At 65.2% G+C, this 55,573-nt stretch carries 56 protein-coding genes (2 of these 56 running past the window's edge); 37 read left to right on the top strand and 19 right to left on the bottom strand.

Features of this window, described 5'->3' with window-relative positions; genetic code table 11:
- A protein-coding gene (locus tag KM135_RS00840; protein WP_221712007.1) for an SH3 domain-containing protein crosses the window boundary here: on the bottom strand, positions 1 to 438 show its 5' portion. 39 nt of this gene lie to the left of the window's left edge; the window shows 438 of its 477 coding nt (coding positions 1-438); the start codon lies at positions 436 to 438; the stop codon falls past the left edge of the window.
- Positions 439 to 578: 140 nt separating this feature from the next.
- On the opposite strand from KM135_RS00840, the gene KM135_RS00835 reads away from it, so the two are divergent.
- The 7 genes from KM135_RS00835 (at position 579) to KM135_RS00805 (ending at position 8,682) form a co-directional block, all read left to right on the top strand.
- Complete coding sequence (locus tag KM135_RS00835) at positions 579 to 1,577, top strand: 2-hydroxyacid dehydrogenase (protein ID WP_221712006.1); 999 nt, start codon at positions 579 to 581, stop codon at positions 1,575 to 1,577.
- Positions 1,578 to 1,630: 53 nt separating this feature from the next.
- Positions 1,631 to 2,935, top strand: a complete 1,305-nt coding sequence (locus tag KM135_RS00830) for an ammonium transporter (RefSeq protein WP_221712005.1) — start codon at positions 1,631 to 1,633, stop codon at positions 2,933 to 2,935.
- Position 2,936: 1 nt separating this feature from the next.
- On the top strand, positions 2,937 to 3,833 hold the full coding sequence (locus KM135_RS00825; RefSeq protein ID WP_221712004.1) for a glycosyltransferase family 2 protein: 897 nt from the start codon (positions 2,937 to 2,939) through the stop codon (positions 3,831 to 3,833).
- A gap of 421 nt (positions 3,834 to 4,254) precedes the next feature.
- Positions 4,255 to 5,535, top strand: coding sequence for a CmpA/NrtA family ABC transporter substrate-binding protein (locus KM135_RS00820; protein ID WP_221712003.1), 1,281 nt, complete (start codon positions 4,255 to 4,257; stop codon positions 5,533 to 5,535).
- Between the two features lie 13 nt (positions 5,536 to 5,548).
- Positions 5,549 to 6,499 (top strand): nitrate ABC transporter permease, encoded by a 951-nt coding sequence (ntrB, locus tag KM135_RS00815; protein WP_221712002.1) that lies wholly within the window; start codon positions 5,549 to 5,551, stop codon positions 6,497 to 6,499.
- 16 nt (positions 6,500 to 6,515) lie between these two features.
- A complete protein-coding gene (locus KM135_RS00810) occupies positions 6,516 to 7,319 on the top strand; it encodes an ABC transporter ATP-binding protein (protein WP_221712001.1) in 804 nt (267 codons plus the stop codon).
- A gap of 94 nt (positions 7,320 to 7,413) precedes the next feature.
- Positions 7,414 to 8,682: an alginate export family protein gene (locus tag KM135_RS00805; protein WP_221712000.1), complete on the top strand. Its 1,269-nt coding sequence runs from the start codon at positions 7,414 to 7,416 to the stop codon at positions 8,680 to 8,682.
- Positions 8,683 to 8,826: 144 nt separating this feature from the next.
- Here KM135_RS00805 and KM135_RS00800 read toward each other — a convergent pair whose 3' ends face one another.
- From KM135_RS00800 to KM135_RS00780, 5 genes are all read right to left on the bottom strand, one after another.
- Positions 8,827 to 9,630, bottom strand: coding sequence for a hypothetical protein (locus KM135_RS00800; protein ID WP_221711999.1), 804 nt, complete (start codon positions 9,628 to 9,630; stop codon positions 8,827 to 8,829).
- 4 nt (positions 9,631 to 9,634) lie between these two features.
- Positions 9,635 to 9,835 carry a DUF2093 domain-containing protein gene (locus KM135_RS00795; protein WP_221712500.1) on the bottom strand — a complete coding sequence of 67 codons (201 nt, stop codon included), beginning with the start codon at positions 9,833 to 9,835 and terminating at the stop codon, positions 9,635 to 9,637.
- 8 nt (positions 9,836 to 9,843) lie between these two features.
- Entirely contained in the window at positions 9,844 to 11,247 is a 1,404-nt protein-coding gene (locus KM135_RS00790; protein ID WP_221711998.1) for an NAD(P)H-dependent flavin oxidoreductase, read from the bottom strand.
- Between the two features lie 105 nt (positions 11,248 to 11,352).
- Positions 11,353 to 12,459, bottom strand: coding sequence for a glycosyltransferase family 4 protein (locus KM135_RS00785; RefSeq protein WP_221712499.1), 1,107 nt, complete (start codon positions 12,457 to 12,459; stop codon positions 11,353 to 11,355).
- Positions 12,460 to 12,509: 50 nt separating this feature from the next.
- Positions 12,510 to 13,379, bottom strand: a complete 870-nt coding sequence (locus tag KM135_RS00780) for an alpha/beta fold hydrolase (RefSeq protein ID WP_221711997.1) — start codon at positions 13,377 to 13,379, stop codon at positions 12,510 to 12,512.
- Between the two features lie 37 nt (positions 13,380 to 13,416).
- On the opposite strand from KM135_RS00780, the gene KM135_RS00775 reads away from it, so the two are divergent.
- Positions 13,417 to 14,805 (top strand): protein adenylyltransferase SelO family protein, encoded by a 1,389-nt coding sequence (locus KM135_RS00775; RefSeq protein ID WP_221711996.1) that lies wholly within the window; start codon positions 13,417 to 13,419, stop codon positions 14,803 to 14,805.
- Positions 14,806 to 15,038: 233 nt separating this feature from the next.
- On the top strand, positions 15,039 to 16,469 hold the full coding sequence (locus tag KM135_RS00770) for a succinylglutamate-semialdehyde dehydrogenase (RefSeq protein WP_221711995.1): 1,431 nt from the start codon (positions 15,039 to 15,041) through the stop codon (positions 16,467 to 16,469).
- A gap of 10 nt (positions 16,470 to 16,479) precedes the next feature.
- Here KM135_RS00770 and KM135_RS00765 read toward each other — a convergent pair whose 3' ends face one another.
- Complete coding sequence (locus KM135_RS00765) at positions 16,480 to 17,550, bottom strand: TylF/MycF family methyltransferase (protein ID WP_221711994.1); 1,071 nt, start codon at positions 17,548 to 17,550, stop codon at positions 16,480 to 16,482.
- 201 nt (positions 17,551 to 17,751) lie between these two features.
- The gene (locus tag KM135_RS00760; protein ID WP_221711993.1) at positions 17,752 to 18,207 is read right to left on the bottom strand and encodes a VOC family protein; all 456 of its coding nucleotides are present in this window, start codon (positions 18,205 to 18,207) and stop codon (positions 17,752 to 17,754) included.
- Positions 18,208 to 18,703: 496 nt separating this feature from the next.
- Between KM135_RS00760 and cobA the strand changes: the two genes are divergently transcribed.
- The 7 genes from cobA to KM135_RS00725 all read left to right on the top strand — a co-directional run bounded on the left by cobA (position 18,704) and on the right by KM135_RS00725 (position 25,906).
- Complete coding sequence (gene cobA / locus KM135_RS00755) at positions 18,704 to 19,504, top strand: uroporphyrinogen-III C-methyltransferase (RefSeq protein ID WP_221711992.1); 801 nt, start codon at positions 18,704 to 18,706, stop codon at positions 19,502 to 19,504.
- Positions 19,505 to 19,801 (top strand): DUF2849 domain-containing protein, encoded by a 297-nt coding sequence (locus KM135_RS00750; protein ID WP_221711991.1) that lies wholly within the window; start codon positions 19,505 to 19,507, stop codon positions 19,799 to 19,801. It begins immediately after the preceding gene.
- 1 nt (position 19,802) lies between these two features.
- Positions 19,803 to 21,434 carry a nitrite/sulfite reductase gene (locus tag KM135_RS00745; RefSeq protein ID WP_221711990.1) on the top strand — a complete coding sequence of 544 codons (1,632 nt, stop codon included), beginning with the start codon at positions 19,803 to 19,805 and terminating at the stop codon, positions 21,432 to 21,434.
- Positions 21,427 to 21,855 carry a DUF934 domain-containing protein gene (locus KM135_RS00740; protein WP_221711989.1) on the top strand — a complete coding sequence of 143 codons (429 nt, stop codon included), beginning with the start codon at positions 21,427 to 21,429 and terminating at the stop codon, positions 21,853 to 21,855. The genes KM135_RS00745 and KM135_RS00740 overlap by 8 nt, the downstream gene beginning before the upstream one ends.
- Entirely contained in the window at positions 21,848 to 22,627 is a 780-nt protein-coding gene (locus KM135_RS00735; protein ID WP_221711988.1) for a phosphoadenylyl-sulfate reductase, read from the top strand. Before KM135_RS00740 ends, KM135_RS00735 begins: the two co-directional genes overlap by 8 nt.
- A 185-nt stretch (positions 22,628 to 22,812) precedes the next feature.
- A complete protein-coding gene (locus KM135_RS00730; protein ID WP_221711987.1) occupies positions 22,813 to 23,997 on the top strand; it encodes a BaiN/RdsA family NAD(P)/FAD-dependent oxidoreductase in 1,185 nt (394 codons plus the stop codon).
- A 91-nt stretch (positions 23,998 to 24,088) separates the two neighbouring features.
- Positions 24,089 to 25,906, top strand: a complete 1,818-nt coding sequence (locus KM135_RS00725; protein WP_221711986.1) for a DUF885 domain-containing protein — start codon at positions 24,089 to 24,091, stop codon at positions 25,904 to 25,906.
- Positions 25,907 to 26,177: 271 nt separating this feature from the next.
- On the opposite strand, the gene KM135_RS00720 is transcribed toward KM135_RS00725, so the two are convergent.
- Positions 26,178 to 27,668 carry a replicative DNA helicase gene (locus tag KM135_RS00720; protein WP_221711985.1) on the bottom strand — a complete coding sequence of 497 codons (1,491 nt, stop codon included), beginning with the start codon at positions 27,666 to 27,668 and terminating at the stop codon, positions 26,178 to 26,180.
- 175 nt (positions 27,669 to 27,843) lie between these two features.
- Between KM135_RS00720 and KM135_RS00715 the strand changes: the two genes are divergently transcribed.
- The 8 genes from KM135_RS00715 to KM135_RS00680 all read left to right on the top strand — a co-directional run bounded on the left by KM135_RS00715 (position 27,844) and on the right by KM135_RS00680 (position 34,373).
- Positions 27,844 to 28,326, top strand: a complete 483-nt coding sequence (locus tag KM135_RS00715; RefSeq protein ID WP_221711984.1) for a UPF0262 family protein — start codon at positions 27,844 to 27,846, stop codon at positions 28,324 to 28,326.
- 8 nt (positions 28,327 to 28,334) lie between these two features.
- A complete protein-coding gene (locus tag KM135_RS00710; RefSeq protein ID WP_221711983.1) occupies positions 28,335 to 29,042 on the top strand; it encodes a GH25 family lysozyme in 708 nt (235 codons plus the stop codon).
- Positions 29,039 to 29,485, top strand: coding sequence for a cytidine deaminase (cdd, locus tag KM135_RS00705; protein WP_221711982.1), 447 nt, complete (start codon positions 29,039 to 29,041; stop codon positions 29,483 to 29,485). The genes KM135_RS00710 and cdd overlap by 4 nt, the downstream gene beginning before the upstream one ends.
- Positions 29,486 to 29,491: 6 nt before the next feature.
- Positions 29,492 to 30,079, top strand: a complete 588-nt coding sequence (locus KM135_RS00700; RefSeq protein WP_221711981.1) for a P-loop NTPase family protein — start codon at positions 29,492 to 29,494, stop codon at positions 30,077 to 30,079.
- A 2-nt stretch (positions 30,080 to 30,081) separates the two neighbouring features.
- Positions 30,082 to 30,636 carry a dCTP deaminase gene (gene dcd, locus KM135_RS00695; RefSeq protein WP_221711980.1) on the top strand — a complete coding sequence of 185 codons (555 nt, stop codon included), beginning with the start codon at positions 30,082 to 30,084 and terminating at the stop codon, positions 30,634 to 30,636.
- A gap of 78 nt (positions 30,637 to 30,714) precedes the next feature.
- On the top strand, positions 30,715 to 31,494 hold the full coding sequence (locus KM135_RS00690) for a metallophosphoesterase family protein (protein WP_221711979.1): 780 nt from the start codon (positions 30,715 to 30,717) through the stop codon (positions 31,492 to 31,494).
- Positions 31,484 to 32,824: a M28 family metallopeptidase gene (locus tag KM135_RS00685; protein WP_246605644.1), complete on the top strand. Its 1,341-nt coding sequence runs from the start codon at positions 31,484 to 31,486 to the stop codon at positions 32,822 to 32,824. Before KM135_RS00690 ends, KM135_RS00685 begins: the two co-directional genes overlap by 11 nt.
- Positions 32,825 to 33,056: 232 nt before the next feature.
- Positions 33,057 to 34,373: a GGDEF domain-containing response regulator gene (locus tag KM135_RS00680; protein ID WP_221711978.1), complete on the top strand. Its 1,317-nt coding sequence runs from the start codon at positions 33,057 to 33,059 to the stop codon at positions 34,371 to 34,373.
- Positions 34,374 to 34,655: 282 nt separating this feature from the next.
- Here KM135_RS00680 and KM135_RS00675 read toward each other — a convergent pair whose 3' ends face one another.
- The 5 genes from KM135_RS00675 to KM135_RS00655 all read right to left on the bottom strand — a co-directional run bounded on the left by KM135_RS00675 (position 34,656) and on the right by KM135_RS00655 (position 38,873).
- Positions 34,656 to 35,438: a helix-turn-helix domain-containing protein gene (locus KM135_RS00675; RefSeq protein ID WP_246605643.1), complete on the bottom strand. Its 783-nt coding sequence runs from the start codon at positions 35,436 to 35,438 to the stop codon at positions 34,656 to 34,658.
- 80 nt (positions 35,439 to 35,518) lie between these two features.
- Positions 35,519 to 36,190 (bottom strand): spermine/spermidine synthase domain-containing protein, encoded by a 672-nt coding sequence (locus KM135_RS00670; protein ID WP_221712496.1) that lies wholly within the window; start codon positions 36,188 to 36,190, stop codon positions 35,519 to 35,521.
- A 94-nt stretch (positions 36,191 to 36,284) separates the two neighbouring features.
- Positions 36,285 to 36,518, bottom strand: a complete 234-nt coding sequence (locus tag KM135_RS00665; RefSeq protein WP_221711977.1) for a hypothetical protein — start codon at positions 36,516 to 36,518, stop codon at positions 36,285 to 36,287.
- A 431-nt stretch (positions 36,519 to 36,949) separates the two neighbouring features.
- Complete coding sequence (gene ctrA / locus KM135_RS00660; protein WP_221711976.1) at positions 36,950 to 37,663, bottom strand: response regulator transcription factor CtrA; 714 nt, start codon at positions 37,661 to 37,663, stop codon at positions 36,950 to 36,952.
- A 202-nt stretch (positions 37,664 to 37,865) separates the two neighbouring features.
- Complete coding sequence (locus KM135_RS00655; protein ID WP_221711975.1) at positions 37,866 to 38,873, bottom strand: acyltransferase family protein; 1,008 nt, start codon at positions 38,871 to 38,873, stop codon at positions 37,866 to 37,868.
- A 23-nt stretch (positions 38,874 to 38,896) separates the two neighbouring features.
- Here KM135_RS00655 and KM135_RS00650 point away from each other — a divergent pair, with 23 nt between their 5' ends.
- Both KM135_RS00650 and arfB read left to right on the top strand, forming a co-directional pair.
- Complete coding sequence (locus tag KM135_RS00650) at positions 38,897 to 39,634, top strand: RluA family pseudouridine synthase (protein WP_221711974.1); 738 nt, start codon at positions 38,897 to 38,899, stop codon at positions 39,632 to 39,634.
- Positions 39,631 to 40,035: an alternative ribosome rescue aminoacyl-tRNA hydrolase ArfB gene (arfB, locus tag KM135_RS00645; RefSeq protein WP_221711973.1), complete on the top strand. Its 405-nt coding sequence runs from the start codon at positions 39,631 to 39,633 to the stop codon at positions 40,033 to 40,035. The genes KM135_RS00650 and arfB overlap by 4 nt, the downstream gene beginning before the upstream one ends.
- 23 nt (positions 40,036 to 40,058) lie before the next feature.
- Here the strand turns inward: arfB and KM135_RS00640 are convergent, their stop codons facing one another.
- The gene (locus KM135_RS00640; RefSeq protein WP_221711972.1) at positions 40,059 to 40,874 is read right to left on the bottom strand and encodes a hypothetical protein; all 816 of its coding nucleotides are present in this window, start codon (positions 40,872 to 40,874) and stop codon (positions 40,059 to 40,061) included.
- 111 nt (positions 40,875 to 40,985) lie between these two features.
- On the opposite strand from KM135_RS00640, the gene KM135_RS00635 reads away from it, so the two are divergent.
- Both KM135_RS00635 and KM135_RS00630 read left to right on the top strand, forming a co-directional pair.
- A complete protein-coding gene (locus KM135_RS00635) occupies positions 40,986 to 41,474 on the top strand; it encodes a GAF domain-containing protein (protein ID WP_221711971.1) in 489 nt (162 codons plus the stop codon).
- 157 nt (positions 41,475 to 41,631) lie between these two features.
- The gene (locus KM135_RS00630) at positions 41,632 to 42,732 is read left to right on the top strand and encodes an RcnB family protein (protein WP_221711970.1); all 1,101 of its coding nucleotides are present in this window, start codon (positions 41,632 to 41,634) and stop codon (positions 42,730 to 42,732) included.
- Positions 42,733 to 42,856: 124 nt separating this feature from the next.
- Here the strand turns inward: KM135_RS00630 and KM135_RS00625 are convergent, their stop codons facing one another.
- Complete coding sequence (locus KM135_RS00625) at positions 42,857 to 43,669, bottom strand: arginyltransferase (RefSeq protein ID WP_221711969.1); 813 nt, start codon at positions 43,667 to 43,669, stop codon at positions 42,857 to 42,859.
- A gap of 198 nt (positions 43,670 to 43,867) precedes the next feature.
- Between KM135_RS00625 and KM135_RS00620 the strand changes: the two genes are divergently transcribed.
- The 3 genes from KM135_RS00620 (at position 43,868) to KM135_RS00610 (ending at position 47,245) form a co-directional block, all read left to right on the top strand.
- Positions 43,868 to 45,157: an aconitase X gene (locus tag KM135_RS00620; RefSeq protein ID WP_221711968.1), complete on the top strand. Its 1,290-nt coding sequence runs from the start codon at positions 43,868 to 43,870 to the stop codon at positions 45,155 to 45,157.
- Positions 45,154 to 45,606, top strand: coding sequence for an aconitase X swivel domain-containing protein (locus KM135_RS00615; RefSeq protein WP_221711967.1), 453 nt, complete (start codon positions 45,154 to 45,156; stop codon positions 45,604 to 45,606). The genes KM135_RS00620 and KM135_RS00615 overlap by 4 nt, the downstream gene beginning before the upstream one ends.
- A 532-nt stretch (positions 45,607 to 46,138) precedes the next feature.
- A complete protein-coding gene (locus tag KM135_RS00610; protein WP_343228115.1) occupies positions 46,139 to 47,245 on the top strand; it encodes an LLM class flavin-dependent oxidoreductase in 1,107 nt (368 codons plus the stop codon).
- Between the two features lie 170 nt (positions 47,246 to 47,415).
- On the opposite strand, the gene KM135_RS00605 is transcribed toward KM135_RS00610, so the two are convergent.
- Entirely contained in the window at positions 47,416 to 49,077 is a 1,662-nt protein-coding gene (locus KM135_RS00605; protein WP_221711965.1) for a CocE/NonD family hydrolase, read from the bottom strand.
- A 286-nt stretch (positions 49,078 to 49,363) separates the two neighbouring features.
- Between KM135_RS00605 and KM135_RS00600 the strand changes: the two genes are divergently transcribed.
- The 4 genes from KM135_RS00600 to KM135_RS00585 all read left to right on the top strand — a co-directional run bounded on the left by KM135_RS00600 (position 49,364) and on the right by KM135_RS00585 (position 52,976).
- Positions 49,364 to 50,092: a TetR/AcrR family transcriptional regulator gene (locus KM135_RS00600; RefSeq protein WP_221711964.1), complete on the top strand. Its 729-nt coding sequence runs from the start codon at positions 49,364 to 49,366 to the stop codon at positions 50,090 to 50,092.
- A 173-nt stretch (positions 50,093 to 50,265) separates the two neighbouring features.
- Positions 50,266 to 51,267, top strand: a complete 1,002-nt coding sequence (locus KM135_RS00595; RefSeq protein WP_221711963.1) for a Rieske (2Fe-2S) protein — start codon at positions 50,266 to 50,268, stop codon at positions 51,265 to 51,267.
- Positions 51,260 to 52,000 carry an SDR family oxidoreductase gene (locus tag KM135_RS00590; protein ID WP_246605641.1) on the top strand — a complete coding sequence of 247 codons (741 nt, stop codon included), beginning with the start codon at positions 51,260 to 51,262 and terminating at the stop codon, positions 51,998 to 52,000. Before KM135_RS00595 ends, KM135_RS00590 begins: the two co-directional genes overlap by 8 nt.
- 466 nt (positions 52,001 to 52,466) lie before the next feature.
- Entirely contained in the window at positions 52,467 to 52,976 is a 510-nt protein-coding gene (locus KM135_RS00585) for a helix-turn-helix domain-containing protein (protein ID WP_221711962.1), read from the top strand.
- A gap of 316 nt (positions 52,977 to 53,292) precedes the next feature.
- Here KM135_RS00585 and KM135_RS00580 read toward each other — a convergent pair whose 3' ends face one another.
- The gene (locus tag KM135_RS00580) at positions 53,293 to 53,640 is read right to left on the bottom strand and encodes an MFS transporter (RefSeq protein ID WP_221711961.1); all 348 of its coding nucleotides are present in this window, start codon (positions 53,638 to 53,640) and stop codon (positions 53,293 to 53,295) included.
- Positions 53,641 to 53,834: 194 nt separating this feature from the next.
- Between KM135_RS00580 and KM135_RS00575 the strand changes: the two genes are divergently transcribed.
- Together KM135_RS00575 and KM135_RS00570 are read left to right on the top strand one after the other, a co-directional pair.
- Positions 53,835 to 54,824 (top strand): ABC transporter substrate-binding protein, encoded by a 990-nt coding sequence (locus tag KM135_RS00575; protein WP_221711960.1) that lies wholly within the window; start codon positions 53,835 to 53,837, stop codon positions 54,822 to 54,824.
- A 111-nt stretch (positions 54,825 to 54,935) separates the two neighbouring features.
- On the top strand, positions 54,936 to 55,193 hold the full coding sequence (locus KM135_RS00570) for a hypothetical protein (protein WP_221711959.1): 258 nt from the start codon (positions 54,936 to 54,938) through the stop codon (positions 55,191 to 55,193).
- Between the two features lie 144 nt (positions 55,194 to 55,337).
- Here the strand turns inward: KM135_RS00570 and KM135_RS00565 are convergent, their stop codons facing one another.
- On the bottom strand, positions 55,338 to 55,573 hold the end of the coding sequence (locus KM135_RS00565) for a sensor histidine kinase (protein ID WP_221711958.1). Its footprint extends 1,078 nt past the window's final position; 236 of the gene's 1,314 nt are visible here — the last part of the coding sequence; its start codon lies beyond the right edge, outside the window; it ends in the stop codon at positions 55,338 to 55,340.

Genomic DNA, 55,573 nt, shown 5'->3' with positions numbered 1-55,573 from the left:
ACCGCGCTGGCCGCTCACGTCGAAGGAGCACCAGCCGTTCGAGCAGCCCGCGAGCCGCCCAACGACGCCCGGCTCCAGCCGAAACAGCAGCCGCGCATCGGCCGCCGGCTTGTCGCGCATCTCGGCAATGCCGCCCTTCACGATCGCGGTCGGCTCATCCTTGAGCAGGCGCACATGCATCCAGCCTTGCGTTCCGTCCGGATCCTCGACCTTGCGCCAGCTCGCATAAACCTCGACCACCTTCACCGGCAGGTCGCGCCGCTGGTAGATCCAGCTGGCCGGATAATCGAGGCTGGGGCCGACGCGCATGCGCGCATCGCCCTTGGAGAGCGACGCCCAATAGGGCACGGGCTTGCCCGACTTCTGCGCGAGTGCGCTGCTTCCGCCGGCTCCGACGAGCAGCAGGGCCAGTCCCACGAGCGCGGAGCGCAGCGCCATATATCGTCCCTCACGGCTCTTCACCGTCCGGCTCATGCCATGGCCACCGCACGCCGTCCACCGCAACGCGGCTGCATCGCGAACTTGTCCACAAGCAATTGCCGCTTGACCTTGCGGCCGCTGCGGGCAATCGCGGGTCCATGCCAAGGCGTCCAAGGCCCGCCCGACCCCGTGTCGCCGTCACGCGGCGCCTGCCGCACGCGGTCGAGGCTCGCATGGCCGAGCTGTTCGAGGCCAGTTTCAACGAACATGACCGCCCGCTGAGCCGCGCCGAGCTGCAGGCCGCGATGCAGGACTGCGACGTCTTCGTGCCCACCGTCACCGACGATATCGATGCCGACCTCATCGCCGGCGCCGGCGAGCGGCTCCAGCTCATCGCCAATTACGGCGCGGGCGTGAACCACATCGCGCTCAAGGCCGCCCGTGTGCGCGACATCATCGTCACCAACACGCCCGGCGTATTGACCGAGGACACGGCCGACATGACAATGGCGCTCATCGTCTCCGTCCCGCGCCGCCTCGCCGAGGGCGAGAAGCTGGTCCGCTCCGGGCAATGGGCCGGCTGGAGCCCTAGCTCGATGCTGGGCCACCGGATCGGCGGCAAGGCGCTCGGCATCGTCGGCATGGGGCGCATCGGTCAGGCCGTCGCGCAGCGCGCCCGCGCCTTCGGCCTCTCGATCCATTATCACAACCGGCACCGCCTGCCCGCCGTGCTGGAAGCGCAGCTGGCGGCGACCTGGCACGAGTCCCTCGACGACATGCTGGAGCGGATCGACATTCTCACGATCCACACGCCGCGCAATGCCGACAGCGAGAAGCTGATCGACCGCCGTCGCATCGGCCTGCTGCGCCCGCATGTCTATCTCATCAATGCCTCGCGCGGCGGCATCGTCGACGAGGACGCACTTGTCGAGGCGCTGGAAGCCGGCAGGCTGGCCGGCGCCGGCCTCGACGTCTGGCAATATGAGCCGGAGATCGATCCCCGGCTGCTGGCGCTGCCTAATGTGGTGATGACGCCGCATATGGGATCGGCGACGTTCGAGGGACGGATCGCGACTGGCGACCGCGTCATCGCGAACATCCGCATGTGGGTCGGCGGCGATCGCCCGCCAGACCAGATTCTCGAAGGCTGGGTCTGACAAACAAGAAGCTGCGCTGGGCAAAAGAGCGGCAAGCAGGGGAGCGTGGGGCAATGATTGGCAAGGGAACGACCGGCGCGAAAGCTCTCGCGGCGATCATTGGCGCGGGGCTGCTCTCGGCACCCGCCTTTGCGCAGGAGGCCGCGACCGACAGCGGCGACACCGCCTGGATCCTCACCGCCTCGGCGCTCGTGCTCATGATGACCCTGCCCGGCCTCGCGCTCTTCTATGCCGGCCTCGTCCGCGCGCGGAATGTGCTTTCCGTCTTCATGCACTGCTTCGCCATCGCGGCGATCGCTTCCCTGCTCTGGGCCGTTGCGGGGTACAGCCTCGCCTTCGGGCCGGGATCGGGCTGGATCGGCGGGCTTGTCAATCTCGGCCTCGCCAATCTCGCAGAGGTGCGGGACGGCACCGCGATTTCCGAACCGACCTTCGCGCTGTTCCAGATGACCTTCGCGATCATCACCCCGGCGCTGATCGTCGGCGCCTTCGTCGAGCGCGTGCGCTTCGGCTGGCTGGTGCCCTTCATGCTGCTCTGGTCCCTGGTCGTGTACGTCCCTGCCGCGCGCTGGGTCTGGGGCGGCGGCTGGCTCGCCGAACTTGGCACGCTCGACTTTGCCGGCGGCATTGTCGTCCACACGACGGCCGGTATCTCCGCCCTCGTCCTCGCCCTGTTGATCGGGAAGCGACAGGGTTTCGGCCACACCTTGATCCTGCCGCACAGCCCCACGCTCACGCTCATCGGCGCGGGCATGCTCTGGGTCGGCTGGTTCGGCTTCAACGGCGGCTCGGCGCTCGGTGCCTCGACCGACGCGGCGCTCGCGATCCTGAACACGCATCTCGCATCCTGCGCAGCCGCGCTCTGCTGGATCGGCCTCGAACAGCTAAAGCTCGGCAAGCCCACGACGGTCGGCCTTGCAACGGGCGCCATTGCCGGCCTCGCCACGGTCACGCCGGCCGCGGGCCAGATCGGCGCGATGGGGGCTATCGGCCTCGGCGTCGTGGCCGGCCTCGTCTGCTTCTATGCCGTCCAGCTGATCCGCAACCGCATCGGCATCGACGATTCGCTCGACGTCTTCGCCGTGCATGGCGTCGGCGGCATGCTCGGCTCCATCCTGCTCGCCCCCCTCGCCTCGACCGCGCTCGGCGGCGTCGGCTATGCCGAGGAGGGCGGCATGATCGCGCAGCTGATCGCGCAGATCGTCGGCGTCGGCGTGGTCGCCTTGTGGTCGGCGGTCTGGACCCTCGTGCTGGCGCTGGTCATTTCAATCTTCCTCCCGATGCGGGTGAACGCGGATGCCGAGCGCGAGGGCCTCGATCTCGCGAGCCATGCCGAGCGCGGCTGGGAGCTCGACTGACATGGCGCCGCCCACCCCGCGGGCGGCAGTCGCCATCTTCGCCCATAATGAGGAACGGCGCATCGCCGCTTGCCTCGCGAGCCTGCCGCTTGAGCGTGAGGACATCGCATTCCACTTGCTCGTCAACGGCTCGACCGACCGGACGGCAGCGCTGGCAAAGCCGGTGGCGGAAAAGCATCCGAGCCTCAGGGTCCACGAACTGCAACCGGGCGGCAAGGCCCGCACCTGGAACCGCTTCGTCCACGAGATCCTTGCCGATCCGCTGCCGGAGATGATCGTCTTCATGGACGGCGACGCGGCGATCGCGCCCGGCTCCTTCGATGCGCTGGCGCTTGCCCTCAATGAGCAGCCAAAGGCGCTCGCCATTGCCGGCATGCCGCTCAATGGCCGCAGTCATCTCCACTATCAGGCACTGCTCCGGCGCGACGGTGGCCTGTTCGGCGACCTCTATGCGCTGCGTGGCGATTTCGTGCGTCTGATCCGCGAGGCCGGCCATCGCCTGCCGGTCGATCTGGTCGGCGACGACGGCCTCGTCGCCGCCTGGGCCGCGACCGACCTGCGGAAAGACGAGAACTGGGACCGCAATCGCCTTGGCCATGCAGACGCCGCTGGCTTCTATTGCGAGCCGGTCAACATCGTCAGCCCGCGCACCCTGCGCGTCCAGTACAAGCGCATGATCTCCTATGCCGTCCGCCATTTCCAGGGCCGCATCGTCAGCAGAATCATGGGTGATACCGGCCCCTCCGGCCTGCCCGAGCGGCTGAGCAGCCTCTACATGGACTGGCTGCCGACCTTCTCGCCCCGCTCCGGCCCGGTCAACGCGCTGTTCGACCGCCTTGCGCTGCGCCGCATGGCAAAGGCCCGGGACGCCGAGCAGGACCGCGTCGCAAAGTCCTGAAATCAGGACGTTGGTTCCCTTTATGCAGGGATCTCCAGCGTGACCGGTCGCTCGAATGTACGGCACGTTGGTGGAAGTTCACCACGTGCAAATTGTGCAATGCGAAAAATTCTTCTTGCCAGCAAAGCGAATCGATGACAGCTTTACCCCATCGAGACGAATGATCGTTTCGGTGCAGTAGTCGATCCCGCCAAGGACGGTTGGGATCGGATCGGTCCTTCAGGACCGAGATGGCAAGGACGCCGCCCAGACAGGTCTTCCGACCTTCGTCTTGGCGGCTTTTTTATTGGCTTTTTGAGACCGGGAGGCCGCGCACAGCGCGTTTCCCGGAAGGAATTTTGCGCGCTGGACATGAGCCGGCGCGGGGGGAGTCCGCGTGTCCTTCGTGGCGCCGGATATGCATCGGGAAAGGGAGCAACAAGTGACTCAAGGGGATCATCCGGACGGCGTCAGCAGGCGCGGCCTCATCAAGCTGAGCGGCGCGGCGGCCGTTGTTGCTGCAACGCAGCAAGCTTTTCCGTCGGGCGTTCACGCCGCCGGTGCGGGACCGGAAGTCAAGGGTGCCAAACTCGGCTTCATCGCGCTGACGGACTCCGCGCCGCTGATCATCGCCAAGGAGCTTGGCATCTTTGCCAAGCACGGCCTGCCCGATGTCGAAGTGCTGAAGCAGGCGAGTTGGGGAGCGACGCGCGACAATATTGTCCTCGGCAGCAGTGCGGGCGGCATTGACGGAGCGCACATCTTGACGCCTATGCCCTATTTCCTGACGCTCGGCACGATCGGCAAGGCGACGCCGATGAGCATCCTGGCACGCCTCAATGTCAATGGCCAGGGCATCTCCGTTTCGAAGGAGTATCTCGGCGCGAAGGTCGATCTCGACGCGGGCAAAATGAAAACCGTGATCGCCCAGCGCAGAGCGGCAGGCAAGAAGATCACCATGGCCATGACCTTCCCCGGAGGCACCCATGACCTCTGGATTCGATATTGGCTGGCAGCCGGCGGCATCGACCCGGACAAGGATATCGAGCTCATCACCATCCCGCCGCCGCAGATGGTCGCGAACATGAAGGCGGACACGATGGACGCCTTCTGCGTCGGCGAGCCCTGGAACGACCAGCTGGTAGCCCAGGGGCTCGGCTACAGCGCTGTCTCGACAGGTCAGATGTGGACGAACCATCCCGAAAAGAGTTTCGCCATCCGCACCGATTGGGTGACAAAAAATCCGCGTGCCGCCGTGGCGATCGCAGCGGCCGTTCTGGAAGCGCAACGCTGGTGCGAAAATCCTGCCAATCTGGCCAAGATGGCAACGATCATCGGTGGACGGGACTGGTTCAAGGTCCCAGTCACCGACATTCAGGACCGTCTGGCCGGTAACTTCAACATGGGCGACGGGCGCAAATATCCCAACGCGCCGTTCAAGATGAAGTTCTTCAACGGCTATGCGTCCTTCCCTTACAAGAGCCACGACCTGTGGTTCCTCACGGAGAACCAGCGCTGGGGCAAGCTGCCCATGTCGCTGAACACCAACCAGCTCATCGCCAGGGTCAACCGATCGGACATCTGGCGCAAGGCGGCCGCTGCCCTGGGCGGCAAGGGTCCGGCGGGCGACAGCCGCGGCGTCGAGAAGTTCTTCGACGGCAAGCTGTTCAACCCGGCCAACCCCAAGGCCTATCTCGCCAGCCTCGGCATCAAGCGCGTCTGACCGGAGCCAGATCATGAGCCAGTCCAATCTCGCAGAAGCAAAGGTGGCGCCCGCGGTCGGTGCCCCCGCCGCCAAGACGGGGATCATCGTGCCCTATCCGCAAGAGGCCATCGCCCGCCGATTCTTTCCGCCGATGAAAGCAACGCACCCCGTAATCGCCAAGGCCCGGAACGTTGCCGCCTCGGTTCTGCCCACGGTTCTGATGCTCGCGGTGCTGCTCATGATGTGGCAGCTCGCATGCAGCTCGCCCGATGCGACCTTCCCGAGTCCGTTGAAGGTCTGGGAAGAAAGCAACGAAGTGATATTGCACCCGTTCAAGGGCGTCGAGTTCAGCGCAACCGGGCTCAGCATCCCGGAATCCGGCGATGTCGGCATTGCCGGGCAGGTACTCACCAGCCTCGGCCGCGTGCTCATCGGCTATAGTATCGCCGCAGTGATCGGCGTGGCGCTGGGCATCCTGATCGGTCAGAGCGTCATTGCGTTCCGCGCGCTCGATCCGTTGTTCCAGCTCCTGCGCACGGTGCCGCCGCTGGCCTGGCTGCCGCTCAGTCTCGCCATCTTCCAGCAGGCGCAGCCGTCGGCCATCTTCCTCATCTTCATCACGGCGATCTGGCCGATCATCCTTAACACGGCCGTCGGCGTCCAGACGATCCCGCAGGCCTATCGCAACGTCGCCAAGGTGCTCGCGCTGCGGCCGCACGAATATTTCCTGCGTGTGATGCTGCCCGCCACCGTGCCGCATATGTTCACCGGCCTGCGCATCGGCGTCGGCATGAGCTGGCTCGCCATTGTCGCCGCCGAGATGGTGCAGGGCGGCACGGGCGTCGGCTTCTTCATCTGGGACAGCTACAACAGCTCGCTCCTGACCGACACGATCGTCTCGCTCGTGTGGATCGGCATGGTTGGCCTCGCGCTGGACCGCCTGGTCGGGCTCATCGGCCGCCTCGTCGCCCGCAACGGCTGAGAAAGGAGACAATTCCATGAAGCAGCGAAGCTATCTCGCGCTCGAAGGCATCACCGTCGAGTTCGCGACCAAGGCCGGCCCGTTCTGCGCGCTCGACAGCATCGATCTGTCGATCGAGAAGGGCCAGTTCGTGGCGCTCATCGGCCATTCCGGTTGCGGCAAGTCCACCTTGCTCAATGCAGTCGCGGGCCTCGTCAAGCCGACACGCGGAGTCATCTTCCTGAACGACGAGGTCATCGATGCGCCGGGGCCGGACCGCGCCGTGGTCTTCCAGGATCACAGCCTGCTCCCCTGGCTCACGGTCGAGGAAAATGTCCGCCTCGCCGTCGACAAGACCGCCAGGGACAAGAGCAAGGCCGAGCGCCGCGACTGGGTGATGCACAATCTGGAGCTGGTGCAGATGGCCCATGCTGCGGCCAAGCGCCCGGGCGAGCTTTCCGGCGGCATGAAGCAGCGCGTCGGCATCGCCCGCGCAATCGCCATGAGCCCGCGCGTCCTCCTGATGGACGAACCGTTCGGCGCGCTCGACGCGCTGACCCGCGCCGCGCTTCAGGACGTGGTGATGGGCCTCCAGGCGCAGCTCAACAACACCGTGCTGATGATTACGCACGATGTGGACGAGGCCGTGCTGCTGGCCGATCGCGTCGTCATGATGACCAATGGCCCGGCCGCGCGCATCGGCGAGGATCTGGCAGTGACGCTGGCGCGCCCGCGCAACCGGCTCGAGGCGATCGACACGGCGGACTATGCCTCCGCGCGCCATGCCGTGATCCACTTCCTGCACGAGCGCTACCGCAATCCGACGGTGCTCGCCGCCTGAACCGGCGCGGCCGCACCGGCCGCTCCATCCATCAATTCGAAACCGAGAGGATGCCCTGGAAGGCGAAAAGCCAAAGGGAGCAATAGGGGGAACCATGCGTGCAATTTCCATGATGCTGGGGGCATCGATCATCGCCGTCGCGACACAGGCGGCAGCCCAGGACATCAAGTTCAAGCCGATCGTCGAGGCGCGGCTGCGCTACGAGACCGTCGAACAGGACGGGCCGGCACCGATCACCAAGACCAATGATGCGAACGCCAGCACTGTGCGCCTGCGGGCCGGCGGCGAGCTGTCCTCCGGGCCGTTCGCGTTCCTCGCGGAGACCGAGGGGACACTGGCGATCGGCAAAAAATATAACAGCGGCGTCAACGGCAAGACGACGCTGCCGATCATCGCCGATCCGGACAATGTCGAGCTGAACCGCATTCAGGTCCAGTATCGCACCAAGCCGCTGGTGGTGACCGTCGGCCGACAGCGCATCAATCTGGACGACCAGCGCTTCGTCGGCTCGGTCGGCTGGCGCCAGAACGAGCAGACCTTCGATGCCGCGCGCATCGAGATCATGGCGGTCAAGAATCTCAAGATCGACGTGACCTACGCCATCGCCGCGAACACCATCTGGGGGATCGACGGCGGCAAGTTCGGCGCGGCCAATCGCCCGACCCGGATCGAGGGCGACAATGTCTTCGCGACCGCCGCCTACACGACCAAGATCGGCACGCTGACTGCCTTCGCCTATCTGGTCGATCAGGACGAGCCGGTGGTGGCGCTCCAGCGCAACTCCAGTCAGACCTATGGCCTGCGCTTCGCCGGCAGCAAGGCGTTCAGCAAGACAGTGAAGCTGAGCTACATGGCGAGCTACGCGAACCAGTCCGATGCCAGCAACAATCCGGTCAACTACACCGCGGACTACGGCGCGGCCGAGCTCGCGCTCGACGTCGGCAAGGTCAAGCTCACCGGCGGCTACGAGCTGCTCGGCTCGGACGCGACGGTGACCGGCATCGCGGGCGGCTATGCCTTCCAGACGCCCTTCGCCACGCTGCACAAGTTCAATGGCTGGGCGGACAAGTTCCTGGCCACGCCCGCGACCGGCATTCAGGACTATTATGCGGGCATCACCTACACCTTGCCCAAGGTCGGCAAGATGGGGCCGCTCGCCGCGAGCGTTTCGTTTCATCGCTACGACAGCGACCGCAACTCGATCCACTATGGCGACGAGTATAACGCCCAGCTGTCGCTCAAGCTCGACAAGCGCATGACGCTGCTCCTCAAATATGCCGACTATCAGCGCCAGGGCATCGCCAGCTTCGCGGGTGACGCCGACACGAAGAAGTTCTGGGCACAGCTCGAATACGCACTCTAGGAAACAGGGGGAATTCGCGCCCCCTCTTCCCCCGGGAGGAGGAGTCCGGTCGCTCCGGTGACCGGACGAAGTTGGAGAGGGGGCCTTGGACTCCCCCTCTCCAATGCTTCCGTGCATGCCCGCCCGCGCCGCGCGCGAGCACGCTCAGCAGCGGATTGTCAGCCTCGTGTCGTCCACCGACCCGGCGCAGTTCTTGATGGGCATGGCCGCGCCGTTCTTCGTCACCTGAATCTCGCGCAGGGCGGTAGCGGGGATCGCGAGCATCCGGTTCGTGACGCCGATCGATTGGTCACCCCAGATGATCGGCAGGCTCGGCCCGTCGGACTGGATGCTGACACTGACCGGAAACCGGCTCGCGCTGATGAACAGGGATCGCGCCAGCCGCCCCGACAGCTCAGGCGTCATGGTCATCCGCCGGCGCGGTGTCGTCAGCGGCGACAGGCGCAGCTCGGTCGCGGAAAGGTTCGCCGAGGTCGAGATGCGCGCCATCTGCGTCAGCTGATCGGCATCTTGCGGCCGGTCAAGCGACACGGTGAAGCGCATGCCGCTCGCCTGCATCGTGCTGCGCACGCACAGGCGCTGAACGCCCTTCCTCGGAAACAGCACGATCGCGCGATAATAGCGCGTCGCGGCCAGTGCATCCGCATCGATCTTGAGCGCGACTTCGGCAGCGGCGACATCCCGGCCATCGAAGCCGTAGCGATCGGTGACCAGCACATTGTCAAGACAGGCGCCGCCCGCCTGATTGTCCAGCACCAGCCCCTCGATCGAGCAGTCGCCGTCCGTGCAGCCCTCGACCTTCACGGTCTTGGCATAGGCGTCGGTCAGCGCGTCCCAGGCATTGACGGTGGGCTGGCCCGATCCATTGATCTGCAACTGGGCCGATGCGCCGATGGCGCAGGTCGCCGCAAGACCGGCAGTCAGCAGGAAGCGCATCATCCGGGGCATGATCTTATTGGGTCAGCAGCGCTTTCGTCGACTCGATGGCGCTGCGATAGGCTTCCTGCCGGTCGGCGCTCCAGTAGGCCAGTTCGCTGAGCGGAATTTCCACGCCGCTGACCGCGCAGATGACGAAGCGGCCGGGACGGATGACCTGATAGTCCGCCGCGCGATAACGCAGGATGGCGAGGCCCGGCATGTCTGGTGCGCGCATCACGTCTCTCAGTCCCCGGTCAGGATACGGTCCACGAGCTGCTTCACGGTCGGCACGAACCCGTTCGAATAGAAGGGGTCCTGCTTGAAGCGATAGGCACCGTGGCCGGCAAAGAGGAGGTTCTTGTCGAGATCGCCGCCATGCACGGCTTCCTGCAATGACTTCTGGATGCAGAAGCTGCGCGGATCGGCGAGGCGGCCGGTCGAGAAATCGTCATGGTCCTTCCACGACGAGAAACCGCAGTGCGAGAGGCAGCCCATGCAGTCGGCCTGATCCTTGCGGATCTCGCCGCGGTCCTCGTCGGTGACGAAAACGAGCGTGTTGTCGGGCGTCTTGAGCGCGCTGGTATAGCCCTGCAGCACCCATTCGCGGGCACGCAGCAAGTCGTTGCGCGTCACCCAATAATTGCGGCCCTTGATGCCGACGTCGAGCTGGTGCGTATGGTCGCCCGCTTCTTCCATAGAGAAGGCAATCTGCCGCTCGGAGCGTGCTTCGAGCTCGCGCAGGAAGGGATTGCGGATCGCCGAGCTGTAGAAGCCGGTCGGCGAGAAGCGATGCAGCAGGATGTCACCCTCGTTGAGCGTGGTCAGCTTGGCTTTCCAGTCGTCGGGGATCGGGCTTTCCTTGGTCAGCAGCGGGCGCGTGCCGAACTGGAAAGCGATGGCGCCGAGCTCGGGATTGTCGATCCAGTGGTCCCAGTCGCGCAGATACCAGACGCCGCCGGCCATGATGATCGGCACGTCGTCGCTGATGCCGCCTTCGCGCATCGTGTCGCGCAGCGCCTTGACGCGGGGATAGGGATCTTCCGGCTTGGTCGGGTCTTCCGCATTGGAGAGGCCGTTATGGCCGCCCGCCAGCCAGGGATCCTCATAGACCACCGCCGCCAGCCATTCCGCCGCCTTGTGATAGGCGCGTTTCCAGAGCGCACGGAAGGCGCGGCCGGAGCTGACGATGGGCAGGTAGTTGACGTTGTGCTCGGCGGCGATCTCGCTGAGCTTGTAGGGCATGCCGGCGCCACAGGTGACGCCCGCGACCATGCCCTTGGTGCGCTCCAGCACGCCCTGGAGGACGCGCTGCGCGCCGCCCATTTCCCAGAGCACGTTGATGTTGATCGCACCCTTGCCCCCGGCGATCTCGAACGCCTTCTTCACCTGCTGGACCGCGCCCTCGATCGCATAGGCGACGAGTTCCTCATGGCGCAGGCCGCGCGTGCGGCCATGGTAGATCTGCGGGATGACGTTGCCATCCGCGTCATAACTGTCGGCATTGACGGCGGAGACGGTGCCGATGCCGCCAGCGGCTGCCCAGGCGCCCGAGCTGGCATGGTTGGAGACTGCAACGCCCTTGCCGCCCTCAATGATCGGCCACACCTCGCGACCGCCATAGACGATCGGCTTCAAGCCCTTGAACAATGGTAACTCCTTAGTCGCGCCCCTCGCGCGGCTTCTCCAGCTCGGCGCGAGTTGCGCCCCATAGCAGGATTTTTGTCAAATTCGTGCGTAAATTTGCCACAATCGTTAAATTAGCGCCAGCGCCTCGCCGATCGCTTCGCCGTAAAGCCGCCCGTAGAGCTGGAACATCACTGTTTCGTCGAAGCACTGGAGCGCCCGCTTGCGATTCGCCTCGCCGATTTTCGCGCGCAGCGCGGCATCATCGGCAAGCTTGCCCAGCGCCGTGCGGAAATCGGAGAGGCCATCGGGCTTGACAATGAACGGCCGGTTGCTCGGCGCGATCATCGCGGAAACGTCACCGACATCGGTCGATACCACGGGCAATCCCGCCGCCATCGCCTCGACCAGCGAGATGGGGAACTGCTCGCTGTCGGACGAGAGCGCGAAGATGTCGAAGGCGCCGACATAATCCTGCGGCCCGGACAGGAAGCCGGGCATCACGACATCGGTCATGCCGAGCGCTGCGGCTTCCGCGAGGATCGAGTCCCGCTCCTCCCCCTCGCCGACGATGACGAGGCGCAGCCTGTCCTTGAGCGGCCCGACCGCGCGTACCATGCGCCGCAGGTTCTTGACCGGACGAAGGCCGGCCAGCGTGCCGACGATCAGGCGACCGTCCGGCTCCAGACCGGGAATGGCAGAGGGGGGCCGGCGACCGGCATAAGCCGGCACGTCGATACCGTTCGGAATCTGATGCACCTTCTCTGCCTTCTGGTGCCATTCCTGCTGCGCGATATGCGCGAGCTGGTTCGAGGGCACGACCAGCGCATGCGCCCCGCCGAGCGCGATCTGGCGATAGCGGTTGCGCAGGGGATCGCGCGCCTGCGCCTCGTCCGCGTTGAAGCCGTCCTCATGATGGACCAATGGCGGCAGACGCTTCAGCCGGCGGAACAGGCGGTGCGCCATGACCCCGTCGATCGCGCCCCAATTGAAACTCAGGATCAGGTCATAGCCGCGCATGAACCGGGCAAGCGCCAGGAATTTGCCCAGCGACGGAGGACCACCCAGAGCCGGCTCGTGAACGAAGCGCACGTCGATTTCGGGATCGATGCCCGGCCTCGCCGAGGTCGCCTCGGGATCGGCGACCAATATGTCGTGACTCGCCCGCGCGCCCCAGTGATTCATCAGGCGGATGACGCGCGCTTCCTTGCCACCCTGATCGAAGGTGCCATGCATCTGCAGAATGCGGATCGGCGCGCTCTTGTCGCGGCGGCGGCGCGCGGCGTTCACAGCGCGGCCCGGACGCGCGCGAGCAGCCGGTCGATCGCCTCGACGGCGACCGGCTCCTCCAGCGTCGGCGCATGGCCGACGCCGGGCACCGTCACCATGTCCATGGTCGGCAATCGCGCCTGCATCGCCTGCGCCGTCTCGACCGTCAGCAGATCGCTGATCTCGCCGCGCACCAGCATCGCGGGCATGTCGCCGATCGCGGAGAAGGCCGGCCACAGATCGACCCCGACCGCAGCGCCGCCCGGCGCGCGGAACGGCTCGGCAATGCGCTGGTCGTAGTCCAGGACGATGCGGCCCTGGCTGTTGAGTCGGTAGAGCCGCTTGGCGTAGCGTAGCCAGTCCTTGAGGCGATATCTGGGATAGATCACGCCCTGCGCCTCCGCGACGGCGCGCGCGGCATGGACCCAGGTCGGGTGCTGGTTGCCCGAGCCGACATTCTTGCGGATGCGCTCCAGTCCCGGCTCGGCGAGGTCGGGACCGATATCGTTGAGCAGCACACCCGCCAGGCAGTCGCGGCGGGTCGCGGCGATCAGCATGAGCATGAGGCCGCCGAGCGAGGTACCGATGCCGACCACCTTCGGCACGCTCAGCTCCTCGATCAGCTTGAGCAGGTCCTGCAGATAGACGAGCGGCACATAGCTCATCGGGTCCTTGGCATAGGCGCTCTCGCCGCGCCCGCGCAGTTCGGCGACGATCACGCGCCATTCGCCCGCGAGCCGATCGGCGACCGGCTCGAAATCGCGGGCATTGCGGGTGAGGCCGGGCAAGCACAGCAAAGGCGGGCGATCGTCCCGTCCGGCATAGTCACGATAGTGGAGACGCAGATTGCCCTGCGACCACCAATATTTGTCCTCGTAACCGGCCAAGCTTGATCCTTTCCCCCGCAGCACCCCATATCGGGCCATGGAGCACGCCTTGCCAACAAGTAATTACCGGCCCGAACAAGCAATCGCGGAAATCGCCGACTTCATCGCCGATCCGGTGAGGTCGGCGGAATTTCCAACGCACATCCTGCGGTTCCGCAACGATCGCGCGGCGGCAACCGTCGGTCTCGACAGGCTCGACGATGCGCAGTGGCTGGCCCATTTCGGCCGCTTCGAGGTCTTGCCCGATGCCCAGCCCGAACCGCTCGCGCTGCGCTATCATGGCCACCAGTTCCGCGTGTACAATCCCGATCTCGGCGACGGGCGCGGCTTCCTGTTCGCGCAACTGCGCGAAAGCGCGGCCACCGGAGGGCGCTTGATCGATCTCGGCACCAAGGGCTCGGGCCTCACGCCCTGGAGCCGCACGGCGGACGGGCGCCTGACCCTCAAGGGCGGCGTGCGCGAGATTCTCGCGACCGAGATGCTCGAAGCGCTCGGCGTCACCACCTCGCGCACCTTCTCGCTGGTCGAGACCGGCGAACAGCTCGTGCGCGGCGACGAGCCTTCGCCCACGCGCTCCGCCGTGCTGGTGCGGATGAGCCACGGCCATATCCGCATCGGAAGCTTCCAGCGCCTCGCTTATCATGACGACACGGACAATCTGCGCCGCCTGATCGACTATTGCCTCAAGCACCTCCTCGCGCGCGATCCGGGCGAAAATGCCGCGCTCACCCTGCTCGAAGAGGTCGTCCACCGCACCGCCGATCTCGCCGCGTCCTACATGGTTGCCGGCTTTGTTCACGGCGTTCTCAACAGCGACAATATCGCCATCACCGGCGAAAGCTTCGACTACGGCCCCTGGCGCTTCACGCCGCGTTGGGAGCCGGGTTTCACCGCCGCTTATTTTGACCAGCAGGGCCTCTATGCCTTCGCGCGGCAAGCGGAGGCGATCCACTGGGATGTTGCTCAACTCGCCCAGTCGCTCGTCGGCCTCGCCGAGACCGATGCTCTGGTCGAAGTGCTGCGCCGCTATCCCGCCATCTACGAGCAACGCCTGATCGCGCGTTTCCTCTGGCGTCTAGGCCTGGACTCGCCCGACGAAGCCACTGCTCGCACCTTCGTGGTCGCAGCCGTCGAAGCCCTGCTGGAAGGCCGCGTCCCCATCGACCGCTTCTTCTTCGACTGGCGCAAGGGCACGCGCGACGTCCCGCTCTATGCCGGCCCCAGTTGGGACAAGGCCCGCGATGCAGTCGCCGCGCTCACAGCGCGCCCGAGCACCCACGCCTATTGGCAAGGCGAGATGCCCTGCTCGATGCATATCGACGAGGTCGAAACCATCTGGAGCGCAATCGCCGAGCGCGACGACTGGGGTCCACTACACGAGAAGGTCGCCGCAATCCGCGACATGGGGAAAGCATTGCGTCCCTAAGCTCCTCTCCCCCGGTGGGAGAGGATACGGAGCCTTGCGAGCTTGCTCGCTAGGCGCAGTTGGAGAGGGGGCTGGAACGTCGAACCCCTCTCCAAGCTTCGCTAATCGACCTTCGGTCGACAAGCTGCGCTATCCTCTCCCGCCAGGGGAGAGGAGTTTGATTTGCGCATTCTCACCCCCCTCCCACCGCAGCGTAAATCCGCTGGCAACCAATTGCACTGCATAATGGCGCCATGTCCGAGCCCATCAGATCCTACGAGCCGGCCACGGGTGCGCTGCTCTGGGAAGCGCCGCCGAGCGACGTGCACGAGCAGATCAGGCTCGTCGAGCGCTGCTGGCCGGCCTGGGCCGCCATGCCGTCTTCGTATCGGATCGAGACGATGCGCCGCTTCGCCAATGGCGTCCGCGCGGCCGAGGATGCGCTCGCCGACCTGATCGCCCGCGAGACCGGGCGGCCGCTGTGGCATGCCCGCGCCGAGGTCGCCGAGCTGGTCGATCGCGTCGATAGGGCCATCGCCGCCTATTCCGAACGCACTGGCCAGCGCAGGCTCGAAGGCGCGCTCGGCGCCCGCATGGCGCTGCGCCATAAGCCGCATGGGGTGATGGCCGTCATTGGCCCGCATGTGATGCCGGCCCGCGTGCCTGCCGATCACATCGTGCCTGCCCTGCTCGCCGGTAACGGCGTGCTCTTTAAGCCCTCCGAAAAAACCCCCGCGACCGGCGAGATGCTGGTCCAGCTACTGCATGAAGCGGGGATCATCGAAGATCTCGTCCAATGCGTCATCGGCGGCCCCGAGGCGGCCAGGGCGCTGGTCGCCGACGACGCCGTGCAGGGCATTCTCTTCACCGGCTCGACCCACGCCGGCGTCGCCATCGCGCGCAGCCTCGCTGCCCGGCCGGGCAAGCTGCTGGCGCTGGAAATGAGCGGCAACAACCCGATCGTCGCTTGGGACACGGCCGACATCGCCAGTGCCGCCGCCTTGGTCGTCCAGTCCGCGTTCACCGCCAGCGGCCAGCACTGCCTCGCCGGACGGCGTCTCATCGTGCGCGACACGCTGCGCGATCCGCTGGTCGAGGAAATCAAGAGCCTCGCCGATCGCCTCGTGATCGATCATCCCCACGCCGATCCCAGCCCGTTCATGGGTCCGGTCATCGACATGGACGTGGCAGACGGGCTGACCGAGAGCTTCCTCTATCTGATGAGCAATGGGGGCCGACCGATCAAGCACATGCAGCGGCCGTTCGACGGCCTGCCGTTCGTGACGCCGGCGATCATCGAGGTGACGTCGATGCGCGAACGCCCCGATGTCGAGCTGTTCGGTCCGCTACTCCAGATCGTCTCGGTGCTGAACTTCGAGACTGCCCTCGCCGAGGTCAACAATACGCGATACGGACTTTGCGCGACCCTCATCGGTGGCGGCCCGGAGGAATATGACCGGCTCTGGTCGAACAGCCACGCCGGCATCGTCAACTGGAACCGGCCCAGCTTCACGGTTGCCCCCAATGCCCCGCTCGGCGGGGTCGGCCTGTCAGGCAATCATCATCCGGGCGGGCATTATGCCGCGGATTATTGCGCCTATCCGGTCGTGTCGGCCGAAGTGGATCAGCCGCGCGCGACGATCGGCATCGGCCTCAAGGCGCTGGAAATCGTCGCGGATCGCTGACCCAGGACTGTCAGCCTTTCATCTTCAGCAGGAAGACCTGGCCGCGCTTGAAGATTTTGACGTAGTCCTTGCCTGCGTCTCCCGCGAGAAAATCCTCCATCGCCTGCAACGCCCCGTAAAGGCCCGGCGTGGCCGCTGCGTCCTCGCAGATGATGATGCCGCCCGGCGCGACAAGCGGCGAAACCTTGTTCAGCGCATCGAGCGTCGGCTCGAACATGTCCACATCGACATTGGCCACGGCGATGCGGCTCACCCCCGACGGCAGCGGGTCGGCGCAGATATTCGACGCGATGAGTTCAAACGGCACCGGCGTGCCGGACAAGGTCTCGCGAATATAGTCCATCGTCCGCGTAACCCCGTCCAGGGCATGCGTGCCGGCCCAGATGACGTCGGGGCTGTCGAAGGCCTCATCATAGTTGAACCCGTCGAATGTATCGAGCAGCCAGGCCTTGCGCGGCGGCAGGCTCGGGTCGGCTTTGCGCACTTCGTCGATATAATTGATCGCCGTCAGCGCCGATCCGCCGCGGAACACGCCGATCTCGACATAGTCGCCCTCGATCCGCCGCGTGATCGACAAGGCTTCGCAGATATTCTCATGCACGACGGGCGTCAGATGCGAAACGCGATCCCGCTTGGCCCAGGTCCGCGACATCGCATTATGCACCAGCCGCTCGGTGAAGCGATATTCGGTCTTTTCGAAGCTGAGATGGGGCACATATTTGCCGCCCGCCGCAGTGATGCGGCGCAGCGCCGGCAAGGCATCGCTGTCGCACAGGAAATAGATGTAGAAGATGCTGCCGGCGATCTGATCGTCGGTCAGCCCGTCCAGCGAGGAAATCACCGGGCCGAGGTCCTTGCGCACGGCATCGCTCACCGGCTGGTCGGTCAGCACATAGGGCGTGAGGCCGGCGAAGCGCTCCCGCGAAACCCTGGCGGCGCCCTCGAACAGCCGGCTCGTTTCGAAACGCCGGAAAATATCGCCCTCATAACCGGCCACCACCACCCGGTTGAGTTTGACGACCGTCTCGGCAACGGCAGGGGAATGGAGAAACTTCTTCGCAAGCGACTTCATGCTGGCCATGATTCTTCCTCGATGCTGACGAACGAAGCCCGGCCAGCAACCTCAGAATTTTCTTCCTTGGACCAGGCTTTCAGCGAGGATGACCGGCCTCCCGCGAAAATGCAAGGTGAGGCGGGAGCGCCGGCGGGACGGTCAACATATACCGCCGCTGCCGCCCGGGAACGGGACCGTGCAACGCCTCATCACTCTTCGCGGCGCGATTCAGGAAGCTCCTCTCGCCCGCTCCTCCGCCATCCGCGCGCGCCGCTTTTCCTTCTCGACGAAATGCAGCGCTTCGAGCTTCAGTCCATCCGGATCGCGGAAGAACACTGCATAATAGCCCTCGCCATAGCTCGGATACTCGGCCGGCGGATCGACGATCACGACCTCTTCCTTGAGCAGGAAACGGTAGAGCGCGTCCACTTCCGCCCGCCCGCCAAGCTCGAACGCATAATGATGATAGCCGATGCCGCCCTCATGATGCGGATGCCTGGCGCCCTCGGCGTCGGCCTGCGTAATCCAGAACATCGTCGCCCAGTTGTTCCAGCCGACCGTGCCGTTGAATTCCCATTCCTTCACGAAGCCCATGAAGGTCAGCAGCTTGTCGTAGAAACGTTTGGACCGGGTCAGGTCGCTGACCCGGATGGCGAGATGATCGATGCCGACGACGTGGACCATGAAGCCTGTCTCCCCTCCCGGCGCGCCCGAAGCAAGGCGGCCCAGACTGCACAACGCGCAACTCAGGAAAACGCCGCCACCAGTCGCACACTGTCCTACAGCCTCGTTTCATGGCATCGCCGCTGAAGGTAGCGATCTGTCCGCCCGCTCTTTGACCCCGTAAAAATCGAGAGAAATCCGTGCCTTATCCTGGCCCGGGAGCGACTTTTGCGCGGTCACCATGCGTCACACGAGGGAAGTTAGTGAAGATAAGGACCGGAAACCGCAGAAATACAGGACTTTCGCTTCCCCACCAAGAGGGCAATTTCGTGCAGGAACGGCGAGGAAAACGAAGTTAGCGCCGCCGGCGAAGATGAAAACGACCGCCGACTCGGCATGATGCGGGCAGCTCTGTTCCTGGCCGTTTCGCCCGGCCATCCACCCGCAAAGTTTCCCTACGCTACGCTAAAGCAAGCGTCGGTTGCGGGTTGATCCGGGGATACGCATCTAGCGCTCCATGGCGAACCACGAGTCCCCTATATCGGCCGCGACGCCGGGAACGGTCTATCTGGTCGGTGCGGGCCCGGGCGATCCGGACCTGCTGACGGTGCGCGCCGCTCGCCTCGTCGGGCAGGCGAGCCTGATCGTGCATGACGGCTTGGTCGATCCCGCCATTCTCGCGCTGGCCTCGCCGGACGCGGAACTCATCTCCGTCGCCAAGCAGCGCTCGCGCCACTCGATGAAGCAGGAAGCGATCAATTCGCTGCTCGTCGGCGAGGCATTGTCCGGCCGCGACGTCGTGCGCCTCAAGGGCGGCGACCCCTTCATCTTCGGCCGCGGCGGCGAGGAAATGGAAGCTTGCCGCGAGGCCGGCGTTCCGTGCGAGATCGTGCCAGGCATCAGCGCAGCGACCGGGGCCGGCGCGAGCGCGCAATTGCCGCTGACACACCGCGATCATGCCAGCATCGTCAGCTTCGTCGCGGGCCAGTGCAAGGGCCTCTCCGAGCAGAACTGGGCCGGCCTCGCCGGCGCCGGGCGCACGCTCGTCATCTATATGGGCCTCGCCACCGCGCACGACATTGCCGAGAAGCTGATGGCCGACGGTCTGTCGCCTGCCACGCCGGTCGCCGTGATCGAGAATGCCACCCGCACCGACCAGCGCGTGCTGCGCTCCCTGCTCGCCGATCTCGGCGACATGGTCGAGCGGAACGCCGTGCAGAGCCCCGGCCTCATCGTCGTGGGCGAGGTCGCCTCCCTCGCGCAGGCGATCGATTGCCTGCCCCAGCCCTCTCTCGCAGCCATCGGAGCGCAAAAGTAGATGAACATCCTGACGGGCAACGACCTCGCGACGGGCGACGTCATCTGGTGGACCGGCGAAGGCTGGTCGATCCATGTGGACGACGCCGTGGATGTGGGCGACAAGGGCGCCGAGATCGCGCAGGCGGAGACCGCCGCGCGCCGCGTCAACGAAGCCTATGTCGTCGATGCCGAGAAGGACGAGAATGGCGTGCGTCCAGCCCATATCAAGGAACGCATCCGCGCGCTCGGGCCGACCGTGCGCCTCGACCTCAGCCTGAAACCAGCCGACCCCACTGCGGGCAATTGGGTGATCTGACATGTATCAGTATGACAAATATGACCAGGCCATGGTCGATGCCCGCGTCGCCGAGTTTCGCGACCAGACCGAGCGCCGCCTTTCGGGTCAACTCAGCGAGGCGCAGTTCCGCCCGCTGCGGCTGATGAACGGCCTCTATCTCCAGCTGCATGCCTATATGCTGCGCGTGGCCGTGCCCTATGGCACGCTCTCGTCCAAGCAGATGAAGATGCTGGCCCACATCGCGCGCAAGTACGACCGCGACTACGGCCATTTCACGACGCGGCAGAACATCCAGTATAACTGGATCAAGCTCGCCGACGCGCCGGACATCCTCGCCGACCTCGCCTCGGTCGAGATGCACGCCATCCAGACCTCGGGCAATTGCATCCGCAATATCTCGTCCGACCAGTACGCTGGCGCCTCGGCCGAAGAGATCGCCGACCCGCGCCCGCTCTCCGAGCTGCTGCGCCAGTGGTCGAGCTTCCACCCGGAATTCACCTACCTGCCGCGCAAGTTCAAGATCGCCGTCATTGCCAGCGCGACCGACCGTGCGGCCATGCGCCTGCACGATATCGGCATCGAGCTGGTCAAGAAGGACGGTGAGATCGGCGCCCGCGTCTTCGTCGGCGGCGGCATGGGGCGTACCCCGATGATCGCGCCGGAAATCCGCGATTTCGTGCCGTTCAGCGAAGTCGTCTCCTATCTCGAGGCGTGCCTGCGCGTCTACAATCGCTACGGCCGCCGCGACAACAAGTACAAGGCCCGCATCAAGATCCTCGTCCACGAAATGGGTGCCGACGAATATCGTCGTCAGGTCGAGGAAGAGTTCGCGCACATGAAGACGCTCGGGCTCGATCCGCCGGTGGCGGAGCTGGAGCGGATCGCCGAACATTTCGCGCCGCCGCCCTACGAGACCGGCCTTTCCGACGAGATCGACCTCTCCGATCGCGACTTCGCGGCGTGGGTCGGCAGCCAGGTCGCCGCGCACAAGGCGCCCGGCTATGCGATCGTCAACATCAGCCTGAAGCCGATCGGCGGCATTCCGGGCGATGCTTCCTCCGCGCAAATCGACCTCATTGCCGATCTCGCCGCGAAGTACAGCTTCGACGAGCTGCGCGTGACCCATGCGCAGAACATCGTGCTAGCCCATGTGAAGAAGGCGGATCTCTACGCCCTCTGGAAGGCGCTGGAGGAAGCCGATCTCGGAACCGCCAATCTGGACCTGATCAGCGACATCATCGCCTGCCCCGGCCTCGATTATTGCAGCCTCGCCAATGCGCGCTCGATCCCGGTCGCGCAGAAGATCGCGCAGCGCTTCGCCGACATCGACCGTCAGAAGGAGCTGGGCGAACTCAAGCTCAAGATCAGCGGCTGCATCAATGCCTGCGGCCATCATCATGCCGGCAATATCGGCATTCTGGGCGTCGACCGGAAAGGCGTGGAGAATTACCAGCTCCTGCTCGGCGGATCGGGCGCGGAGGATGTGAGCCTCGGCCAGATCACCGGCCCGGGCTTCGATGAGAACGGCATCGTCGATGCCGTCGAGAAAGCGACCAATGTCTATCTCGCCAACCGCACGGAGGGCGAGCGCTTCGTCGATACCTTCCGGCGGATCGGCATGGCGCCTTTCAAGGAGGCCCTCTATGCTTGAGTTCTACTCTCTGCGTGACGGCGGCGACGCGGCCGAGCTTCCGGCGGTGACGCTCGAATCCTTCGCCGGCCAGAGCAACGCGACCGCCGTGCGCATCGAGCCGGGCGAGGATGCGCGCGAGCTGCTGCCGTTCCTCGACCGCGTCGCGCTCGTCGAAGTCAATTTCCCCGTGTTCGGCGACGGGCGCGGCTATTCGGCGGCGCGCATCCTGCGCGAGGCGGGCTATGCGGGCGAGCTGCGCGCCGTCGGCGATGTCGCGGTCGATCAGCTCAGCCATATGATGCGCTGCGGCTTCGACAGCTTCGCGCCGGACAAGCCGCTCGACCCGAAGCTGATCGAGGAAGCGTTCAGCCGCTTCCCCGGCCGCTATCAGAAGACGATCGATCCGCGTCCCGCGGTCTGGGCGCAGCGTCATGGCTGAAGCCGCCCGCATCGTCGACCGGATCGATGCCCGCCCGCGCTGGACGCAGGCGGAAGCGGACGCGCTTAATGCGCGTTTCGCGGGCGTCGATGCGGGCACGATGCTGAAGGCTCTGCTGGCCGAGGGCACGCTCGGCACCGTCGCGGTGGTCTCGTCCTTCGGGACCGAGAGCGCCGTGCTGCTGCATCTCGTGGCGCAGGCGGACCGCAATACGCCGATCATCTTCGTCGATACGCAGAAGATGTTCCCCGAGACGCTCGAATATCGCGACACGCTGATCGGCCATCTCGGCTTCACCGACAGCCGGACGATCACACCGCTACCCGAGGTTATCGCCAAGAAGGACGACAAGGGCCTGCGCTGGTCCTACGATCCGGACGGCTGCTGCGAAATCCGCAAGGTCGAGCCGCTGGCCCGCGCTAAGGACGGCCTCGACACCTGGATCAGCGGCCGCAAGGCCTTCCAGTCGGTCACGCGCCAGAACCTGCCGCGCTTCGAGATCGAGGACGGCCGCCTCAAAATCAATCCGCTCGGCGACTGGGACAAGGCCGCGCTCGATGCCTGGTTCGAGGCATATGACCTGCCTCGCCACCCGCTCGAAGCGCAGGGCTATCTCTCGATCGGCTGCGAGCCGTGCACCAGCAAGGTCCTCCCCGGCGAAGATCCGCGCGCGGGCCGCTGGCGCGGCTGGGACAAGGTCGAGTGCGGCATCCACACCGCCTCGACACCGCTGGCCGACCCGGACGATCCGGCCAATCAGCCGGTGTTCTGAGGGCGGCCGCTCAGCTTTAGTGCGGCGTTGCCGAATTTCACCGTTCGCCCTGAGCTTGTCGAAGGGTCGTCCTTCTTCTGTCTCACCCTCGGCCAAAAGAAGAGCAGCCCTTCGACAAGCTCAGGGCGAACGGTGTGGGGGTCGCGGACCTTTGCAGCGGGGAGGATAGCCTCTAAGGCAACGCCATGCCCGCCGCACCCGCCCCTTATGACGCAATCATCCTCGGCGCGGGCGCGGCGGGGATGATGTGCGCTGCGGTCGCGGGCCAGCGCGGGCGGCGCGTGCTGCTGCTCGATCATGCGGCCGAGCCGGGCAAGAAGATCCTCATTTCCGGCGGCGGCCGCTGCAACTTCACCAATGTCGATGCGGCCGCCGACCGCTTCCTCTCGCAGAACCCGCATTTCGCCAAGTCCGCGCTGAGCCGCTACACGCCGCACGACTTCCTCGCGATGGTCAAGCGCTACGGCATTGCCTGGCACGAGAAGACATTGGGCCAGCTCTTCTGCGACAGCTCCTCGCGCCAGATCGTGGCGATGCTGATCGAGGAATGCGCGAAGGGCGGCGTCGACATCGTCTGCGATGCCGCCATCAGCGAGGTCGCCCATGCCGACGGGCACTATCGCGTTACCACCGGCAATCTCACCGCGACCGCTCCTGCCCTTGTCATCGCGACCGGCGGGCCGTCGATCCCGAAAATGGGTGCGACCGGCTTCGCCTACGATCTCGCGCGCCAGTTCGGCCTCAAGATCGTGCAGCCCCGCCCTGCCCTCGTGCCGCTGACCCTCAGCACCGAAGAAGCTCTCTTCAAGGAACTGTCCGGCGTCTCGGCCAATGTCATCGCGCGCTGCGGCAAGACGGCGTTTCGCGAGGCGGCCCTGTTCACGCATCGCGGCCTGTCCGGCCCGGCCATCCTGCAAATCTCGTCCTACTGGCAGCGCGGCGACCAGATCGGCATCGATTATCTGCCCGACCATGCGGAGGGCTGGCTGATCGATGCCAAGCGCGCGCAACCCCGCACGACCCTGCGCCGCCTGCTGCGCCATGCCCTGCCCGAGCGCCTCGCCGATACGCTCTGCGACAAGATCGGCGCGGACGGCGATCTCGGCAATCTCCCCGACCGCACGCTCGCCGCCGCGCAGGCGCGCCTCGCCGACTGGCGCTTCACACCCAATGGCAGCGAGGGCTTCGCCAAGGCGGAAGTTACCGCCGGCGGCATCAGCACCGCCGAGCTCTCTTCGAGGACGATGGAAGCCCGGCGCACACCCGGCCTCTATGCAATCGGCGAAGCAGTCGATGTGACCGGCTGGCTCGGCGGCTATAATTTCCAATGGGCCTGGGCAAGCGGCTGGGTCGCGGCGCAGCAGCTTTGACACGCCGGGCGCGGCGCGCCTCAAATCGCTGGACAGTAGCAAAAGGCAATCTAGGTTTTGCGCCAACACGCCTTTGATGGAGTTCCCCGACATGGATCGTCGCGACTTTCTGCTGAGCACGGCCGCCACCACGCTCGCTGCCCTCTCCACCCGCGCGCTCGGGCAGGCCGCGCCGGCCAGTGACACGACGCCGGAACTCAACGCTGCTTTCGACCAGCTCTTCAACATGATGATCGACAATTCGCCGGAGAGCGCGACCGCGCTCGGCCTCGACAAGGGGCCGCGCGCCGCGATGAAGGGCAAGCTGGACGACAACAGCCTCGCTGCGGTGAAGGACGATTTCGATCTGGCCAAAAAGTCGATGGCCATACTCGACGGCTTCAAGGGCAGGACGCTGACCGACAAGGATCAGCTCAATCTGGCCTGCATCCGCTACACGGTCGAGCGCAGCTTCGTCGCGCCGGGCAAATACGACCTCTCCTCGATCGCGCGGCCCTATCGCATCTTCCAGCAGGGCGGCGCCTATTTCGAGCAGCCCGATTTCCTGAGCAGCGCGCACACGATTGCGACCAAGGAAGATTGCGACGCCTATCTCTCCCGCCTCGACGCCTTCGCGACCCAGCTCGACAATGACAGCGACGTGCAGCGGGCTTATGCCGCGCGCGGCTATCTCGCGCCCGCCTGGTCGCTCGACCTGACGCTCGGCCAGATGAAGACCCTGCGCGATCAGCCCGCGGCCACCTCTTCCATGGCCAAGTCGCTCGCCGATCGCGCCAAGGCTGCGAACATCGATGGGGACTGGGCGGCGCAGGCGGGTAAGATCATCGACGAGAAGATCTATCCCGCGCTCGACAAGCAGATGGCGCTCATCACCGAGCTGAAGCGGACCACCCGCGTCGGCGACGGCGTGTGGCGCGTGCCGAAGGGCGACGAGCTTTATGCCGATGCGCTGGCTCTCTCGACCACGACCAGCATGACGCAGGACGAGGTCCACAAAATGGGCCTCGATCAGGTCAAGGAGATCAGCGCCGAGCTGGACGGCATCCTCAAGGCCAATGGCCTGACGCAAGGCTCGGTCGGCGCCCGCCTGACCGCGCTCAACACCCGGCCGGACCAGCTCTATCCCAACACCGCCGAGGGCCGCGCCGCACTGCTCAAGAGCCTCAACGCGGATTATCTCAAGTGCAAGGCGCTGCTGCCCAAGATGTTCAACAATCCGAGCAACGCGCCGCTCGAGATCCGCGCCGTGCCGGTCGAGATCCAGGACGGCGCCTCCAACGGCTATTATCGCCGCGCCGCGCTCGATGGCTCGCGCCCGGCCATCTACTTCATCAATCTCAAGGAAGTGGCCGACTGGCCCAAATATGGCCTCCCCGCGCTCACCTATCATGAGGGCGTGCCGGGCCATCATCTCCAGATCTCGACCATGCAGGAAGCGGGCACCTTGCCGATCCTGCGCCGGGTCGGCGGCTACAGCGCCTATAGCGAAGGCTGGGCGCTCTATGCCGAGGAAGTCGCCAGCGAACTCGGCGCCTATGCGACGCCGCTGGAGCGCGCGGGCTATCTCCAGTCCTTCCTGTTCCGCGCCGCCCGCCTTGCCGTCGACACCGGCCTTCATGCCCGCAAATGGACCCGCGAGCAGGCAACCAACTATATGGTCGAGGTGACCGGCTTCGCCCAGCCGCGCTGCCTGCGCGAGGTCGAGCGCTATTGCACCCAGCCCGGTCAGGCGACGAGCTACAAGGTCGGCCACGCCGCCTGGACCCGCGCCCGCGCCAAGGCGCAGAAGACGCTCGGCAGCAAGTTCGATCTCAAGACCTTCCATGAAGTGCTGAAGGACGGCGCCATGCCGCTCACCATTCTGGAGCAGCGTATCGAGGCCCGGACGGCGGCGGCGATGAAGGGCTGAGCGCGCTGCCAGCGCGTCAGGGAAACGGCCGCCTTCGGGTGGGGCGAAGGCGGCCGTCCCCCGATCGCCGCGCGGGCGAACGACCATGCACATGCGCGGCGCATCGTCGCCGGCATGAAACCATCAAACCGGCAAGCGATCAGCGCCGCTCACCTGGAATTGGGAATTCCCTCCGCTTGCGAGTGTGCGGAATATCGCTGTATTGTGAAATACTTAGCGCGCCGGATCGGTATCTGCACGAGACAGGCCGTGCGGCCGTTCGGTGGCCCCGTCAGTCGTCGTCATTCCCGAACCGGTCGTCGGCCAGATCGGTGAACTTGGTGATCTTGGAGTCGAAGAACAGCCGCACCTTGCCGGTCGCGCCGTGGCGCTGCTTGGCGACGATCAGCTCGGAATGGCCCTTGATGCGGTCCATCTTCTCGGCCCACTGCGCATAGGCGGCCGGGTCCTGCTCGATGTTCGGCTCCTTGCTCATCTCGTAATAGTCCTCGCGATAGAGGAACCAGACCATGTCGGCGTCCTGCTCGATCGAGCCGGATTCGCGAAGGTCCGAGAGCTGCGGCCTTTTGTCCTCGCGGCTTTCGACCGCGCGGCTGAGCTGGGAAAGCGCAATCACCGGCACCTGCAACTCCTTGGCCAGCGTCTTGAGGCCGCGACTGATCTCCGAGATTTCATTGACGCGGTTGTCACCCGTCTTGCCGGAGCCCTGGAGCAGCTGGAGATAGTCGACCACGATCATGCCGATGTCATGCCGCCGCTTCAGCCGCCGCGCGCGCGTACGCATCGCCGCGATGGTGAGGCCCGCCGTATCGTCGATATAGAGCGGCAGGTCCTGCAACTCGCGCGAGGCGCGGACGAGATTCTGGAAGTCGGCATGGCTGATCTTGCCCATGCGCAGCGCCTCGCCGCTGATGCCCGACTGCTCGGCAAGGATACGGGTGGCGAGCTGGTCGGCCGACATTTCGAGGTTGAAGATCGCGACCGGCGCGCCGATCGACTTGGCCGGATCGATCCCGTCCGCCCTGTCGCGCACCCAACGGCGCGCGGCATTATAGGCGATGTTGGTCGCCAGCGAGCTCTTGCCCATGCCAGGACGCCCGGCGACGATGATGAGGTCGGAAGGGTGCAGGCCGCCGGTGCGGCTGTTGAGCCCGTCGAGGCCCGTGGTGATGCCCGAGACATGGCCGCCCGAGTTCAGCGCCTTCTCCGCCATCTCGACCGCGAGCCGCGTCGCATGAGCGAAGGTCTTCATGCTGCCCGTGTCGCCGCCGGATTCGGCGACGGCATAGAGCGCCATTTCGGCCTGCTCGATCTGGCCCTTGGGATCGATCGATTCGGACGTGTCGAGCGCCTTGTCGACGAGGTCGCGGCCGACACCGATCAACTCGCGCAGCAGCGCCAGATCGTAGATCTGGCGGGCGAAGTCGCGCGCGCCAATCACGGCCGCGCCGCTGCCGGTCATCTGCGCCAGATAGCCCGGCCCGCCCAGCTCCTTGAGCGCCGGATCGGCTTCCATCAACGGCTTGAGCGTCACCGGATTGGCGACCATGTTGCGATCGACCAGCTTGAGGATCGCGTCGTAGATGCGGCCGTGCAGCGGTTCGAAGAAATGCAGGGGCTTGAGCTCCATCTGCACATCCTCGACGATGCGATTATCGACCATAAGCGCGCCCAGCAGCGCTGCTTCCGCCTCGACATTGCGCGGCAGGCGGACTTCGGGGCCGGTGTCGGGCACCAGCGTGAGAGGGGTCGGATCGGCCATGGGTGGAACACAATCGGCTTTCCGGACTCGCCGCGCAAGAGTCGTTCGGTGAAATGTCTGTTGGCTAAGCTGGGGATAAGATCGGGGACATCTATTAAGCCCCTCCTCTTCAGAGAAGGGGAGAAATATCGTCGTGCCTTGCCCCCCTCCCCGCGCCAGCCTAGGGAAGCAGCGGATGGCCGACCCCCGCATCATCGATATCGTCCTCGACGAAAAGACGATCCTGTGGCGCAACGCGGACGTCGAGCAGGAGCGGCGCATCGCCATTTTCGATCTGCTCGAGGAAAACAGCTTCAGCCCCGTGCGCAGTGCTGCGGACGGGCATGACGGCCCCTATAAGGTGTTCCTGCGCGTGGCCGACGGGCGGCTGGTGATCGAGATCCGCCACGCCGACGATGCGCCGCTGGAAGCCGTCATTCTCGGCCTCGCCAGCTTCAAGCGCGCCATTCGCGACTATTTCGCGATCTTCGAGAGCTATCAGCGCGCCATTCGCGACGCGACGCCGCAGCAGATCGAGACGGTCGACATGGCCCGGCGCGCCATCCACAACGAAGCGGCGGAGCTTCTGATGGGCCGCCTGGCGGGCAAGATCGAGGTCGATTTCGACACGGCCCGGCGCCTCTTCACGCTCATTTGCGTGCTGCACATTCGCGGCTGAGGACCACGATGGCTTCCCGCCCCGCCCGCCGCCGCATCAAGCTCACACCGTTGCGTATCCTGATCGCGACCGTGCTGATCGGCGCGCTGATCCTCGGCGCGCTTGCCTGGTTCGCGCGGAGCTGGACGCCGTCGCGCAGCCGCTTCGCCGTGCAGGGCATGACGCTCGATGCCGGCGCCGGCGAGATCAACTGGCGCATGGCCCGCGCATCGGGCGCGGACTTCGTCTATCTGCTCGCGACTAGCGGCGCGGAAGCGCGCGACCCGGCCTTTGACGACTATCTTGCCGGCGCAAAGGGCATCGGCCTTCGCTATGGCGCAGTCCATCGCTTCACCCTCTGCAGCCCGGCGTCCGAGCAGGCGACCCGCTTCATCGCCACGGTGCCGCGCGATGCCGCCATGCTGCCGCCGGTGGTGCAGCTCGATTTCCGGCCCGAATGCGGCAAGCGGCCGAATCGCGACACGTTGCTCGCCGAGCTCAACACCTTCCTCAACCAGATCGAGACTCACGCGGCCAAGCCCGCCCTCATCCGCGTCAGCCATGCGTTCGAGGCGCAATATGACGTCGCCAGCGGCATCAACCGCACGCTCTGGCTGGAAGGCGAATTCTTCCCGCCCGATTATGCCACGCGCCCCTGGGTGATGTGGACGGCCTCGACATGGAAGCGCGTGGACGGCATTGATGGGCCGATCGAGTGGGATGTGGTGCGACCATGAGCGACTTGACCGATGACGAGCAGCAACTGATCGCGGCAGCGCGCGGCGCGATCGCCAATGCCCATGCGCCATACAGCAACTTCGCGGTCGGCGCGGCGCTGCGCATGACCGACGGGTCGATCCTGACGGGCAGCAATTTCGAGAATGCGAGCTACGGCCTCTCGCTCTGCGCCGAGACGGTCGCGATCGCCGCCGCCAACGCGCAGGGCCGCCTGCGCGACATCGCCGCCATCGCCGTCACCGGCGGGCCGATGGGCGCGGCCAGCAGCGACGTCATCACGCCCTGCGGCCGCTGCCGCCAGATCATCAAGGAAGCGCAGGACATGGCCGGGCGCGACCTGACCATCCTCTGCGCCGCGCCCGTGGGCGAGGCAGTCAGGCGCTTCGATCTCGACTTTCTGTTGCCCGAGGCATTCGGGCCGGCCAATCTCGGCATCGGATGAGCGGCGATGCGCTCGCCGATGCGAATTTCGGTGGTCGGCACCTCCGGCTCGGGCAAGTCGACCCTGGCGCGGCGGCTCGGCACAGCGCTCGACCTGCCGGTGATCGAACTCGACGCGATCAATTGGCAGCCCGGCTGGCGCGATCTCAACGAGCAGGAGCCCGAGACCTTCTCCGCCCGCGTGGCCGATGCAATCGCCGGCGAGCAGTGGGTCACCGACGGCAATTATGCGCGCGTGCGGCCGATGATCATGGACCGCATCACGCATTTCGTCTGGCTGGACTATGCGCGAACGCTGGTCATGTGGCGCGTCGTCCTCCGCTCGTTCGATCGCGCGATCTCGGGCCGCGAGCTATGGCCCGGCACCGGCAATACCGAGGGCTTCTCGCGCTGGCTGGACCCCGGCCACCCCGTTCGCTGGGCATGGTCCACCCACAAAAGGCGCCGCACGCAATATGGCGAGATGATGCGCGCCCTCCCGCCCGGCATCACCCGCCACCATCTGCGTCACCCCGCCGAGGCGGAAGCGCTGATCGCGCGCCTCGCCTTGGGTGAACCATCTGGCCTTCCCCGCGCCGAGCCACTAGCAAGCTGACCATGGCAATACTCTCCGACAAATGGATTCGCACCCAGGCACAGCAGACGGGCATGATCGAGCCCTTCGTGGAGAGCCAGCGGCGCGAGGGTTGCATCAGCTACGGCCTCTCCTCCTATGGCTATGACGCGCGCGTCGCCGACGAGTTCAAGATCTTCACCAATGTCGATAGCGCCGTGGTCGATCCCAAGGATTTCGCCGCGAACAGCTTTGTCGATCGCAAGACCGACGTGTGCATCATCCCGCCCAACAGCTTCGCCTTGGCCCGCACGGTCGAGTATTTCCGCATTCCCCGTGACGTCCTCGTGATCTGCCTCGGCAAGTCGACCTATGCGCGCTGCGGCATCATCGTGAACGTGACGCCGCTCGAGCCGGGCTGGGAAGGCCATGTCACGCTGGAATTTTCGAACACGACGCCGCTTCCGGCCAAGATTTACGCCAATGAAGGCGCCTGCCAGTTCCTGTTCCTCGAAGGCAACGAGCCCTGCGAGACGAGTTATGCGGACCGGGCCGGCAAATATATGGGCCAGCTGGGCGTCACGCTCCCGAAGCTCTGACCAGAGGCAACACTTTCTTCGCACTTGCAACGATAAGGCTGGCTCTTATGCGCCGCCTCGTCTTATACTGATCTGACCATGTTCGGCCTCTTCAAATCGAAGTCCGCTCCGGACCTTCTGGTCGATCCGCCCGACCTCGGCGAGGGACGCCGTGTCTATGCCATCGGCGACATTCACGGCCGTCTCGACCTTCTGACCGAGCTCATCGACAAGATCGCCGACGACGATCTCGCGCGCGGCCCCGTCGGCGCGACGCAGCTGGTGATGCTCGGCGATTTCGTCGATCGCGGGCCGGACAGTGCGGGCGTGCTCGATTTCGTGATGCAGCTGCGCGAATGGTGGCCGGACGTCACCTGCCTGCAGGGCAATCATGAGGAAGTCTTTCTCATGGCGGCGCGCGGCGACGAGAGCGCGTTGCGCTTCATGACGCGGATCGGCGGGCGCGAGACGCTGCTGAGCTACGGCGCCACCGAGAACGATCTCGACCAGATGACACTCGGCCAGTTGCGCGACTGGCTGATGACCGCCGTGCCCGAGCGGCATCTGCAATTCATGGAAAGCATGGAAGAGAAGGTGCTGATCGGCAATTATGCCTTCGTCCATGCCGGCATCCGCCCGCAGGTGCCGATGGACGAACAGGAAAGCCGCGATCTGCGCTGGATCCGCGATGAGTTTCTGAACTTCGACGCGCCGCATCAATATTTCGTCGTCCATGGCCATTCGATCACCAGCGGCGTCGAACAACGCGGCAATCGCATGGGCATCGATACCGGCGCCTATGTTTCCGGGGTGCTTACCGCCGTGGGCCTCGAAGGCACCGAGCAATGGTTCCTGAGCACCTCGGCTTATGCGGGTTAAGCGGCCGATGCGACACAGCTGGCTCCTCGCGACGGCGCTGATCGCCGCGCCACTCTTCGCGCAGACCGCCACGCCCGATCCCGCGCGACTGAAGGCAGACGTGGAAACGCTTGTCTCTTTCGGCACGCGCCACAGCCTGTCCTCCGCGACCGATCCCAGGCGCGGCATCGGCGCCGCACGGCGCTGGGCGGCCGGTGAGTTCGCCCGCATCGGCAAGGCCTGCGGCGATTGCCTGACCGTCGAGACGATCGGCGACCAGTTCACCGGCCCGCGCGCACCCGCGGGCGTCCGCATCGAGGATGTGCTGGCGATCCAGCCCGGCAGCGACGGCTGGGACAATGTGATCATCGTCGCGGCACATATCGACAGCCGCGTCACCGACGTCATGAATGCCACCGCCGACGCACCCGGCGCCAATGACGACGCATCGGGCTGCGCGCTCGTGATCGAGGCGGCGCGGCTGCTCAGCAAGGACAAGCACCGCGCGACTATCGTCTATGCCTTGCTCTCCGGCGAGGAACAGGGCCTGTGGGGCGGCGAACTGCTCGCCCGCACCGCCAAAGCGCGCGGCTGGCATGTGACTGCGATGCTCAACAACGATATCGTCGGCAACACGGTCGGTACGGACGGCCGCATCGTCGCCGATCGCGTCCGCGTCTTTTCCGAGGGCATCCGCACCAGCGAGGACCTCGCCACCGCGCAGATCCGCCGTGGTTCGGGCGGCGAGGATGACGGCCCCAGCCGCGCGCTCATGCGCTATGTGCAGGGCGTGAGCCAGAGCGGCGTTGGCCAGGGCGGCCTCGCAGTCATGGCGGTGCGGCGCCCCGATCGCTTCCAGCGCGGCGGCGATCACCAGCCATCGCTCGCGCTCGGCTATCCCGCCGTGCGCTTCTCGGTCGGCGTCGAGAATTACCGCCATCAGCATCAGGACCTGCGCACCGAGGCGGGCGTCGTCTATGGCGATACGGTCGACCGGATGGACTTCCCCTATCTCGCCCGCGTGACCGCGCTCAACGTCGCGACGATGCGCGCCCTCGCCGCCGCGCCGACCGCGCCGGCCAGCGCCAGCCTCGCCGGCGCGCTCTCGTCCGACACGACGGTCACCTGGACTCCGGTCAAGGGCGCCGCCGGCTACCGCATCTACACCCGCCCCGCCGACAGCCGCGACTGGATCGCCGGTCCGCGCGTCAGCGCGGACGCGACCAGCCACGTCCTCAAGGGCCTTATCGTCGACGATAATTTCGTCGGCGTCGCCGCCATCGGCGGCGATGGCAGGGAAGGCGCCGCCGAGAGCATCATCACCTTCGCGGGATTGCCACCCAGGCAGTGAAGGCGTTCATGCCTCCGCCACGGTGAAAGGCGTCACACCGTGGCCCGGCTGGCAGGCCGGATGATCGCCGATCTCGGCCGCCGCGCTCGTTCATGGCGACGCATGGCCACCCATTGTCAAAGACCGTGACAATTGGTCGGTAACGGTTCGACAGCGAATTTCTGCGACACTCATCTGCTCAGCCGTCGCGCATTGCGGCGCGCATCGGTTGTTCAGGGATGGAAATTGCAGGATGAGCCTCTTGAGGAAGATCGATCGGGTACCGCAAAACAGGCCCGTCTCAGTCTCGTCCCGTAGCGTCTTTCTCATCGAGGATTCCATTGCGGTCGGCATGCTGCTCAAGAACAGCATGGAAGCGGAAGGGGCGATCGACGTGGTCTGGTACAAGACCTATGCCGATGCCGCCCTCGCGCTCGCCGAGCAGCGTCCGGTTGTTGCCGTGACCGGCCTCAATCTGCCGGACGCGCCCCATGGCGAAATCCTCGATCTGCTTTCGGATCTGGATGTGCCGACAATCCTGTTTACCGCGACACTCAACCGAAAGGTTCGTGCGCGGTTCGCCACGCCCAACATTGTCGACTATTTCGTCAAGGATGCGAAGGACGCCTTCGACAATGTCGCGAAAGCCGTCTTCCGGCTCACGGACGAGACCGCGCCCCCAATTCTGGTGGTCGATGATTCGCGGACCGCTCGCGCCACGCTGGTCACGCTGCTCCGGCAGCAGAGCTACCGCGTCCTGGAGGCCGAGTCCGGCACGGGCGCGCTCGAAATATTGGCCGGACATCCGGAGATCGAACTCGTCGTCACCGATTTTCACATGCCGGACATGGACGGGCATGAGCTCACGCGCCGCATCCGCGCCCAATATGCCGGTGACCGGCTGCGGGTGATCGGCATTTCCACTTCGTCCGACCCGTTTCTCTCGGCCTCGTTCCTGAAGGCCGGCGCGTCCGATTTCATCTATCGGCCCTTCATCGCGGAAGAAGTCAAATACCGCATCGAAAGCAACATCGAGACGCTCAAGCAGATCAAGACGCTGCGCTTCCTGGCGGAACGGGATCCGCTGACCGGGCTCTACAACCGCCGCGCCTTTTTCGAGGGCGCCCGAAGCGCGATCGAGACGATGAAGGAGCAAAGACAGGAGGGATCGATCGCGATCCTCGACATCGACCATTTCAAGAAGGTCAACGACACTTACGGTCATGATACCGGCGACACGGTCATCAGGCTGGTCGCGGAGGTCATCGACGAGCTGAACGGCGCCGGCGATGCAATCACGGCGCGCTTCGGCGGCGAGGAATTCGTGATGTTCTGGCCGAACATGAAAGCCGAAGCGGTCAAGGCGCGATGCGAGCAGATTCGCGAAGCCATCGCCGATCTGATGATCCCGACGACCGGGGCAGTGCTCAGCGTCACGGTCTCGATTGGCGCCGCCATCTTCCAGCACACGGAAGGCATGGACAATAATCTGAACGCGGCGGATCAGATGCTGTATATGGCGAAGAACCAGGGACGAAACCGCGTCATCTACGACGCGATGTTTTACTGAGCCCTGGAAACGGGCGCCGGCAGCGATCTCGCCGACCCGCAGCCAACGCCAGCCTCGCCGGCGCACTCTCTTCGGGCACCTCGTAACCTGGACCCCGTCGAGGGCGCAGACGCTACCAGTCATGTGCTCAAGGGCCTCATCGTCGATGACAATTTCGTCGGCGGCGACGGCAAGGAAGGCGCGGCCGAGAGCATCATCACCTTCGTGGGGCTGCCCCGCGCCAGTAAGGGAGGACGAAAGGCGCGCGCCGCACGCCTTCCGATCGACGAGAGTTCCGGCGGGTTAGCCGATCGTCACGCCTACCACGCGCCAACTGCCATCCTCACGATCGAGCGTGACCGTCTCCACCGCCTCGGTTTTGTTCGCAAAGCGCGTGCGGAACTTCACCACTTCATAGCCCGCCGGCGGCGCAGGCAGATTTTCCTGACTGACGAATGTGCGCGAGATCATGGCACCCAGGGGCACCCGCGCTTCTTCCGAGGCCGCGGCCCAGACCTGCTTGCTGTTCTGTTGGCGAAACGAGGTTCCGGTTGCCTGATAGGTTTCGTCCCATCGTCCCTGATCGAGCAAGGCGAGCCACTGGCGTGCCGTCGCCACGACTTCCGAGGAAGACCTCGCCTCGGCGGCAACCGGTGCTTGCGACGTCGTCGAAGCGAGTTGGGGCAAGGTGGCAATGGCTAGCAGGCTGAAAACAAACGTCATGAGAAGACCTCCGATGATGAACCGGGAAGGACGATAGACCCGCCCCACGCCGCCGATCGGCGCGGCCTCCTCATTCATCCGGGCGCCGCGTGCGTCTTCCCCGATTTCCGCGTCCCCCAGCAAATTGGGGTTCGGCGCGCCCATGTCGTTGCCTTCAGCGCTGAGCAGCAGCCGCGCGGCCTCGCGACTGCTCGACACCGCCATCTTGCGCCGTGCTTCGCGCAGGCGCTCGTTGATCGTATGCACCGACAGGTCGAGGCTGCGCGCGATCGATTTCGCGTCGTGACCACGCACCATCAGGCGAAGCGTCTGCTTCTCCTTCTCGGTCAGCGCCTCGGTGCCGTACTTTGTCAGCATGTTCATGGCATAGAAATCTAGGTCAGGCGCAGGGTCGCGGCCACCCCCAAAAATTCGTGTCCCCGCAGCATCTCGAGAGCTGTCAATCAGCCCTTCCGCGCAAACCAGAGCACATGCGTGTCGCCATCGGCCTCGTGTCCGTCGCTGACCTTCACTTCGGCGACCTCGAACCCGGTCGCCTTCAGGCGCGCCGAAAAGCGGGGATCATCGAAGGCGGACCAGACCGCGAGGATTCCGCCGATCTTCAGCGCGCGCAGCGCCGCCGCCAGCCCCCTGTCGGAATAGAGATAATCGTTCGCCCGGCAGGACAGGCCCTCGGGGCCGTTATCGACATCGAGCAGGATGGCATCGTAACCGGCCGCCGCCGCGCCGATCAGCGTCGCGACATCCTGGTTCACCAGCTGAACCCGGCGATCATCGAGGCAATCGGCCGTCAGCGCGTGCATCGGCCCGCGCGCCCATTCGATGATCTCCGGCACCAGCTCGGCCACCGTCACGCTGGCGTCATCGCCGAGCGCCTCCAGTGCGGCGCGCAGAGTGAAGCCCATGCCATAGCCGCCGATCAGCCAGTCTGCCTCGGCGCGCGACCCCAGCCGCGCATGCGTCATTGTCGCAAGCGCGACCTCCGACCCGCTGACCCGCGTGCTCATGAGATCATTGTCGTCGATCGCGATCGTGAAATCCGCGCCATGGCGGATCAATTGCAGCTCTACCCCATCGGGGATGGTCGCCGTGGCAATGCATTCATGCGGCTCGATCCAGCCCTCGGGATTTGCGCGCACCACGCCCTCGTCAGTTCGTCTTGATGTTGCGACCGGGCGTTCCACGCTCGGCCGGATGATGCTGCCTCGTCTAGCTCTGCGGCGCTCGGATCCGGGCGACGTACAGCGACGAGCGCACGCTCGGCCCGGCGATCAGCTTCGCTTTCATCTCCCGCCGCACCTTTTCGGCATCGACCCCGTTATTGAGGATGACGCGCGTCCCTCCCGAAGGAAGAGGCTCGATCACGGATATGCCTATCCCGAACTTGGCGCAGAGCGCTGTGACGGCTTCGGGCGTGTCGTCGATGGTGACGACCCGGGTCATGCGAAGAGGCTTTCGGTGCAGCTGGCTGCCATTGATATCGTCCCGTTCGGCAAGCGGGAGCGCGGATCGTCTCTCAGTCACGGCGAAAGCTTGCGGGCTGAAATCGCGGCAATGCCGGGTCCTCTAGCAGGGGCCGGCCCGATTGTCGCAGCAATTCGGCGGTGCGCGTCGGCAGCCTCTGAAAAACGCTGTCCTACGGCCGCCGCGCCGTGTCAGAGTCGCGGCATTCCGCTCTTTGACATGTCAGAAAACCCGACCGCATGCTGCGCGCCGGCCCTCTCGCCCTGCGCGCGACTTTTGCGCGGATCACCATGCGCGACATGCGTGACCTTTGTGAAGTTACGGCCCTCGCGACCTTCGCCGCAAACAGGAAGGCCGGCGGAAATCCGCCGGCCCCAAGTCGTCGATAAACTGGCAGGAAACGGGCTGCGTCAGGCGACCTGAACGGCATCCAGGCCCTCAATGGCCTCGTCCGGATCGCGCAGCACATAGCCACGACCCCAGACCGTCTCGATATAATTGTCGCCGCTGCAAGCCAGCGAGAGCTTCTTGCGCAGCTTGCAGATGAACACGTCGATGATCTTGAGTTCCGGCTCGTCCATGCCACCATAGAGGTGGTTGAGGAACATTTCCTTGGTGAGCGTCGTGCCCTTGCGGAGCGAGAGCAGCTCCAGCATAGCATATTCCTTGCCGGTGAGATGAACGCGGTTGCTGTCCACTTCGACGGTCTTGGCGTCGAGATTGACGGCTAGCTTGCCGGTGCGGATGACCGACTGCGAATGGCCCTTGGAGCGGCGCACCACGGCGTGAATGCGCGCAACCAGCTCATCCTTGTGGAACGGCTTGGTTACATAGTCGTCGGCGCCGAAACCGAAGGAGCGGACCTTGCTGTCCATCTCCGAAATGCCCGACAGGATCAGAACCGGGGTCTGGACACGCGAGCTGCGAAGCTTCTTGAGCACGTCATAGCCGTGCATGTCCGGGAGGTTAAGGTCGAGGCAGATGATGTCGTAATCGTAGAGCTTGCCGAGATCCAAGCCCTCTTCGCCGAGGTCGGTCGTATATACGTTAAAGCCTTCGGTCGTGAGCATGAGCTCAATCGCCTTGGCGGTCGTCGGTTCGTCTTCAATCAGCAGCACGCGCATATGGTTGCCCTCTGTTTCGATCGTTCCGGCGCACCTTCCCGGCTCGGCAGGCCTGGCCGTAACTATTAACCATATGACAGATGAACGCAAAAGGTTAATTTAGGGTAAAGCGGCTTGAATCCACGAGTCGTTACGATTCACACGTAAAGCTGTTGCGCAACGGACTCAGGTGCCGTTGTGAGTCAATAGACTTAAGCAGCGGTTACCGCCCGACTTTGCTCTCGCCAAGCAGTATCCGTCGCGACGATGCAAAACGGCGCAGCCGCCGATCCAGTTCCCAGGAAAGCGCCAAAGCGGCGATAAAAATGACGGCGGCCGGAGCATAGGGCCGCAGATAGTGAATGAGCGCGACATGCGCATACATGATGACCAGAGTGGCCCTGCCGAGCATCGCAAGGCCGCCGATCAGCGCGATCGGCAGGCGCTGGAGCAGCGCCGCCAGCGTGACCGTAACCGCCATGGCACCGGCGAGCGAGAGGCCCGGCCAGCCGATGTCGCCCTGCTTCATGTTCACCGGCGGGAACCAGATCAGCACCGCGACCGCGATCATTGCCATGGCGACCGCGCCGATTCGCGGCGGCGGTCCCCAGTGTCGCCAAAGCGCCCCGGCCCAGATCATCAGCAGCGCACCCGGCAGGGCCAGCAGCGCGAGCGGCGACCATTGGCCGAAATGATGCGCGAACAGCGCGAGCGCGAAAACCAGCGCCATAGCCACCACCAGCAACGGCGCATTCGGCCGGCGGCCGTTTGCCGTGAGCGCATTCCAGGCCAGCCGCGCGAGGAACAGGCAAGGGATGAACCAGAGGATCGTGAACGGCCCGCGCGTCTGCTCGGCGTGGAAGAGGATGGTCGTCGCGCCATGCCACCAGCCGGAGAAGATCGGCCGGAAGCCCTTGGCGCCTTCGATCAGGAAATCTGCGGCAAGCAGGATCGCCGAGAAGCAGAAAAACGGCACCCACAGGCTGCGCAATGCCGCCGGCAGGAAGATGCGCCACGGGACATGCCGTGTCGTATAGCCCGAGAGGATGAAGAAGAGCGGCATATGGACGGCGTAGATTGCGTCGCGCACCCAGCCCCGCGTCCAGACATGCCCCGCGACCACCGCGACGATGCCCACGCCCTTCAGCGCATCGACCCAGTCGAGCCGTGCGCGCGCGGTTGGGCCGCGCTCGGCATCATGGTCTGGACCGACAGCGCTTTCCCCGCCCATGGCCACGCCCTATAGGCTGGGACATGGCCGTCAACTCCCGATCATCGCACCCCTCTCCCGGCGGCCTCTCGCCGCTGACCGACCGCGTGCTCTTCATGGATGGCGAAGCGATCATCCTCGACAAGCCGGCGGGCCTGCCCGTCGATCCGCCGCGCGACGGCAGCCTCAGCCTCGAAAATCATCTCACCAGCCTCGCCTTCGGCTTCCAGCGCTGGCCGGTCGCCGTGCATCGGCTTGATCGTGACACTAGCGGCTGCCTGCTCCTCGCGCGCAATCCCAAGGCCGCCAAGCGCTTCACCGAAGCGTTCGAGGCGCGGCAGGTCGAGAAGAGCTATCTCGCCATATTGGACGGCATTCCGATCGAGACATCGGGCGTCATCGACATGCCGCTGGTCAAGACCAGCACCGCCGAGACCGGCTGGCGCATGGGACCGGGCAAGGGCGGCAAAAGTGCGATCACGCACTGGGAGGTTCTGGCCTCGCGCGATGGCCGGGCGCTCATCCGCTTCCGCCCGGAGACCGGTCGCACGCATCAGCTGCGCGCCCATGCGCTGCATGGCCTTGGTCTCGGCATCCTGGGCGATCCGGTCTATCGCACCGCCAAGCCAGACAAGAGCTGGCGCGACGGCATGCTGCTCCACGCCCGCAGCTTGTCTTTGCCTCGTGCAGGCAAGCCACCGGTCGCGGCCACGGCGCCGGTCCCGCCGAGCTTCGCCGATGCCGGCTTCGCCGATAGCGAGGGACTGGACGCGACGGCATGAGCGAGCGGATCCTTCCCGACGATGCGCTGGAAGAGCGCTTCGTCACCGCGAGCGGGCCCGGCGGGCAGAATGTCAACAAGGTGGCGAGCGCCGTGCAGTTGCGCGTCGATGTCTTCCGGCTCGGCCTCTCACCCGAAAGCTATCGCCGCCTGCGCACCATCGCCGGCTCGCGCATGACCGCGAGTGGTACCCTGGTCATTCAGGCGCAGCGCTTCCGCACACAGGAAGCCAATCGCGAGGATGCCCGCGCGCGCCTGATCGCGATACTCGACAAGGCTGACGAGCGCGAGGCGCGGCGGATCAAGACCAAGCCGAGCAAGGCCGCCAAGGCCCGGCGCGTCGATACCAAGAAGGCCCGCAGCACCGTGAAGGCCGCGCGCGGAAGGGTGACGATGGACTGACGGGAAAGCTGCCGCCCGCTCTCTCAGGGCGTGGCGCTCGGCGCCGGCTGCGGCGCGGGCGCTGCCGGGGCAGGCGTCGGCGAGGGTGAAGCGGCGGGCGTGCGGGTCGGCGGCGGCAAGGCAGCGGGCCGGACAGGTGTGGCGCTCGCACGCGGACGGGGCGCCGCGCGCGTCTCCCTAGGCGCTGCTGCCGGCCGCGAGGGTGAGACGGCCGGCGCTGGCGTGCTGGTCGCGATTGGTGTCGATGCGGTCACATTGGCGGCCGCATTGGAAGGAACGCCGGGAACCTCGGCAGCATTGAGCGCTCGCGGTGCCGGCTCAGCGATGGGTGCCGGCTCCAGCGCGCGGGTGAACACCGCAAAGTCGTTGCTTGCGACCTGCACGCCGGTGACGAACAGCACCAGCGCGCCAAAGCCGACCAGCGACGTGACGCCGAGCCAGACCGTGCCCGTGAGCTTGACGCGCTTCGCATCGGCCATGGCTTCGTCGGACAGATCGCCAGTGACGGAGACTTGCGTCCAGTTCGTGATGGCGCGTCGCATCGCACGGGCAAGCGGAATCGTGAACAGCAGGCTGATCAATAGCGCAAGCAGCGCTACTGTCGCCCCCATGCCGAACAGCACAGCAACTTCATCGTGACGCTCGGGCGCGATCGTGTCGGCGAAGGAAAAGCGGAACCAGAAACCCGCAACATTGAGCAGGAACACAGCACAGAGCAGCAGCCGGAATAGCGCCATTGCCTCGCCCAGCAGCCGCCTCAGCCCGTCGCCAAGCCGCTCGACGCTGTTGCGGCCCACTTCGCGCGCGAGCGCCCGTGTCGTCTGATCGTCGCCGTTCATGCCGTCCCCTGGCGTTGTGGCGCGTGTCGCGCGATCCGGACGCTGAAGACCACGGACCGGCTTGCACTGCAAGTCTGGTAACGGCCTCGTCGTCGCCCTACATGGGCAGTCATGTACGATTTCGCGCCCGCCGATGCCGCCGACAAGGCGACGCTCCACGACGATCTGCGCGACGCCGCTAAAGCCATCGTTGCAGGCGAACCGGACGCCATCGCCAACATGGCCAATGTCGCCGCGCTCATCTGGCAGTTCCTGCCCGATTTGAACTGGACCGGATTCTATCGGTTGGTCGGCGACGAGCTCGTGCTCGGCCCTTTCCAGGGCAAGGCCGCCTGCATCCGCATCCCGCTCGGCAAGGGCGTGTGCGGCACGGCGGCAGCAACGCGCGAGACGCAGCTTGTCGAAGACGTCCACGCCTTCCCCGGCCATATCGCCTGCGACGCCGCCTCGGCCTCCGAAGTGGTCGTGCCCATCGTCCATGAAGGCCGTCTCATCGGCGTACTCGATCTCGACAGCCCCGCGCCTGCCCGCTTCGACGAGGCGGACGCACGCGGTCTCGAAGCGCTCTGCGCGGCGATTGCCCCCGCCCTCGCGGGCTGACGAGAAAAGCCGCGCATTTCAGCCAGTTCTGCTCCAGTTTGGGACAGAGAATATGGTGAATCGCGTGGTAACCATCGCACGGCGCTGATACATCCCGAAGCTGAACAAGAACGGCCGCTCACGCGCGTGCCGGGACGGAATGCAGGGACGAATCGCGATGCGGATGCTTCTTCTCGTCGGCCTCGGTGCCGCCAGCCTCGCGGCTATGCCGGCTGTGGCGCAGACCACCGCACCGCACGTCGCAAGAGGCCCCATGGTCTTGCATGGCGGCCCGGTCATGAACAACAACCGCTGGAACTGGGGCCACCGCGTCAATGGCCGCTGGTGGGGTGGCTGGCAGGCGCCGGGCGGCTGGGGCGCTTATCGTCGCCCGGTCGTGGGCTATGTGCTGCCGGGCTACTGGCTGCAGCCGAGCTATTACATCTCCGACTATCGCGTCTACGGCCTGCCCGCGCCGCAGGCCGGATATGGCTGGTCGCGCTATTATGACGATGCGGTGCTGACCGATCGCTACGGTCAGGTCCATGACAGCCGCGTCGGTTACGACTGGGAGCGCTACGGCGGCCATGACGACGGCCCGCGCTATCGCGAGGACGCTCCTCACGACAATGGCGGCCGCGCCGTCGCTGGCGCCGTCATCGGTGGCGTGACCGGCGGCCTGCTGGGCAGCGCCATCGCAGGTCCGGGCGATCGCACGACCGGCGCGATCCTCGGCGCCGGCGTCGGCGCGATTGCCGGCGCGGCGATCGGCGATGCGACCAGCAGCCGCGACACGCGCTACGCCTATGACGCACCCGGCTATCGCTACGATGGCACCTATGTCGATCCGAGCCGTGCCCGCAACGAACGCAAGCTGGCTCGGGAAGAGGCCAAGCAGCGCCGCAAGCTCGACAAAATGGCGCGCAAGGCCGGCTACTCCAATTACGACGCCTATATGCGGGCTCGCGACGGCCGCTATGGAGCTTATGCACCGCACGGCGGCCCACACTGGGCGATGCGTGGCGGCCCCGAAGGCGGCCCGGTCCATAGCGGCGTGCATGCCGCGCCCGGGGTGTCACACGTCCAATCCTACACCGCGCCCGGCTATATCGCCAATGGCTGGTACTATCCGGGCGAGACTGTCACGACGATCACGATCGAGCCGAGCGTTACCACGACCACCAAGACTTATGTCACGACCAGCCGCAAAGTCACGAAGCGGCCCGCGAGCAAGATCATCAAGCGCAAGATCGTGCGACGAGACTGCAACTGTAACTGACTTCTTCTGGACACCGGGGGGCGTCCAGCAAGGGCCCGGCGGCTGAAGAGCTGTCCGGGCCCTCAGCTTTTCGGCGGGAAGCGGAATCGCGGGAAAGAGGAGCGCACGAACGCGCCCAGCAGATTTATTTGAGGAGACGACCGCCCGAATCGCGCGGTAGCTCGGTTTCGTGGTCGGTTGCGTTGCCGGGCTTTTGCAGCACCGGCGGATCGAAGCGCTCCCAGCCGGCGCGACCAAGCTTCTCGATCGGCTGATAGCGGACTTTGTAGCTCATCCGGTCCGAACCCTCGACCCAGTAGCCGAGATAGACATAGGGCAGCCCTGCCCTCTGCGCACGCAGGACATGATCGACGATGATGAAGCTGCCGAGGCCCGGGCGGTCCGTCTTCTCCGGATCGAAGAAGCTGTAGATCATCGAGAGGCCGTCGCTCTGCTTGTCGGTGAGGCACGCCCCGACCAGCGCGCCGGGGCGCCCATCGACGCCGGGCTCGCGATATTCGATGACATAGGTCTCGACCGGCGTCTGCTCGACCATGTCGGCAAAGTCGATCTCGTCCATCTCGGTCATGCCGCCATTGGGATGGCGCGCGGAGAGATAGCGCTGCAACAGCGTAAACTGCTCGTCGGTCGACCAGGGCTTGCACGCACGCACGACGAGGTCGCTGTTCTTGCGGACGAGGCGGCGCTGCGTGCCGTTGGGCTTGAACTCGTCGGCGACGATCCGCACCGAGACGCAGGCGCTGCAATCCGAGCAGCTCGGGCGATAGGCAACGTTCTGGCTGCGGCGGAAACCGATCCGTCCGAGCGCGTCGTTCAGCTCCGATGCGTGCTCGCCGGCAAGCTCGGTAAAGACCTTGCGCTCCGTCCTCCCCGGCAGATAGGGGCAAGGACCAGCGTTCGTCATGAAGAAGCGCGGAAAGCGGAAAGCAGCGCTCACGTCGTCTCCCTGCGGCCGCCTGCCGGCCGATGACTCAACTCAATCATGGACTATGCCGATATAAGCCGAGTGTGAAAAGACCATTTACCAGCGGCCTCTGTCACAACGGGACAGACGATCGTTCACCTCGAAACGGTTTCTCACTTGCATCGTGCGGCGCATGCGCGGAAATAGCTACCACAGAAGGAGACGGACCTCATGGTGAAGCTGACCGATGCCGAACAAGCGATGCTGGAGGGCGACTCCGGCGCGGCGACGCAAAAGGCCATGGAACTGCTCATCCGCTATGCGGACGCGCTCGGCGCCGAACGATTCGTCGAGACGAACAATGTCGCTGGCGTGCCCGGATCCGCCCCGCAATGGATCAAGGATTACTACAAGGAGGATGGCGGCGACTATCGCGCCGTCTTCTCGCGCTTCGATCTCGATTCGGACGAAGTGGTCGATGTGCCGCGCATGAACGCCTTCTCCTGCCACCTGCAGGGCGGCATGGACCCGATGCTCTGGCAGGAGCAGGGCATGACCGAGGCGGCGCACGACAATTTTGTCGCGGACGAGGCGAGCGTCGCGGATCACGGCATCCAGATCCTCAAGACCTGCACGCCCTATCTTGCCGGCAACGTGCCGGTAATGGGCGAGCATTGCGCCTGGATGGAATCGAGCGCGGTGGTCTTCGCCAACAGCGTGATCGGCGCGCGCACCAATTGCGAGGGCCGTGAGTCGACCAGCGCCGCCATGCTCGCCAAGCGCATCCCGGACTTCGGTTTCCATCGCGACGACTATCGCAAGGGCCACCACGGCGTCGATGTCCGCGTGCCGGTCGACAGCATCTTCGAATGGGGCATGCTCGGCTATTTCGTGGGCGATGCGGTGCAGGACACCATCCCCGTCATCACCGGCAATGTCAGCGATGCGAGCCTCATCCGCCACAAGCATTTCGGCGCGGCGGCAGCCTCGTCCGGCGGCGTCGAAATGTACCACATGGTCGGCATCACGCCCGAGGCGCCGAGTGTCGAGCATGCCTTTGGCGGCCCGGCACGCGGCGACATCTTCATCTACGACGAGGCGGCCCGCAAGCGCATCTACGAGACGCTGAACAGCGTCGGCAACAGCGAGGATGTCGATTATGTCATGCTCGGCTGCCCACATTATTCGATCGAGCAGATCGCGCAGGCCGCCGCCCTCATCGAAGGCCGCAAGGTCCATGAGAACAGCGCGCTCTGGGTGTTCACCAGCCGCGCGGTGAAGGCGACGGCCGACGCCAATGGCTACACCAGGATCCTGCGCGACGCGGGCGCGTACCTCATGACCGACACCTGCTCGGCGATCAGCCAGGCGGTGCCGAAGGGCACGAAGGTCGCCGCGCTCGATAGCGCCAAACAGGTTCACTATCTGCCCGCGATGATGGGCATCGAAGGCTGGTACGGCACGACGGCCGAGTGCATCGACGCCGCCTGCACCGGCAAATGGAAAGGAAAGCTGGCATGAGCGCAGAATCGACAACGCTTCTCGACAAGCCGCGCGCCGTCATCACCGGCCGCCCGGTCGTGCCCGGCGTCGCCGAGGGCGAGGCGCTGGTTACGCGCGACACGATCTCCGGCTGGGGCGGCGTCAATCCGATGACCGGTACGGTCATCGAGAGCCGCCATGAGCTGAAGGGCCAGAGCTTCGCGGGCAAGGTGCTGGTCTTCCCCGGCGCCAAGGGCAGCTCGGGCTGGTCCGGCATTTTCCACATGGCCAAGCTGCGGGGCATGTCGCCGGTCGCGATGGTTTTCAACATCATGACCACCAAGGCCGCGCTTGGCGCCGTCGTGATGCGCACGCCGACCGTCACCGACTGCGATCAGGACCCGCTGGACATCATTCGCACCGGCGACTGGGTGCGCGTGGACGGCGATGCCGGCACAATCACGGTCTGGGACAAGAAGCCGGACTGATCGGGCGGTTTCCTACCCCTATTTCGTGCATTTCGCGCGCGTCGGCAAACATGTCGGCGCGCGCTTTTTCAATAACTTGACACTCCTAACTTCTCCATCTTCCCGCGTGTGAGGCATGGTGAATTCGCGCAAAGTCCTTCCGGGGTCGCAAGACGCCGGGAAAGTCTTGCGGATGCTGGACGATGAGAAGGAGCGGATGTCTGGCGGCTGATCGGCCGGCATGACGCTCTGCCATCGATGAGGGGCTGTAGGACAGCCGATTTTCATTCGGGCGTGCCGGCCCCACTGGCCGACCTCATTCCGGTGAAAGCCGGGATCTCCCGGAGGTGAGGGCTGTCGCCCAACAAGACCGCAATTTCGGCCGGCATGACAAAATGACGGAAATCGCAGGCGCAGCGCGAATATTTTCTAGTCGACTATAAATTTCTTGCTCCACTCCCGGCGCCGCCTTATGACTCGCCTCACCCCGCCGCAGGGCGAGAACAGTCTCGGGAGACGTTGCTTGGTTGAATCGCGACACGTGCGGACAGGCGTGTTCCTGCCCCCTCACCATACCAATGACGAGGATGTCGCGCTCTGCATGCAGCGCGATTTCGAGCTGGTGCAGTGGGTCGAGCATCTCGGCTTCACCGAGGCCTGGATCGGCGAGCATCATAGCGGCGGCCTGCAGATCTACGGATCGCCGGACCTGTTCATCGCCACCGCGGCCGAGCGCACCTCGCGCATCCGCATCGGCGCCGGCGTCATCTCGGTGCCCTATCATCACCCCTATATGGTCGCCGACCGGATCGTGCAGCTCGATCATCAGACGCGCGGCCGCGCCATGTTCGGTTTCGGCCCGGGCATGCTGATCTCGGACGCGCAAATGCTCGGCATCGCGCCGGAGCAGCAGCGCGAGCGGCTGGTCGAGGGCGTGGACGTCATCATGCGCCTGATCGACGGCGAGATCGTCAATCATGACAGCGAGTGGTTCACGCTGCGCGACGCGCGCCTGCAGCTCTCGCCCTACAGCCACCCGCGCCCGACGCTCGCGGTCGCGACCTCGCGCACGCCGATCGGCTCGCGCCTCGCCGGCCGCTATGGCATGGGCATCCTGACCCAAGGCGGCGGGGACGTCCAGGCTGCGTGGGGGCATGCCGAGGAAGCCGCCAGGGAATATGGCAACAGCATGAGCCGCGACGATCTGCGCGTCGTCGTCTCCTTCCACCTGGCCGAGACCCGGGCCGAGGCCGAGAAGGCCGTGAATTTCGGCTATGAGCCCTGGCTGCACTATCTCGATGCGCTCAATCCCAAGGCCTATGCCGACATCCGGGAAAAGGGCGGCGACACCGCTGCCAGCATGATCGCCTCGCGCGGCGGTCTCGTCGGCACGCCGGACGAAGCGGTCGAGTTCCTCGAGAAGCTCTGGGACCGCATCGGCCCGTTCGGCACGGTGCTCATGTCCGGCACCAACTGGATGAATTTCGAGGCCAGCAAGCGCAATTACGAGCTGATGATGCGCTACGTCATGCCCCGCTTCAACGGCGCCAACCGCCAGCGCGAAAAGTCGTTCGACTGGGTCTACGAGAACCGCCACGAATTCAGCGGCGCCAATGCCGCGGCGGTGAACAAGGTGCTGGAATCCGCGAAGAAGGGGTGAGTTTTAACCCCTCTCCCCTCGGGGAGAGGGAGGGGCCCGCCGCAAAGCGGTGGGAGGGAGAGGGGGTGCCCAGCCGCGCTGCCGCTTCCCCCCTCTCCAAGCTGCGCTAGCCGACTTCGTCGCCGAGCTTCGCTATCCTCTCCCCAAGGGGCGAGGGGCTATGGGCAGCCCTATAGCCGCTCCGCAATCTCCACCACCGGCACCAACAGATAAGCCCCCCGCGCCCCGCCCGTATGGATACGATGCGCCCCACGGTTCACGCTGTCCTCATGCCGCATGTAGAGCATCGGCTTGGGATGATTGTAGATATCCCGCCCCTTCACAATCAGCCGCAACGTCTCGCCGGGCAGGAACCGCGTGCCCGAAGGCAGAATCTCTATATCCACCTCCGCCACTTCGCCCGGCGCGAGCTTGTCGTCGCGGTCATTGGCCAGCACCGGCTGCCACTCGCTCGACTTCACCGGATCGAGCGCCCGCCGCGAGACGCGCAGCCAGCCAAGCGCCACCGGCCCGTCCTCGAACACCGCCCAATGCGCGAAGCCTTCCTTCGCCCCGTCGGCGCGGATCTTCTCCACCGCGACATGCAGATCGAGATCGTCCCCCTCGTCGGTCGAGACGACGAGCTTGAGCTTCATATGCCCGACCAGCTCGGTCTCGGTATCGAACGCGAAATCGAACGTCGCCGCACCCTTCTGGTCGAGCGGATCATAGACCGCCTCGCCAGCCTGCGCCGGCGCCTCCCGGCTCAGCGCCCCCGCGCCCGCATCCAGATACAGAAGCTCATAGCGCGTCCCCTCGACCGGCCAGTGCTGCGCCGGCTTCTGCGTCGCCACCCCGAACCGATCGCGCACATGCAGCCGCACCGGCGGCCAGTCGCTTAGCTCGGTCTCCTCGCCCTTCAGGAAATGATCGAAAAACGCCGCCTGCCGCGCAACCGAGGGCGGCTCGTAAAAATAGCCCCATTTCTTGCTGCCGTGGATTTCCAGCCATTTCTGCGCGGACGACAGGCCCTTATAGCCTTCCAGCGTCCCCCGCGTATGCACCCCATGATCGGACCAGCTCGCGACGATATAGGCCGGCACGTCGATCGCCGAGAAATCCGCGACCTTGGTGCGCCAGTAATCGTCGAAATGCGGATGCTCCTGCGTCATCGCCCAGAGGTCCTCCACCTCCCGGTCCGAGACGCCCCAGCGCACCTGGATATAGGGCCAGAAATGCGTCTCCGGAATGCCGCCATGGCGCACGATCTCGTTATACGTGTCGGACCAGCCTTCCCAGACGTTCATCGCGGCCAGATGCGGGGGCTTGAGCGCCGCGACCTTCCACTGGCAGGACGAGAGATAGGAGACGCCCGCCGTCCCGACCTTGCCATTGGACCAGTCCCGCGTGCCGGCCCATTCGATCAGGTCGTAATGGCATTCCGCCTCGCGCGGCGAGAAATAGCCCGCTTCCGTCTCGGCATACCAGGTGCCCGGCACGTCCGCCGTGATCACCGTATAGCCGCGCCGGGTCCAGAACAACGGATCGGGCGCCTCGAAAATCGTGTGGTCGGACATCCAGCCCGGCTCCACGCCCGAGGCCGGGAAGATGGTCGCGAGCGGCGCCGGGTCATGCTTGCCATAAGGCGTCCAGGCGACGATGACCGGCGTCTTCAGCGATGCATCGGCCGGGCGGAACAGGTCGATCCAGATATCGAAGCCGAAGCGGGTCGGCACGCGCACGTCGCGCTCGATCACCATGCCGTCGACTTCGGCGCGCTCATAGTGCCTCGCCCGTGCCCTGCGGAATTCCGGCGAATTGAGCGGCGCACGCAGTCGTTCCTTGTAGCCCATCGCCATCCTCCGCCTCTGCAGCTGAACAGTGCTCCTGCGCAGGCAGGAGCCCACGGCCCAACCGGGTGCCCTTACCCTCCGGACTCCCGCGTTGGGCTTCGCCCGCCTATGGCTCGCAGGAGCACAAGTTTATCCATTATCGACTAGCCACCTATTGTAGCCAAACCAATATTTCAACTGTCTTATAATATATCCACCCGCTCCGCCCCATGGTTGCCGAAAAGCGGGAGAAGAGCTAGGGCTTTGCGTTGCCGTGCCCAGCGCACAGGAAGGACAGAGCAGAGCATTGGCCAAGGACAATAGCACCCTCGACGATCGGAAGGGCGCAGGCACGCGCCGCGGCGCCTCCCGCGCGATCGGCCGCCCCACCGGCAAGGGCCGCATCGGCAAGGAGTTGCTGATCGAGAAGACGGCCGAGCTGCTGCGCACCGTCCCGCCGGAAAAGCTCTCGCTCTCCGTCGCCGCGCGCCACGCCAAGGTCCATCTGACCCTCTTCAAATATTATTTCCAGGACCGCACGCGGCTGCTCGTCGATGTCGCCCGCATGCTCTCCAAGGAGATCGGCGACCGCGTCATCGAGATCGAGGGCGCCAACGACGCCAAGTCCGCGCCCGAGCGCCTTGCTATCCGCGTCGATGCGATGGTCGACTTCTTCCTGGTCAATCCCTTCTATCACCGGCTGATGGTCGAGATCATCGACAACGAGACCGATCCGCTGGCGACCGAGCTCATCAACCTCTGGATGGGCAAGACGCTGGAGATCTATGAAGGCCTGATCGACGCGGGCGTGGCCGAGGGCACGCTGCGCCCGATCGACCCGGCTTTCACCTTCCTCGCGATCATGGGCCTGTGCGAGAAGATCCTCCACGCCGCCAAGCTGGCAGCCCGCACCGGCGAAAGCCAGGCGAGCGCGGCCGAGCGCTACAAGGCGCATGTGATCGACCTGATCCTCAAGGGTGTGGGTGCGGATGGCGTGGCGAGCGCCGGGGTCACACGGAAGAGCGCTGCAAGCTGAGCCGCGCCTTCCGCACGCGCCGCAGCCCAACATATCGTTTCCTGAACCACCATCGTCCCCCTCCCTTGAAAGGGAGGGGAGCTGAATACCCACTCTCAAAATTATACCACACTATAAAATATCTTCCCCCTCGCTCCCGAAGCTGATAATCAGACCCCGTCAAGGAGAGTCCGATGTCCGACGCGAATGTCCTGGCGGCGCCGCTCGCCCCGCCCCCGCCGCATAACGGCCAGGTCCATGGCAAGGACCATGACGGCACCTATCTGCGGAACTGGAACCCGCTGATGCTCGCGGAGGATCTTCCGGAGGGAAAGATCGTCGGCGTCAATTTTCTCGGCACGCGCGTCATCGTCTATCGCGGGGCGGACGGGAAACCCGTCGTGCAGAGCGCATACTGCCCGCATGTCGGCGCGGACCTCTCCGAGGGCTGCCTGGTCGATGGCGCGGTGCGCTGCGCCTATCATCACTGGCGCTTCGGGCCGAGCGGCGACTGCGTCGAGATTCCTGGCGAGGAGCTCATCCCCTCGGCCGTGCGCATCCACCCCTATCCCGCCGCCGAGCGCTGGGGCCTCATCTGGGCGTTCAACGGCAAGGAAGCGACTTTCGGCCTGCCCGAATTCCCGAACCTCTCGGAAGACGAGGTCTATTACAAGGCGCACCATCGCGGCCTGCGCCCGCTCGAAGGCTGGATCAGCTCGTCCAATCTGGTCGATTTCCAGCACTTGAAGACCGTCCACAATATCCCGGACCCCAATCCGGTCAGCGTCGATTTCGGCGACGATGTGGTGGTCGTCCGCCAGGAATCGAACGTGCGCATCGCCGACACGCAGCTTTTCGGCTGCACCTGGCTCGCCGCGCATCTCCAGCTTGCGGGCGGCATCGAGCGCCTGTTCATGGCCGGCAGCTCGCAAGTCGCGCCCGGCTGGTCGGATGCCTATTTCGTCGTCGCCATGCGCAAGTCGCAGGCCGACGAGATGGGCAAGGAAGCCGCCGACGCCGAGCTCGAGAAGCGCGTGGACTATATCCTCAAGCTCTATGCCGAGGACGAGCCGATCCTGATGTCTTTGCGCTTCCGCGGCTTCCAGAAGAGCACGCTGATCCGCGGCGACAAATATTTCGGCCAGTTCCTCCAATATGTGGAGAAATATCCGCGCTCGGCGCCGTTCGATGTCTGAAGCATCGGCAGCGGCGGGCAAGATCGCCCTCGTCACCGGCGCGAACAAGGGCATCGGCTTCGAGATCGCCCGCGGCCTCGGGCAAAAAGGCGCCACGGTTCTGCTCGGCGCGCGCAATGCGCCGGCCGGCGAGGACGCCACCGCGCGCCTTCGCGACGAGGGGCTGGACGCGCATTTCCTCGCCATCGACGTGACCGACGAGGCCAGCGTCGCCGTCGCCGCGAGCCACATCGCGACCGACTGGGGCCGGCTCGACATCCTCGTCAACAACGCCGCCGTCTCGCTGGAGAAGAACGTGCCCCCCAGCGGCACCGATCTCGCCCTGATGCGCCAGACCTACGAAGCGAACGTCTTCGGCCTCGTCGCCGTCACCCAGGCCATGCTCCCGCTGCTGCGCAAGGCGCCCGCCGGCCGCATCGTCAACATGTCGACCGGCCTCGCGTCCCTGACGCTCAGCAGCGGCCGCGACGCGCCCTTCTCGTTCAGCCGCCTGCTCGCCTACAACACGTCCAAGACCGCCGTGAACGGCATCACCGTCCAGTTCGCCAACGAACTGCTCGACACCCCGATCAAGGTCAACGCCGCCAATCCGGGCCTCTGCGCCACCGATCTCTCCAGCGGCAAAGGCCGCCCACCCAGCGAAGGCGCGGCGGTGGCTATGGGGCTGGCGCTGCTGGGCGAGGATGGGCCGACGGGTGGGTTGTACGGGGATCAGGGGCAGGTGCCTTGGTAGGGGGCGTTGGCCTTAAATGAGTTCGTGATGGTGGCCGTTCCTCTGTTGCCTGCGAATAGCACTTGGCTTGATCCGTTTGCGATCTGACTACCGGCGATATTGACAACTTTTGCCCGTAATCGCGCATCGCTATGATGTTTACGAGGCAAGAGGGGCCGATTACGTATCCGATAAGCATTGGTTACGCGGGGGCCGTCCACCTCCATAAGGACCCCAAGGTCAACTGGACGAGGATTGTCAAAAATTTCGCTCGACCCCTGCAGACATCGGCGTCCGGTCCTGACACTGTTCTAGTTCGTGATGCGGTTAACCGTAATGCCGCTTAACCCAACTATCCTATTTTATAAGACGACAGCGACCATAGCTATAAGACGTCATTGTCTCGTAGCATAGGACATGCACGTCCTATCGATTCAGTTGCATCTGTCAGAAAAACAGGCAAATGGGGGCCATCGGAGGATACACCATGAGCACAGAGCAGACAGATACAGAGAGTAAGGTCTTGAACCTCGCTGACCTGCTGGCCGCGTCCGGCAAGCAGGACACTCGGAAGGCTTCCGAGAAGAAGTTCGGGAAGCCCGTGATGGATGTGGGCTTCTGCATCACTCCCTCGTTGCTAATGAAAGCGCAGGCTCGAATTGGGCTCAACCCCGTGCAGTTCAATATCGTCATGCACCTCTTTGACCAGTGGTGGTCTGCAGATCGGAGGCCGTGGCCGTCGAAGGCGACACTGGCCGAGCGCATGGGAATGAGTGACCGACAGATTCAACGGCACATCGCAGAGATGGAGGGAGCGGGCCTCATTCAGCGAATTGGTCGGACCAGCCCAGGCAAGGGCAAAACGAGCAACGAGTACGACCTTTCAGGGCTCGTCAAAAAGATGAAGGAGCTAGAGCCCGAATTTACGAAGGCAAAGCAGGAGGCGAAGGCTAAGAGCAAAGCCCTTTCCCTGCCTAAGCACAAGCGACCAGCTTAGGTCCCGACGCGGCGTTCTTCGTCAGTCGAAGCCTTGCACTTAGAGACAGCCCTGCTTCGGCTGGGAGAGGTATCCGAGGCTAAGGACCACTAGAGGAAGCGGCTCGCACAGGCATCTGCGAGCCGCTTCTTTCGCACCAATTTAGCCGAGGGCTCAACGCACGATTGTGAAGGGCCAGCAAAAGCTACCTTAAGCTGGCAGCAAAGACTTGAACTAACTTTCAACTTTGGCGTTTCCGGTGTGCGCGCGGGATATAGCAGTGGGACACCTTGAACGGTCGAAAATGGGGCCCTAGCGGTCAACGACGCCCCTCACCTCAAGCCGCCACGACCTTCCCTGCCTCCCGCTCACCCGCCGTCTCCCCCAGCAACAGCGGCGCCGCGATCGCCGGATAAATCTCCCATGGCCCCCAGCCTGCCGCGAGGATCAGCGCGCCGATTGCCGGGCCGACCATCGAGGTCAGCCGGCCGATGCCGCCGGCCCAGCCGATGCCGGTCGAGCGGATCGAGGTCGGGTGGCGGGAGGCGACCAGCGCGCTCAGCCCCGCCTGCGATCCGATGAGCAGCAGGCCGCAGTCAAAGCGCAGCACCCCGCCGAGCCAGAGCGGCTCGCCGACCAGCGCGAGGCAGCGCATCGCGGCGAACGCAAGAAGCGGCGTCGTCATCAGCGAGAGCAGGATCGGCCCGGCAATCGCGCCGGAAGCGGGGATGATATTATTACAACAATCTTGAATTATGCCGGGAAATTGAAGGTACGGCGCGGCGTCCAGGGTATCCTTCACGCATCTAGGGCTGGCGAGCCACAACACATACCCGTTGAAGGCGGTCGCGGTTAAACAGGGGAGGAACACTGGACGCCATGCCAAACCGGACGCCATCCATCGCGGCGCTCATCCTCGGCGCCCTGCTCCTCGCGACCACCGGCTGCGCCAGCCGCACCGCGCAGACCCCGCCGCCGCAGGGCGACCTGCGCTTCTCCGCCCATGCCGTGATCGAGGCCGCGCCCGTCCATCATGCGTTGCATCATCTGCGCGCCGGCGACCCAAACATCCCGAACGGCGGCATCGCCGCGCTCTATCGCAACATGCCGAGGGGCGACGCCGATCTCGCCGGCCATGCCGACACGCAGGCGCTGCGCCACTCGCTGGCCCATCCCGATCTGCGCATCATCCTCACCGTGACCGAGGGCCACTATCGGATCGTGACCAGGCGCGCGACCGGCATCCGCTCCGTGGCCGATCTGCGCGGCCGCAAGGTCGCCACCGTCAAGGACAGCTCCGCCGCCTTCTACCTCAAGCGCGCGCTCGACACGGCCGGGCTGCGCGAGGCCGATGTCCAGATCGTCCCCATCCCCCTCCCGCCGAAGGACGCCGGCAAGCTGCTGATCGACGGCGCCGCCGACGCGCTCGTGCTCTGGGACCCGGAGCCGGAAATCGCCATCCATCATCTCAGCAAGGATGCGGTGATCCTCGATCCAGACACCGGCTATCAGGAGCTCTACAATCTCCACACGACCGCCGCGAAGCTCGCCGATCCGGCCACGCGCGCGAAGATCGTCCGCTTCGTCGCGACCTTGATGCAGGCCTCCCGCGAAATCCGCCGCCCCTCCGCCAAGACCATCGCCTTGACGGCTCAAATCACCGGCTACGCGCCCCAGCTGATCCGCGCTTCCTGGCCGCAGCACCGCTTCCCCGCGCGCCTCTCCCCGGCCCTGCTCGACACGCTCACCACCGAGGAAGCCTGGATGGCCGCCAACGACCGCCGCACACCCCGCACCCGCGAGACACTGGCGACGCTGATCGACCCGAGCGTGCAGGCGGAGGCGGAGGCGCTGTTGCGGGGGAAGTAGACGCACCGAGATCGGCATGACAGCATAGGCCGTATGAATCGCGTCCTTCTCCTGGCGAACCTCCTCGCCCTCACATGCTGCGCGGCACCGCAAAGCGAGGAAGCCGCACTCATGGACCGCATCGAACAACAGGTCCGGATGCCGGAAGGCGCTCGCCGCATCACCAACTATGACCGCTATTATGCCGATGCGGGCGACGGGAAGGTGATCGGCCTCTATCTGGGCGCTTCCTCCGATGGCGAACGGCAATGGCTAGCCGACGAGAACCGGTTGCTGGGCGTGGAGGATGGAGGATGCGGCGTCGTGCATGTCATCTTCGACCGGCGCGCGGGCAGGATCGAGAGCATCTGGTGTAATGGCGTGGCGTGACGGCTGCGCCCCTTAAGCCCCTCCCCTTCAGGGGAGGGGTAGGGGGTGGGGGCGATGCGCCAGCATCGCTTGCACAGCGCTTGATCCGCGATGTCCAGCCCCACCCTAACCCCTCCCCTGAAGGGGAGGGGCTAAGTGGCACCGCTAAACCTCGCCCACGACCCGCTCCACCACCGGCAATGTCAGCATAAACCGCGCGCCCGCACCCGTCGCGCTCGCCGCCGTCAGCGTCCCGCCATGCGCCTCCGCGATCGCGCGTGCCGTCGCAAGCCCCAGCCCCGCGCCTGCTGTCTCGCGGCTGCGCGAGGCCTCGATGCGGAAGAAGGGCTCGAACAGGCGTTCGGCCATCGCCGGATCGAAGCCCGGCCCGTCGTCCTCGA

Source organism: Sphingobium xanthum, from assembly GCF_019737615.1.
Taxonomy (GTDB): domain Bacteria; phylum Pseudomonadota; class Alphaproteobacteria; order Sphingomonadales; family Sphingomonadaceae; genus Sphingobium; species Sphingobium xanthum.
Note: the sequence above shows the minus strand (reverse complement) of the source record. Positions and strands in the feature narration are given on the sequence as shown.

Excerpts from the sequence above, each read along its gene's own strand:
- KM135_RS00570 (WP_221711959.1), top strand. The coding sequence starts at position 54,936 with ATGGACCGCATCGAACAACAGGTCCGGATGCCGGAAGGCGCTCGCCGC.
- KM135_RS00575 (WP_221711960.1), top strand. The coding sequence starts at position 53,835 with ATGCCAAACCGGACGCCATCCATCGCGGCGCTCATCCTCGGCGCCCTG.
- KM135_RS00805 (WP_221712000.1), top strand. The coding sequence starts at position 7,414 with ATGCGTGCAATTTCCATGATGCTGGGGGCATCGATCATCGCCGTCGCG.
- KM135_RS00830 (WP_221712005.1), top strand. The coding sequence starts at position 1,631 with ATGATTGGCAAGGGAACGACCGGCGCGAAAGCTCTCGCGGCGATCATT.
- KM135_RS00800 (WP_221711999.1), bottom strand. The coding sequence starts at position 9,630 with ATGCCCCGGATGATGCGCTTCCTGCTGACTGCCGGTCTTGCGGCGACC.
- KM135_RS00580 (WP_221711961.1), bottom strand. The coding sequence starts at position 53,640 with ATGACGACGCCGCTTCTTGCGTTCGCCGCGATGCGCTGCCTCGCGCTG.
- KM135_RS00630 (WP_221711970.1), top strand. The coding sequence starts at position 41,632 with ATGCGGATGCTTCTTCTCGTCGGCCTCGGTGCCGCCAGCCTCGCGGCT.
- KM135_RS00655 (WP_221711975.1), bottom strand. The coding sequence starts at position 38,873 with ATGGGCGGGGAAAGCGCTGTCGGTCCAGACCATGATGCCGAGCGCGGC.
- KM135_RS00785 (WP_221712499.1), bottom strand. The coding sequence starts at position 12,459 with ATGCATGGCACCTTCGATCAGGGTGGCAAGGAAGCGCGCGTCATCCGC.
- cdd (WP_221711982.1), top strand. The coding sequence starts at position 29,039 with ATGAGCGACTTGACCGATGACGAGCAGCAACTGATCGCGGCAGCGCGC.
- KM135_RS00825 (WP_221712004.1), top strand. The coding sequence starts at position 2,937 with ATGGCGCCGCCCACCCCGCGGGCGGCAGTCGCCATCTTCGCCCATAAT.
- KM135_RS00715 (WP_221711984.1), top strand. The coding sequence starts at position 27,844 with ATGGCCGACCCCCGCATCATCGATATCGTCCTCGACGAAAAGACGATC.
- KM135_RS00730 (WP_221711987.1), top strand. The coding sequence starts at position 22,813 with ATGCCCGCCGCACCCGCCCCTTATGACGCAATCATCCTCGGCGCGGGC.
- cobA (WP_221711992.1), top strand. The coding sequence starts at position 18,704 with ATGGCGAACCACGAGTCCCCTATATCGGCCGCGACGCCGGGAACGGTC.
- KM135_RS00725 (WP_221711986.1), top strand. The coding sequence starts at position 24,089 with ATGGATCGTCGCGACTTTCTGCTGAGCACGGCCGCCACCACGCTCGCT.
- KM135_RS00765 (WP_221711994.1), bottom strand. The coding sequence starts at position 17,550 with ATGGCCAGCATGAAGTCGCTTGCGAAGAAGTTTCTCCATTCCCCTGCC.
- KM135_RS00650 (WP_221711974.1), top strand. The coding sequence starts at position 38,897 with ATGGCCGTCAACTCCCGATCATCGCACCCCTCTCCCGGCGGCCTCTCG.
- ctrA (WP_221711976.1), bottom strand. The coding sequence starts at position 37,663 with ATGCGCGTGCTGCTGATTGAAGACGAACCGACGACCGCCAAGGCGATT.
- KM135_RS00710 (WP_221711983.1), top strand. The coding sequence starts at position 28,335 with ATGGCTTCCCGCCCCGCCCGCCGCCGCATCAAGCTCACACCGTTGCGT.
- KM135_RS00810 (WP_221712001.1), top strand. The coding sequence starts at position 6,516 with ATGAAGCAGCGAAGCTATCTCGCGCTCGAAGGCATCACCGTCGAGTTC.
- KM135_RS00770 (WP_221711995.1), top strand. The coding sequence starts at position 15,039 with ATGTCCGAGCCCATCAGATCCTACGAGCCGGCCACGGGTGCGCTGCTC.
- KM135_RS00590 (WP_246605641.1), top strand. The coding sequence starts at position 51,260 with ATGTCTGAAGCATCGGCAGCGGCGGGCAAGATCGCCCTCGTCACCGGC.
- KM135_RS00615 (WP_221711967.1), top strand. The coding sequence starts at position 45,154 with ATGAGCGCAGAATCGACAACGCTTCTCGACAAGCCGCGCGCCGTCATC.
- KM135_RS00605 (WP_221711965.1), bottom strand. The coding sequence starts at position 49,077 with ATGGGCTACAAGGAACGACTGCGTGCGCCGCTCAATTCGCCGGAATTC.
- KM135_RS00735 (WP_221711988.1), top strand. The coding sequence starts at position 21,848 with ATGGCTGAAGCCGCCCGCATCGTCGACCGGATCGATGCCCGCCCGCGC.
- dcd (WP_221711980.1), top strand. The coding sequence starts at position 30,082 with ATGGCAATACTCTCCGACAAATGGATTCGCACCCAGGCACAGCAGACG.
- KM135_RS00835 (WP_221712006.1), top strand. The coding sequence starts at position 579 with ATGCCAAGGCGTCCAAGGCCCGCCCGACCCCGTGTCGCCGTCACGCGG.
- KM135_RS00680 (WP_221711978.1), top strand. The coding sequence starts at position 33,057 with ATGAGCCTCTTGAGGAAGATCGATCGGGTACCGCAAAACAGGCCCGTC.
- KM135_RS00640 (WP_221711972.1), bottom strand. The coding sequence starts at position 40,874 with ATGAACGGCGACGATCAGACGACACGGGCGCTCGCGCGCGAAGTGGGC.
- KM135_RS00740 (WP_221711989.1), top strand. The coding sequence starts at position 21,427 with ATGCTTGAGTTCTACTCTCTGCGTGACGGCGGCGACGCGGCCGAGCTT.
- KM135_RS00665 (WP_221711977.1), bottom strand. The coding sequence starts at position 36,518 with ATGACCCGGGTCGTCACCATCGACGACACGCCCGAAGCCGTCACAGCG.
- KM135_RS00745 (WP_221711990.1), top strand. The coding sequence starts at position 19,803 with ATGTATCAGTATGACAAATATGACCAGGCCATGGTCGATGCCCGCGTC.
- KM135_RS00795 (WP_221712500.1), bottom strand. The coding sequence starts at position 9,835 with ATGCGCGCACCAGACATGCCGGGCCTCGCCATCCTGCGTTATCGCGCG.
- KM135_RS00775 (WP_221711996.1), top strand. The coding sequence starts at position 13,417 with ATGGAGCACGCCTTGCCAACAAGTAATTACCGGCCCGAACAAGCAATC.
- KM135_RS00690 (WP_221711979.1), top strand. The coding sequence starts at position 30,715 with ATGTTCGGCCTCTTCAAATCGAAGTCCGCTCCGGACCTTCTGGTCGAT.
- KM135_RS00720 (WP_221711985.1), bottom strand. The coding sequence starts at position 27,668 with ATGGCCGATCCGACCCCTCTCACGCTGGTGCCCGACACCGGCCCCGAA.
- KM135_RS00595 (WP_221711963.1), top strand. The coding sequence starts at position 50,266 with ATGTCCGACGCGAATGTCCTGGCGGCGCCGCTCGCCCCGCCCCCGCCG.
- KM135_RS00750 (WP_221711991.1), top strand. The coding sequence starts at position 19,505 with ATGAACATCCTGACGGGCAACGACCTCGCGACGGGCGACGTCATCTGG.
- KM135_RS00675 (WP_246605643.1), bottom strand. The coding sequence starts at position 35,438 with ATGAACATGCTGACAAAGTACGGCACCGAGGCGCTGACCGAGAAGGAG.
- arfB (WP_221711973.1), top strand. The coding sequence starts at position 39,631 with ATGAGCGAGCGGATCCTTCCCGACGATGCGCTGGAAGAGCGCTTCGTC.
- ntrB (WP_221712002.1), top strand. The coding sequence starts at position 5,549 with ATGAGCCAGTCCAATCTCGCAGAAGCAAAGGTGGCGCCCGCGGTCGGT.
- KM135_RS00760 (WP_221711993.1), bottom strand. The coding sequence starts at position 18,207 with ATGGTCCACGTCGTCGGCATCGATCATCTCGCCATCCGGGTCAGCGAC.
- KM135_RS00585 (WP_221711962.1), top strand. The coding sequence starts at position 52,467 with ATGAGCACAGAGCAGACAGATACAGAGAGTAAGGTCTTGAACCTCGCT.
- KM135_RS00700 (WP_221711981.1), top strand. The coding sequence starts at position 29,492 with ATGCGCTCGCCGATGCGAATTTCGGTGGTCGGCACCTCCGGCTCGGGC.
- KM135_RS00685 (WP_246605644.1), top strand. The coding sequence starts at position 31,484 with ATGCGGGTTAAGCGGCCGATGCGACACAGCTGGCTCCTCGCGACGGCG.
- KM135_RS00635 (WP_221711971.1), top strand. The coding sequence starts at position 40,986 with ATGTACGATTTCGCGCCCGCCGATGCCGCCGACAAGGCGACGCTCCAC.
- KM135_RS00620 (WP_221711968.1), top strand. The coding sequence starts at position 43,868 with ATGGTGAAGCTGACCGATGCCGAACAAGCGATGCTGGAGGGCGACTCC.